This window comes from Gilliamella sp. App4-10 (genome assembly GCF_001690495.1).
Taxonomy (GTDB): domain Bacteria; phylum Pseudomonadota; class Gammaproteobacteria; order Enterobacterales; family Orbaceae; genus Gilliamella; species Gilliamella apicola_G.
The window spans coordinates 1-48,612 of the sequence record NZ_LZGS01000039.1; the positions used below are offsets into that span (position 1 = coordinate 1).

Here is a 48,612-nt window from a genome sequence, read left to right on the forward strand (position 1 = left end):
GTTCATATCGACGGCGGTGTTTGGCACCTCGATGTCGGCTCATCACATCCTGGGGCTGAAGTAGGTCCCAAGGGTACGGCTGTTCGCCGTTTAAAGTGGTACGCGAGCTGGGTTTAGAACGTCGTGAGACAGTTCGGTCCCTATCTGCCATGGGCGTAGGAAAATTGAGAGGGTTTGCTTCTAGTACGAGAGGACCGAAGTGAACGCACCGCTGGTGTTCGGGTTGTGATGCCAATTGCATTGCCCGGTAGCTACGTGCGGAATAGATAAGTGCTGAAAGCATCTAAGTACGAAACTAGCCTCGAGATGAGTTTTCCCTGAAGAGATTCAGTAAGGTCCGTTTGAGACTAAGACGTAGATAGGTCAGGTGTGTAAGTGTAGTGATACATTGAGCTAACTGATACTAATGAACCGAGAGTCTTAACCTTACAACTCGGAGTTGTTTTGGGGTTACGCGAGAGTTTTTAATATTCTAGGTTGACTGAGGTTGATTAAAGAATGATAAAGCAGTTTGTTCTGGATTGAGATATTGATGGTGAAGAGGTATAATATTTTATTATAGCATCATTGATGTAGAAGAAGAGAAGACAGGATATGTCTGGCGGTAATAGCGCGGTGGTCCCACCTGACCCCATGCCGAACTCAGAAGTGAAACGCCGTAGTGCCGATGGTAGTGTGGGTATTACCCATGTGAGAGTAGGGTGCCGCCAGACTTTTAAATTTAGAGAGAGCCCAGCAGTGATGCTGGGCTTTTTTGCTTTTGGCATTTTTTTATTGACAAGATCCTTATCTTGCATCATTTTAGGCATAGCCATATTATGGCTGCAATGCTATTATGGCTGCAATGCGATATTATTTAAGGAATAAATTATGCTAAAGTCAATAGATCCAACTACTACCCATTCTTGGAAATCCCTTCAAGCTAGTTATCAAAAAAATAAAGATAAAACCATTGCTCAACTTTTAAAAGAGGAGCCTAACCGAGTTGAAAAACTGAGTATTCCTTTTGAAGATGAGTTTTTGGTTGATTTATCAAAAAATAGAGTAACACAAGAAACGCTAGAATTACTGTATAAACTTGCTGATGAATGTGATTTAACTGGTGCGATTAATGCTATGTATAGTGGTGAAAAAATCAATCGTACAGAAAATCGGGCAGTATTACATGTTGCGTTACGTAATTTATCAAATACCCCAATTTATGTTGAAGGTAAGAATGTGATGGATGATGTTAATGCTGTCTTAGCTAAGATGGAATCATTCAGTAAAAAAATCATTAGTGGCGAATGGAAAGGTTACACAGGTAAAGCAATTACTGATGTTGTTAATATTGGGATTGGCGGTTCAGATCTGGGTCCTCATATGATTACCGAAGCGCTACGTCCTTACAAAAATCATTTAAATATGCATTTTGTTTCAAATGTTGACGGTACACATATTGTTGAAGCTGTTAAAGGTTTAAATCCTGAAACCACTTTATTTTTAGTGGCGTCTAAAACCTTTACTACACAAGAAACCATGACTAATGCACAAACGGCACGATCATGGTTACTTGATGCGGCAAAAGACGATAAAGCGGTTGCTTTGCACTTTGTTGCACTATCAACTAATGCAAAGGAAGTTGAAAAGTTTGGTATTGATACCGCCAATATGTTTGAATTTTGGGATTGGGTTGGTGGACGTTATTCATCTTGGTCTGCCATTGGTTTATCGATTGTGTTATCAATCGGTTTTGATAATTTCAAACAATTTCTAGCTGGTGGGCATGCTATGGATAAACACTTCCAAAGTGCGCCAATTGATAAAAATATCCCAACTTTACTGGCGTTAATTGGTATTTGGTACAACAATTTTTGTGGTGCAGAAACCGAGGCGATTTTACCTTATGATCAATATATGCACCGTTTTGCGGCTTATTTCCAACAAGGTAATATGGAGTCAAATGGTAAGAGTGTCGATCGAAGTGGCAATAAAACACCTTATACTACCGGCCCAATTATTTGGGGCGAACCGGGAACTAATGGTCAACATGCGTTTTATCAATTAATTCATCAAGGAACTAAACTTATTCCTTGTGATTTTATTGCTCCAGCAATTAGCCATAATCCAGTTGGTGATCATCATCCGAAATTGTTATCTAACTTTTTTGCACAAACCGAAGCTTTAGCTTTTGGTAAAACAAAAGAGCAAGTTAAACAAGAATTTATTGCTGCTGGTAAAAAACTTGACGAAGTAAACTCTGTGGTACCATTTAAAGTCTTTGATGGCAATAAGCCAACTAATTCAATATTAGTGAAAAAAATCACCCCTTATACCCTTGGTGCGTTAGTTGCCATGTATGAGCATAAGATTTTTACCCAAGGGATTATTTTAAATATCTTTAGTTTTGATCAATGGGGTGTTGAGCTTGGTAAGCAATTAGCTGGACGTATTTTATCTGAATTATCAGATAATAAACCAGTAAGTTCTCATGATGATTCAACTAATAACTTAATTAACCAATACAAAAAGTGGCGTTAAGTAGTCTTAAAAAATAGATATGTTTTAACCTAAAAAACCTTCAGCCAAAACTGAAGGTTTTTTTATAATAATGAAATAATTATTTTTTTACACGCATTATTGCAGTTTTACCTGCTTCGACAGAGCCAGATAATTTAGTTAACTCTATTACGGTTTCCATATTAGAAATAACTACAGGTGTTAATACAGATTTGGCTTTGCTTTCAAGTAGCGGTAGATCGATTTCAATAATGGTATCGCCTACTTTTACTTGTTGACCTTCTTCAGCAATTCGAGTGAAACCTTCACCTTTTAATTCTACAGTATCAATTCCGAAATGAACAAAAAGTTCAATACCTTCATCTGATTCTATAGCAAAAGCGTGGTTGGTTTCGAAGATTTTGCCAATTTTACCACTTAATGGTGCAACAATTTTATTGCCAGAAGGTTTAATTGCTACTCCATCACCAACGATTTTTTCAGCAAAAACCACATCTGGTACATCTTCGATTTTGACAATTTCGCCACTTAAGGGTGCAATAATTTCGATGCTGTTTTTATTATCATCAGATACTAATTGCTTAATTTTATCGAATAGACCCATCATTGTCTCCTAACAAATTTGCTTTTCAGCAGTATAATTTTCAATTAAATCCATAATTTCTTTTGATGTTGCTTTTTCTAGCGCAGTATTAGCAAATTTTTTCGCTTCTTCATAATTAGTGTTGCGAATTAATTTTTTAATTTTAGGAATGGATACTGCACTCATGCTAAATTCATCAAGTCCCATGCCAAGCAATAAGATTGTGGCTCTTTCATCACCTGCAAGTTCACCACACATACCTGTCCATTTTCCTTCTTTATGAGAAGCATCTATAACATTCTTAATCAACGTTAACACTGAAGGTGAAAATGGATTATAAAGGTGTGAAATAAGTTCATTACCACGATCAACAGCAAGCGTATATTGTGTTAAGTCATTGGTTCCGATACTAAAGAAATCTACTTCTTTGGCTAAGTGATGTGCAATGACGGCTGCTGCAGGTGTTTCAATCATTACACCGATTTCAATATTTTTATCAAACGCTTTACCTTCGGCATTTAATTGTTCTTTAAGAATATTGATTTCAGATTTTAATGTACGAATTTCTTCCACAGAAATAATCATTGGGAACATAATGCGTAATTTACCAAATGCTGACGCTCGTAGAATTGCGCGTAATTGTGCATGAAGAACTTCTTTACGATCTAAACAGATACGGATTGCACGCCAGCCTAAAAATGGGTTTTCTTCTTTTGGTAAATGCATATAAGGCACATCTTTATCACCACCGATATCCATAGTACGGACAATTACGGATAAACCATTGGTTGATTCGGCCACTTCTTTATAAGCTTTAAATTGTTCTTCTTCATCAGGATAAGCTTCACGATCCATAAATAAGAACTCCGTACGGTATAGACCAACACCTTCATAACCGTTACGTTCAGCACCTGCAATATCTCGCACTGTACCAATATTGCCACAAATTTCTACTTGGTGACCATCAAGCGTTACAGCCGGTAGATCTTTCAATTTAGCTAGTTCTTCTTTGTCGCTAATATATTTAGCTTGAACTTGTTTTAACTTTTCTTGAGTGGTGTGATCTGGATTGATATAAATAGCATTATTTATAGCATCTAAAATAACAAAATCACCTTGCTTGATCTCTTGGGTGGCATTAGATGTTCCTACAATAGCTGGAATTTCTAAAGAACGAGCCATAATGGAAGTATGCGATGTACGCCCACCAGCATCAGTAATAAAACCTAATACCATCTCTAAGTTTAGCTGAGCTGTTTCAGAAGGTGTTAAGTCAGTTGCAACTAAGATACATGGTTGAGTAATAGCGCTCAAGTCAACAATTTCAATACCTAAAATATTCTTGAGTAAACGTTTACCGATATCACGAATATCTGCTGCACGTTCTTTTAGATATTCATCATCTAGATTTTCTAGTTCTTTAGCTTGAGTTTCAAAGACAGATTGAACAGCGGCATCAGCGGTTGAATGTTTACTTTGAATACGAGAAATAACTTCTTGTTCAAGATCCTCATCTTCAAGAAGCATAATATGACCTTCAAAAATAGCCGCTTTATCTTCACCTAATGTGGTTTTTGCTCGTTCCATAATAGCATGTAGTTGTTTGCTTGATTTTTCTCGAGCTTCCTTAAAGCGCTCTATTTCAGCGTCAATCTTGTTATCAAGAATTTGCCTATTACTAATAACAATAGGCTCTTCTTTTAATAATAGCGCTTTAGCAAAAGCGATACCTGGGGAAACAAGTGTACCTGATACCATAACATTTAATCCTTATTCAATTTTAAAACCGTTCATAGCTAATTGGGAGTTATTATTCCAACTCAGGAATTAATTTTACTAAATGGGCAACTGCTTCTTTTTCGTCTTCACCTTCGGCAGAAATAGTAATAGTTGTGCCTTGTGATAAGCCTAATGTTTGTAATTTAAATAGACTTTTAGCACTAGCACTTTTGCCATTAGATGTGACAGTGATTTCTGCATTAAAGTTTTTTGCTTCTTTCACAAATTGCGCAGCAGGGCGGGTATGAAGACCGTTAGATGCAGTAATAGTTACATCTTGTTTGTACATATTATTTTACTCCCAAAAATATTGTTATTTCAGTGACCAATATAAATAAAAACCGCCTGAAAGGCTAGTAAGATTTCATAGATCTTTTATATTAAGTCAATCGTATTAGTTATAATTTATAAAGATAGCTATATTTTATTAGTATCGGTAGATACGAGTGACTTTATCACTGCATTTTTTAAATTCTACCTGTCCATGGATTCCATGTTTTATATTTTCAAAAACGATTTCTTCACTACCTTCAAGTTGTGATGCGCGGATCTCTTCTCTGCAGAAAGTTTCAAATCGTTGTAGTTCTTGTGCACTAGTACCTAATGTATAATTTTTAGGTAAATCTTTGCTGGTTACATTGGTATGTATTTTATCTTGCACATCAAGGATAATTACGCCTTTATTCGATAAAAACGAGCTACAGGAGGTTAATGAGAATGTTAATCCTGCAAGAAATAATAGTTGCAGAGACAATTGCATAATAAATCCAACAATATTCAAAATAATTCCTTTATAAAGCACAGTAACCTGTTTATTATTTATAATTATATACAAATTATATACTAATAATTGAAGAAAGTGCAGAGTACATTTTTTCGTGATGTAACAAGATTAGGGGAATTTTATGTCAGATACTATTAATTACGACGAATTTAATCGTTTACTAATCCAGAATAAAATAGGTATTACCGCAGCCGAATTGCATGGTTTTCTTTCAGGTATATTAGCTGGAGGTAATTATGATGAAAGCTGGCGGCCATTGGTTGAAGATATGTTAAATAATGGTGAAAAAATGCCAGCATCATTAGATGAGAAAATTAGTCAACTTTATACGATTATTAAGCAACAGTTCTTTGATGAAGATTTTAGCTTTCAATTATTAATCAGTGACAAAGATTTATATTCACAGCTTGATGATTTAGTCGGCTGGATAAATCATTTCTTACTTGGTATTGGTCTTGTACAACCTAAAATTAATTATATCAAAGGCGATGTGGGCGAAGCGATTTATGACCTACGGCAAATTGTTAAACTGGGTTATGATGAAACTGAAGATCAACAAGAGCTTGGTTTTGCTTTTGAAGAGATTAAAGAGTATGTTCGCATCACTTCTATGCTATGTTTTGATGAATTTAATGAGTCAGATATCATCCCAACAATCCATTAATAATTATACATTTTCAAGGTCATTACAATGATAAACACTGATATCAAAACAGAACTTTTTGCACGTCGAGAAAGATTATTAGCGCAAATGGTGCCAAATAGTATTGCGCTTTTTTTTGCAGCTCCTGAAGCCGCGCGTAGTAATGACACCCATTATCCATATCGGCAAAATAGCGATTTTTGGTATTTTACGCTTTTTGCCGAGCCAGAAGCCGTTTTTGCTGTGGTGAAACAAAATGATAATACGCCTAGATATGTATTATTTAATCGTAAAAAAGATGCACTTGCAGAAACATGGACTGGTTACCGTTTAGGTCAACAAGCCGCATTAGGCGCAATTTGGGTTGATAAGGCGCATCCCTTTGATGAGATAGAAACAATATTACCCGATTTATTAAATGGCAAAACGGCGATTTATCATGCCGATCAACAGTATGCCTATGCCGATAAAATTGTTGATAGTGCCATGCGTATTTTACGACAAGGTAGCCGAATGAATCTTTCTGCCCCCAACAGCATGATTGATTGGCGACCGATAGTCCATGAAATGCGTATGTTTAAATCAGATTTTGAAATCAAAATTTTACGCCAAGCTTGTGAAATTAGTGCGCAAGCCCATGTTAGAGCGATGCAAAAGTGTAAACCATTAATGTTTGAATACCAACTAGAAGCTGAAATCTTACACGAATTTGCTTGGCATGGAGCACGCTTTCCATCTTATAACACTATTGTTGGCGGCGGTAATAATGGTTGTATTTTACATTATGAAAATAATAGTGAGCAGCTAAAGGATGGAGATTTAGTTTTGATTGATGCTGGGTGTGAATACCAATACTATGCAGGTGATATTACTCGCACTTTTCCTGTTAATGGTCAATTTAGCCAAGCTCAACGTGAGATTTATGACATAGTGTTAGCAGCGCAATATCAAGCGATTCAATTATTTAAGCCCGGTACATCAATCATGGAAGTGAATAATCATGTGGTCAGAACGATGGTAGCAGGTTTAATTAAATTAGGCATTATGCATGGTGATGTGGAAACGTTAATTGCCAATAAAGATTACACTGCATTTTATATGCATGGTTTAGGACATTGGCTAGGCATAGATGTGCATGATGTTGGTAGTGGTCGAGATCGTATTTTAGCGCCAGGGATGGTATTAACCGTTGAACCCGGACTCTATATTAATCAAGACGCAGATGTACCTGCACAATATAAAGGCATTGGTATTCGGATTGAAGATAATATCTTAATTACTGAGACAGGAAATGACGTGTTGACGAGTAATGTACCTAAAGATCCGTATCAAATTGAACAATTGATGGCAAACACACTTACTCATTAGTTACGCTATTGCTGTAATTTCTTAAACAGAAGTTATGGCTCTTTTGTTGTTGTCTATATCTCTCGTTATTAATTCAAACTAATTGATTTATTGCGGTTAAAAATAATTTTTATTTTCAGGTCTTTGGCCGCAATTGGCTTATATTTCCATGTTTTCATGGCATTAATCACGGAACGATTAAAAATATTATTAGGTTTTGCTTCTATAATTCGAATATTTTCAACTCGTCCATCACTGTTTACATCAAATAGCGCGACTACATAACCCTCCAAGCGCATATCTAGCGCTCGGCGTGGGTATTCAGGTTGGTTGCGCCGAATTGGCAAAGGATTACCAGAATATTGACGATTATCTGAAATCTGCGGTGCTACAGCAGTGTTAGCAACCTTGTCGCTAATCACTTCTTGTCTAACTTGTTGACGTGATGCTTTTTGAGCAGGAGGACGCTTTTTCTTTTGTTTTGGTTCTTCTTTAACAACTTTAGGCTCAATAACAGGTTTAATGGGAAGTTCTTCGATTAGTTTGTTATCAATCTGTTCGCTATTTTCCACGCCTGGAATTTCGGGGGTATTTTCTACTAATGATTGTTTTGGTGCAGCTAATTGTGAGATATCGACCATAATAGCTTTAATCGAATTATCACCTGCATCAACAACAATGTTTTTAGCAAACAAGGCGGAACTAAAGAGCAGTGCAAATAAGACAAGATGCGACAGTACAGATACCGATGTACATGCATAGGCATTTATAGGTTGTTTTTTCGTCGGACACAAAGGGACCTTGGTATCATCTATGTCTATATCAAAGTTAATCTTCATAATAATAATCATTTTTAACTTAAGGTCAGCATTCTAAATGAAAATGCTTATCATTTGTAGTGTTTTTTGAAATATGATAGATGACACCTTGTTGCTTCATGATATTTATCAGATAATAGAAAGTAAATATCTGTTATTTATAATGGTTAGGCTGATGAATACTGCGTCAATGAATCAAATACTCGATCTTGTTAAAGAAGATTTAATCAAAGTGAATCAAGCAATACAAGCAGAACTGAGTTCTGATGTGGCTTTGATCAATCAGTTAGGCAATTACATCATTAGTAGTGGTGGAAAGCGCATACGCCCAGTAATCGCGTTGTTAATTGCCAAAGCACTTAACTATCAAGGCGATAAACATATTATTACCGCGGCTTTTATTGAATTTATTCATACAGCAACCTTATTGCATGATGATGTTGTTGATGAGTCAGATTTACGCCGTGGCAAATCAACCGCCAATGCACTTTTTGGCAATGCCGCTAGTGTACTGGTTGGCGATTATATCTATACTCGCTCTTTTCAAATGATGGTGCGTACTGAATCTTTTAAAGTATTGACGATTATGTCGGCGGCAACCAATGTGATTGCTGAAGGTGAGGTACAACAGTTAATTAATTGTAACGATCCCGATATCACTAAAGAACAATATTTAGAAGTGATTTATCGCAAAACAGCTCGTTTATTCGAGGCAACTTCGCATTCGGCTGCGGTGCTAGCTGGTGCAAATAAAGAGCAAGAGTTGGCTTTACAGGAATATGGCAAATATCTAGGCACAGCCTTTCAAATCATTGATGATTTACTGGATTATAGCGCCGATAGTAATGAAAAATTAGGTAAAAATTTAGGGGACGATCTGAATGAAGGTAAACCCACTTTACCGCTTTTACATGCTATGCACCACACTAAAAATGCCCAAGATGCGGCATTAATTCGTCAAGCAATAGAGCAAGGTAATGGTCGACCATTGTTAGACCGCATTTTAAACATTATGGACGAATGTGGTTCGCTAGATTTTACGTTACAAACCGCTCAAAAAGAAGCGCAAAAAGCATTTGACGTTATTGCCATTTTACCTGATTCGCCTTATAAACAAGCGTTACAAGATCTTGCCTTATTGTCAGTAAAAAGAGAAAACTAACTTACCAATGTGCCAATAAATCAATAAAACCATGCGTTTTTTATACTAAAACGCATGGTTTCCTGAAACTTCTTGTCATGAGTTTTATATACAATAACTTCAAACTTCAATTAAGGTAATTATTTATGCTAAAAAGGTCTTGGCCTGTTTTGTTAATTTTTATTTCGATGATTTCGGTTCAAGGCAGTGCGTCTATAGCCAAATATCTATTTCCTGTGTTAGGGCCAGAGGGGATGACAGCTTGGCGATTATTTTTTTCGGCAATTATGTTAGTGTTAATCTTCAAACCGTGGCGCAAAGCAATGACAAAACAAGCACTGAAATACATATCTTTATATGGTATTTCAATTGGTTGCATGAATTTAGCGTTTTATAACGCAATCGCCAGAATTCCGCTTGGTATTGCTGTTGCCATTGAACTGACCGGGCCTATTATGGTGGCGATGTGCGCTTCACGGAAAGTGCTTGATTTTATTTGGTTAGGTGTTGCAATTATGGGGCTGGCTATGCTTTTACCACTAACTCAAGCGTCAAGTAATTTAGATCCAATGGGTATTTTATTTGCGCTATTAGCGGGAAGTGGCTGGGCATGTTATATTTTATTTGGACGCAAAGCGAGTGCTATTTATGGCTCAGCAAGTGTAGCGATTGGGTCGGGCATTGCTTCGTGCTTTTTATTTCCTATCGGCATCTGGCAAACTGGCAGTACCCTGTTTTCGTTGGAATTGCTACCACTGATTTTTGTGGTTTCGTTATTAGCATCGGCCATTCCTTATGGTTTGGATATGATTGCACTTCCCAAATTACCCGCGCAAACATTTAGTACATTAATGAGTTTGTCACCTGTTTTTGCCGCACTTTCTGGATTTATTGTTTTGCATGAACAATTAACCCACTATCAGTGGATAGCCATTGTGTTTATTATTATATCATCGATAGGTACAGTACTTACAATGAGCAGGCCAACAAAGGTTAAATCGATTAAACCAAGCAATTAAATTTGTCAATGGCAAGTATTATCGCGCTGTTTATAAGCGCGATATTTTTGCGGAAAAGTGATAGTGGTAGTTTGCTATCACTCATTTTCGTTGAAACAAGCGTTTGTAATGACTTAACGAGGCGGGAATCCCATACCGCCACCCATTAACCCTTTCATTTGGCGCATCATCTTCATCATGCCACCGCCTTTCATTTTCTTCATCATCTTTTGCATATCTTCAAACTGTTTTAAGAGTTTGTTAACATCTTGCACTTGGGTACCAGAACCGTTTGCAATACGGCGTTTGCGTGAACCTTTAATGATTTCAGGATTAGCGCGTTCTTTTAATGTCATTGAGCCAATGATAGCTTCCATTTTGATGGTGATTTTATCATCCATCTGCGCTTTGATATGATCAGGAAGTTGACCCACACCGGGTAATTTAGCTAGCAGAGTGCCCATTCCGCCCATATTACGCATCTGCTTGAGTTGATCTTGAAAGTCATTAAAATCAAACTTATCGCCTTTTTTCAGTTTTTTGGCGATTTTCTCTGCTTTTTCGCGATCGACATTATGTTGTAATTCTTCAATCAAAGATAGCACATCACCCATACCTAAGATGCGCGAAGCAATACGATCTGGATAAAACGGCTCTAAAGCGTCAGTTTTTTCACCCATCCCTAAGAATTTTATCGGCTTACCGGTAATATGACGAATGGATAGCGCCGCACCACCACGCGCATCACCATCAACTTTAGTTAAAATTACACCGGTAAGTGGCAAAGCATCGTTGAAAGCTTTAGCCGTATTGGCTGCATCTTGCCCAGTCATGGCGTCAACCACAAATAATGTCTCAATTGGATTAATGGCTTGATGCAGTGCTTTGATTTCATCCATCATGGCGTTATCAACATGCAAACGACCCGCAGTATCGACAATAAGTACATCAAAGAATTGCAATTTTGCATGAGAAATAGCTTTATTTACAATACTGACCGGTTTTTCAGTAATATCAGATGGAAAGAACTCAACATCAATCGCTTTAGCCAGTGTTTCCAACTGTTTAATTGCAGCGGGTCGATAAACGTCGGCAGACACCACGAGTACTTTCTTTTTCTGTTTTTCTTTTAGGAATTTAGCCAGTTTAGCAACGCTAGTTGTTTTACCGGCACCTTGTAACCCTGCCATTAACATAACAGCAGGTGGTTGGGTTGCCAAATTGAGCGAACTATTGACTTCACCCATTGCGCTTGTAAGTTCATCTTGAACTATTTTGATAAATTCTTGTCCCGGTGTTAGGCTCTTGCTGACGTCTAATCCAACGGCTTTTTCTTTAACTTGATTAATAAATTCACGAACCACTGGCAGGGCAACATCAGCTTCGAGTAATGCCATACGCACATCGCGCAACGCATCTTTAATATTGTCTTCAGATAGTCGCCCACGACCACTGATATTGCGGAATGTCTGTGATAAACGGTCGGTTAAATTTTCGAACATATTAACTCTCGTAATAAATAAAAAATTGTCATTATCATATCAGAAAATTTCAATAAGTCCCACGATCATAATTTTGCGCCAACTTGACAGCAAATTGCGATCCTGTTGAAATGAGGACAAACAAGAAGCGAATACCTTAACCATTTTAGTTATTAAAAAGCAGGGTAGATTATAAATAAGGAGAACATCGAGTATGGCAAAAGTAATTAGTACTGACAAAGCACCAGCCGCTATTGGGCCTTATGTTCAGGCGGTCGATTTAGGTAATATGTTATTTGCCTCAGGGCAAATCCCACTAGATGCCGCTACAGGTGAAATGCCTAGTTGTGTGAAAGAACAAGCCAAACAAAGTTTAGCCAATGTTAAAGCGATTGTCACTGCGGCAGGTTATCAAGTCAGTAATATCGTAAAAACAACTATTTTTTTAGCTGATATGAATGATTTTGCTGCGGTAAATGCGGTATACGAAGCATTTTTCACTGAAAATAATGCCTCTTTCCCTGCTCGCTCTTGCGTGCAAGTTGCCCGAATTCCTAAAGATGCTAAAGTCGAAATTGAAGTTATTGCGGCTAAATAAATTTGCTTACCTGATTAGCACCAAAAGGTGCTAATTTTTGTCAAAAAGTTTCAGGAAACCCTATGTTTTAGTATAAAAATCGGGTTAAAACACGTTATATTTTTAGTTATCTCATCTATTACTTTTTACTATCAAAAATACAGCCATTTTCTAACCAAAGATCAAATTAATTATTTATTGTTAAACTGCTATTTAATGATTGATTGCCAATAAAGTTGGTGCAATAATCTACAAATATTTATTGTTGTTTTTTGTGCCAATTGGATTGTGAACATGTTTGAAAAAGTAGAATCGTATGCAGGGGATCCCATTTTATCGTTAGTCGCTGAGTTTATGAATGATAGCCGAGATAATAAAACGAATTTAAGTATTGGTTATTATTATGATGAAAACAGCGTCGTTCCCCAATTGCAATGTATAAAAACTGCTCGTGATGATATTTATCATCTCAATCAAGGTGCACAGCTGTATTTGCCAATGAGTGGTTTGCCAGCGTATTGCCAATCAATTCAGTCTCTATTATTTGGTGAAGATCATTCGGCTTATAAAGATAAACGTATCGCAACGATACAAACATTAGGTGGTTCAGGTGCTCTTAAAATAGGGGCTGATTTTTTATTTCGCTATTTCCCAAAATCTGAAGTATGGGTCAGCGATCCAACATGGGAAAATCATATCGCTATTTTTAGCGGTGCCGGGTTTAAGGTAAACAAATATCCCTATTTTGATGAGCAAACTTGTGGCGTAAAATTTGAAGCAATGCTTGAAACATTAAATCAGTTACCTGCTAAAAGCATTGTGTTACTTCATCCTTGCTGCCATAACCCAACCGGTGCTGATTTAACACATACGCAGTGGGATAAAGTGATCGAGGTATTAAAGGCTCGTGATCTTATTCCATTTATGGATATTGCTTATCAAGGTTTTGGCGAAAGTATTGATGATGATGCCTATGCGATTCGAAAAATGGCAGAGACAGGATTGTGTGGATTTGTCAGTAACTCATTTTCCAAAACATTTTCACTCTATGGTGAACGTATTGGCGGATTATCTGTTTTATGCGATAACAGTCATGTCGCTGGGTGCGTATTAGGGCAGTTACAAGCTACCGTTCGCCAGAATTATTCAAGTCCATCAGCTTATGGTGCGCAGTTAGTTAGTTATGTATTAAATCATCCAGAGCTTAAAGCGCAATGGTTTAAAGAAGTCGAATCAATGAGAAATCGCATTGTAACCATGCGATCAACTCTGGTTGAATTATTAAAAAAAGCTGTACCTGATCGTAATTTTGATTATTTGGTTAAACAGCGAGGCATGTTCAGTTATACCGGTTTTAATAAAGAGCAAGTTACACAATTGAAAGATAATTTTGCTGTTTATTTGGTGGGCAGCGGAAGGATGTGTGTAGCGGGTTTAAATCACCATAATATCGATCGTGTGGCAGAAGCATTTGCTACATTAAAATAAACATGTTACTAAAAGGAGTATATTTTATGTTCCATAAAGTGTTAATGTTAATATTAGGTATAGTAATGGCAACTTTAGTTGTTGGATGTAACACCGTTAAAGGTGTTGGTCAAGATGTTGAATCTGGCGGAAAGGCCATTTCACATACTGCCGAAAAAGTGAGTGATAAATTGTAACTAAGGATATATATGTCTAGCAATATTTTCGCTTTTTAACTATTTTTAGAGTAAAAATGTTACGTATTTTGTCTATAGTTACATTGTTCTTACTTACTGGGTGCGGTTCGTTAAACTTTCGAACGGCACCTTTAACGCTGGAAAATTGCCAGTATTCCAACTTATCAGGTCTTGAATTTTTATTAAATAAACTCCCCTCAAATACACAAAGTTATCAGCGTGTTTATATTGCCCAAAGCCGAGAAAGCAAACATTTACCAAGTTATTATGCTGGAATAAAAGGTAAATTAACTGATCAAATTTTGGTACGAGATTATCCCAAAGAAACATTTTGGCGAGCTCCAAATTTGTTCGAAAGGGCTTCTTTATATGATGATGGATACGATGACCTTTATATCAGTAAAGCTCAAAAAGAAGCGCGTGACCGTAAAGCCAAATTCGTAGTAAGACAAGCCGTGTTACAGAATTGCCAAATCGTTTATATCGCTATTGATTCTTTAGCCAAAGATAGGGATAATTCCTTACTAATTCAATCTAGTGATTTATCAATTATTAAACAGGCACAAAAATCACCAAGGCAAAAGAACTTAAAGGATTAAGCGATTGGTTAATTTTTTTCGGTATTGATTTAATTATAAATATTATTGGCGTTATTTTTCTTATTTTTTATGCATTAAATATGATTGTATTTAGTGGCATATGGTCACAATTACCTGATCCTCATTAGAACTTTACCTAGCTAATTTTAGTTGTTTTTTTAATGAAATCGGACTAACGAATTTAATTTTGCTTTTAAACGTCTATATCATATATCTATATTTTACTAAAAATTATAAATTTGCTATTTTTTTTATTACATTTAAAATCAGTGATATTGTTTTCATGCTATTAAATATATATTTAAACCTTTTAATATTGCAATTTGAATTTAATTTTTCTGATATCAGATGTATTGGTAGAGTAATCATTTCTAACTGTATTTGGATCCCTTATGTGTTAAAGTCAGTGCGAGTCAAAAATACATTTGTTAATGGTTGCTGTAGTGAAGGTAGTTGTAGCGCTATTATTAATTAATTTGTTTTAAGGAAATAAAATGACATCAAATTTAGAAAGTTCAGCTAGTGGGAAAGTCAAAAAAGCGGTTATCCCTGTTGCCGGTTTAGGGACGCGCATGTTACCAGCAACTAAAGCTATTCCAAAAGAAATGCTTCCAGTTGTTGACATGCCACTTATTCAATATGTGGTTAAAGAGTGTATTGCCGCAGGAATAACTGAAATTATTTTTGTTACACACTCATCAAAAAATTCAATTGAAAACCATTTTGATACCAGTTTTGAATTAGAAGCCATGTTAGAAGCCAGAGTTAAGCGCCAGTTATTGCAAGAAGTAAAATGCATTTTACCTAAGCATGTAACAATAACCAGCATCCGTCAAGGTTTAGCTCAAGGACTTGGTCATGCGGTATTATGTGCTTATCCATTGGTGGGTGATGAACCATTTGCTGTCGTTTTGCCCGATGTGATTATTGATGAATATGAAAGTGATCTTACCAAAGATAATCTAGCCGCTATGATCAACAATTATCATGAAACCAAACATAGCCAAATCATGGTAGAGCCAGTGCAAAAAGAATTAGTGTCTTCTTATGGTATTGTTGATTGTCGTGGTGAAGCTCTATCTGCAGGTAATATTGCACAAATGTATAGTGTTGTTGAAAAGCCATCAATTGAAGAAGCGCCATCAAACCAATCGGTAGTTGGACGCTATGTATTATCTGAAAAGATTTGGCCTTTACTTGCCAAAACACCATTAGGTGCTGGTGGTGAAATTCAATTGACCGATGCAATTGCCATGCTACTTGAAGAAGATAGTGTTGATGCTTATTGCATAAAAGGCCGTAGCCACGACTGTGGTAATAAACTCGGTTATGTGCAAACCTTTGTTCAATACGCAATACGTCACAAAAGTTTAGGTAAAGATGTTAAAGCGTGGTTAAAGACGCTTTAGTTTTATATAACATCAAACAATATTAAAAAGACGCAGTTTGCGTCTTTTTTCATTCTTAAATTTGAATATTTTATTAATATCAATTTTACCTTTAAAAAGGTATGCAATTTTCGCGTATATTTTGTAGCTCCTTGGGACTATCTTCATAATAGTCTATTTTGGATATTTCAATGCGCTTTCCATCGTATTCAATAGAATCAATACAATTGAATACGAGGGGATGCCGATAATAACCAAAAAATCGAGGTGTAACTTCAGTAATTTTGATGTTTTTTGGCTGTTGAGGTACTGGTTGACTAGCAAAAAAAGCATTATTTTTAAAAAAATAATAGCCACCACTAATAACCAATGTTAGAAAAACAGCTCCTAATGCCCAAAGTACTTTGTGGCTAATTGATTTACTTTTTTTTTCAATAACAATATTACTCATATCTTATTACCTATATTAACTTACTATCACAACACCAGCCTGCATTGAATGCGGCGGTTTGATTTATTTGTTTTAGTTAAGCATTATCATACTTAGCTAGTTATTCATTTATATCTAAATGTGTTAACGGAAGAAAACGATATAAATTACGATAGTTACTTAATATATTATTCACTTCTGCTTGTTGTTCTTCGGTTAATTGAGCACTAATTTGCGCTACTTTTGTTGTTGCTTGGGTTTGATTATATTCAACTAATAAACGATACCAAACTAAAGCTAACACATTATTTTTCGGAATTTCTATTCCTTGTTCATGCATTTGTGCAAGTTCAAACCATATTTTATAAATATCAGTCGAGGATAATTTTAAATTTGCATAAAAGTATTTTGAGAAGCGATTTTTTTGATAGTATTCGCTAATTTCAGGATCTAAATAGTACTGACTTAAATCATTTTGTAATAAAACTAATTTAGTATATTCAAACGTATTAATATTTGTATTTTCATAATAAAAAGCTAAAAGCCTTGCAGCAGCTGGGCTGCCTGATTTTAGTAATGTTTTTATATAAGGTAGCACGGTATTATTTGGCAAATTAACCTGTTTTTGTGCCAGTTCAAATATTGCATAAGGATTATTACCTGCAACTTGAACTTTAAGCATAGCTTGGAATTCTTTATATTGTTTTGATAATTTATAATATTGTAATTTTAAAAATGCTTTCTTGTGATCATTTTTATTACTGCTATCAATCCAACTAAAGAGCAACTCTTTCTTAGGTGTACAAATAAAAGAATCTGCACCGTTACTCATTTGACTTAACAACTCACCTTGTGCAAAAGTATCACCATTAGCTGCAAGTGACAATGCGGCTTTACAACCTTGATACGTTTTTAGCCCATTCCCATTTGAATCATGTCTTATTTGGTGATATGTGGCTTTATCGTTTTGGTTCTCTTCGCTTTGAGTTTGTAACCAATCCATTCCATCAACCATAACCGTTGGAGAACGGTACACTTGTTGATGATTAAGATATTGGGTTGTTAACCAATCAAATTCAGGATGAGATTTATCAATTGTGATCAAAAAATCCTGTGCGGGTTGATAACCTTGCTTAGCTGCCAAATCAAGATATTGCCAAGCCTCACGATAACTTTGCTCAACGCCTTTGCCTAAATAATAAATGACACCTAACCGATAATTTGCCTTTGAATTGCCTAATTCAGCCGCTTGTTGGTAATAGGTTATTGCTGTCTTTTCATCCTCAAGAATAAAGTCATATAACGTACCAAATTGATAAAGCGCTGTCGGATTGTTGGGTTTAATTTTTAATGCTGATTGATAAAGATCTATCAATTCATTAGTTGTTTTACCTTCAATATTTCTAGCATCACGATAAAAACCATAAGCCATTTCCTGTTGTTGGGCAAGTTTCAGCAAAAGAGGAATAGATTCAAATTTACGTAATAAAACATAACTTTCAACTTGAAGTGTTTCGACTAGATCTTCTATCAGTTTTTCATAAAAAACTTCTTTATCTTTAGGGTTATCTGCAAAAACAACGTCGATAACCTTTTGGGCTTCAGCAATATCAAAGTTGTTTATATAAAATGGCGTAATAACTTGATGTAAAAATTGATTTTGCAATGACATATCAGTTGAAGATGTAACGTATTTATATTTTTTTAAGTTCATCTGATAGTCTGTTAGGTCATCTTGGTACATGCCTAAATGATAATATTTTATTGCTTCTCCAATATCTTTTTCTACACCTAAACCATTTAAATAAAGCCACCCTAATTGGAAAGCTGCTATTTGTTTAGACTCTTTTGATATGTTAGATTGTTCGGCTACTTTTAATAACCATTTTGCTGCCCAAAGGTAATTAGGAGTATCTAATTTAGAACCGTCGGGTTGCCCACCATCCAAAAAGTAATTAGCCATTTGCATTGACGTTTCTAACATTTGTTCATCAACAAATTTTCCGGTATTATTTGCTGTATTTTCAAGCCAGTAGAGTGACTTTTTGGGATCATTGAGCTTATCTTGATAGAGTTTATAAAGTTGATATTGTGCAAGATTATAAACTCCCCAATCGGTACTTGTACTAGCTATTTTATAATGCTTGATTGCTTTAGTATAATCGGCTTTAACCTCCGTCCCTTCGTGATAAAGCAATCCTAACCAATAATGGGCTTCGCCGACGCCAATTTTTTTACCATTTGGCTGTGCTAACCAAAATGTGCCTTCAATGATTCGAAATTTTGCTTTGTCTGAAATCGGTGAGGCAGCCCTTTCTAACCAATAAAGCCCTTTTTTAATATCTTTAGGCACCAATTCTCCTTTAATATAAGCAATACCTAAATCTTTTTGGGCGATAGGGTATAAGTTTTCGGCCGATTTTGTTAAAAACTCGATATATTTATCGGCAGATTTATCGCGGCAACCTGACAATTTTTTATTATGATGACTAAAATATAACTGATTAGGGTGACAATAATAACTATCGTTTTTTGTTAAAGGGCTATAAGCCTGAGCGATTTTATATTGGGCAACGCTGTCTTTCTTTTCGATAGCTAAATACCAATCTTCTTGATAGATGACGCTTGCAAATGTGCAACATGGGAAAGCCAAAAACATGGACAATAAAAACAAAATTCTTATATTATTCATTTTATTACATCTTATTTTTTAGTACATTACAAAATAGATAACGATCTTCCTTCAATTTAGCGAAGTTGGATTAATGGAGTTTTATCAACTTCAAATGAAGAAAAATATAAACTAGGTTGATAATGAATTGCCTTTGCATCATAAAGCCGTTCGGTGTTTAGCAAAGGAGTTATATAATATTGTGTTAGGCGTTTATCTTTTGCCCAATCAGGAATATCGTTAAAGAAATAATGATAATAGACCCATTTTGACGTTTTACTGCGTTTATTATATCCTATTAAAACCGACTCAGTGTTATACACATCATTAATTTCAACTTTGCCAAAACAAAAACCCCCTTTTTCTGGATTAAAATACGTTTTACCTTCTTGGGATAATCGATATCTTGTGGCATAAGTTAATGACCCATCCAACTTGGTTATGGATAATTTACGTTTAGTTAATAAGTTTAAATCGACAAAGATATCTAATAGTTCATCATTCAGATTATCTTCACCGATATTGTCATCAAAAATATCTTTAGGAAATGATCTTACTTCTTTAGGTAAAGAATAACACAATGGTTGATTATTATTGATTGTCGATTGTAATTTATCTTTATTAATGTTGTTATCACAAGCCACAAGCGACAAACCACAAAGCAACATAAGTAGTGTTTTTAATTTCATTATTGATGCCATCCTTCGTAGATGTGGGTAATTAAACCAATTCCTGACACGCTATAAAGCTGATTGTTTTGATCTAAACTAAATGTAGCGATTGCGATTCTTGATGGATTATTAATATACGAATTTTGTTTTGATAAAATAGGCTCAATATTGGCAGGAAAATCTTCCACTTTATATTGGTACTCAACAGTAACATAATTACCAATCTTATCGGTTTTGCTTATTTTTTCAACCGTGACTTTACCAAAACAAAAACCAGAATGCCGTAATTTAGGCCAAGCCTTATAGTAGCGTTTCCCTTTTTCGGTGAGGTGATAAGTGTATCGATAATTTTGCTCAGAGTGACTTCTCACTTTGATCGACTCATCAACTAATTCGGCATCGACCGCCATCAATAGAGGCTCTGATACTAATCTAGAATAATCAAAGTGATAAGGGAATTTATCAATGTTTACAAATACAACGCATTCAACGGGTTCACCATTCTCATTAATTGCATCAAAACGTTGTTGAATTTCTTTTTGCCACTGTTCAGATGTTAAATTAAGTGTCGCATCCGCATGTGACTGATTACTAACGATGGTTAACATCAATGCCATACATAACTGACAAGATGATATATATTTCTTAAATTTCATAAAGTTTTAACGCCCTATACCTGTATCAGAATGATAATAAAATGGTTCAAAAAACAATGCATTTTGCAAGTTAGTTAATTCTTTTGAATCATTTTGTTGTTCCGTTGCATCAATAAGTTCAGTTAATGATATTGGAAAGCAACGTCCCTTATTCAGATAATCAAAATTTGCTATAGAAAGTGCCGAATCTGTTAACGCAAATTGACTACAGCGATAAACAGGTTGCTTATCAAATTGATATTCTGGTCGTGCTTTAATTTGCTTAGCCCAATCAAATTCGATTAGCGCAGAATTAGCTAACATATTGTTAGGGGTGTTGGTTAAAACAATCATATGATCTTTAACAAAAATGACTTGAGCAATAATCTGACCGGTAATAACTCCTTGTCTGTTATTTTCGCGGATACGTTCAAAGATATAACGATAACCAAATTTCATTGTGTGGTTTTCAACATCTAATTGTGGCTCTATTAACCATTCAAAATGTTGATAGCGAGTGTGGTAATTTATCACTTTGCGTTGTAAATGATTTTTTATTTCTTGCAGACGCAGAGGATCATCAAATTGCTTTTTTTCTGCCTTTAAATCAATATAGCCAACATTATGTACAGAAATACACAATTGATTATTATTGCTGTATGCAGGCATCAAAAAACGATTACAATTCTTTTCAAGAAAAGGGTTCTCATAATAAATATAACCTTTTGGTATAGTTAAATCAGCAATACCCTCAATATTAACCGTTTCAGGGCCTGTTAAATAGGTTTCATTATCGGTGTGATTTATTATATCGGTGTTTTCATTATGTTTTTTAGCAGCAAAATAGCTGACAATTTCACCTATTTTATCTTTAGGGATGTCAACGACCTTATTTTTTTTATCCATCCAAGTATCTCTTTCGACCGATTCATTCACATATCGGTTTAATAAGCACTCTTTTTCAATGTCTAAAGGCCATACAATGTTATTTTGGGGATCTTTTAAAACGATCAAATCTTGTTTACAAGCACTGTTTTGAGTTTCATCGATTTTATCTTCATAGAATAAAACATGACCATCTTGATCCAAAATTTTGGTTAAAAATCCCCCATCTTTATAGTCTTTTTCTGGTAATTTGGTTTTAGCGTAAAACAGCACATGATCACCGACTTGAACGGTACTATAGTTATCGTATTTGTCGAGAGTTTCGCCTGTAGCATTAATTAAACGGTACTTATCTTCATTACTATCCTTTTTAACCCAACTTACCGAACCATAAAAAGGGGCGACTTGATAAAAGCTATTTTCATAGAGCATTGTCCCTTCGTAATCGTAAAGTTGATATACCATATAATTATCTTGATAATTTTTCACCCAAAAATATTGACCAGAAAGGTCTACATTATCATTAAAATAATAGCTACTCATCTCCCATGCTCGTGTACCGATATCCACTTCTTTACCGGTTTTTTTATTAATAAGGTATTTGCTGTTCTTTTTGTTACAAAGCTGCATGATTTTATCGAGGGTGGCGTCTTGGCAATGTGGATTGTATTTGGTGTTTAGCTCATTGGGATTCTTGCTGACAAATTGCCCCTGCAAGTCAATATACCCCTGTTTATTATCTTGTGTTTTTACTTCGGCGTAACCATTATTAAATGGATTGATTTTTTTATAATAAACGCCTTTGGGGGTAATTAAATGACCATCGGTATCAATTAAAACCGATACCTCGGTATCTTGATAGTCATAAGCCATTCTTTCATTACCTAAATACGTTAACGACCCACCGGGTTTGAAAGTTAAAATATCACCCTGTTTATCAAAAGAATATTCAAAGTTATTAACTTGCTTAAAATTATTAAGAAAAACATCATTACTTTTTTGTATAATCCAATAATGATCCCTATAAGTTATTGAGTTTCCATTCCCCTCATTATCGACAATTACCTTACCGCTACGATCAAGTAACAAATTCTTATAAGGCACATAAAGTCTTGCATCATCAGCATACGACGACATTGAAAAGCAAGCCAAACTTATTAGATATAAAGCGCTCTTTAATCTTTTTTTTATCACTTATTTATTTCCTTTCCTCAGTAATAACAATATTCCATTTATTCATTATTTACGGTTAGCGTTTATTGAATAATGGTAAAGCAAAGTTAATGATTATTAATATTTAATTCTAAAATAAACTGAGATTGATTTCTTGTTATTTTTTAAATAGAAATTTTGAAATGGGTATGTTAGTTTCGGTGGGAGGATGTTTTGGGATAAAAAATACAAAAAAAACATGGATAAAATCAATATTTTTATTTACTTTTTATAGGGAGTAAGAAGTTTTTGTTGTGGGGGAGAAAGGGTTGTGTCGGACGTTTGAATTTTGGATGAATAAGTGATTATGTTAGGGTTAACAGATAGTTATGTAAATAAATTGCCCCTTGCGTTACTCGTATCATCGATGATACGAGTAAAAAAAGCTTTATTGATTTTCCTTTGGATAAAAAGCTTTTAGAAATTTCTGTTTTACCCAAAAAATTTTAATCGCTCATTAAAAAATAGTCAGAAAAGCAATTGATTTTATTTAAGTTTTTTTGTTGTTTTTTGAAATTAATACCTACATCAGGTTAGAACAACTTTCTCATTGCCGTCAAACTTCTGACGGCTCATTTTCAAGGGTGATATTGGGATCGTTATACACAGCCATATCCATAAGGCCAATTTCACGATCGGTTGCCACAGCCGCTGTCATGGCGCCAGATACATTGGCTAAGGTTCGTGCCATGTCAATAATTGGATCCACGGCTAAAACCATCCCAATTAATGGGAAGTATTCAGCCATTCCCATACCAGATAAAACAACGGTTGCCGCAACCGTTGCTGTGCCGGGAATGCCGGCGATGCCGATTGAACCAATAACCACCACAATGACAAGCATAATATAAAACTGGATATTCGTTTCAATGCCAACCATATGGGCTACCATCACGGCAAGTAAAGCAGGGAAAAAACCAGCACAACCGTTCATTCCCATAGTGCTGCCAAGTGAGCCGACTAAATTTGCAGTGCCGGTATTCACTCCCATTCGAACGGTTAACGTTGAGATAGTCATAGGTAATGAGCCCACTGATGAGCGACTAGTAAAGGCTAATAACCATGTTCCTAGTGCTTTTTTTATAAACATGGTTGGTGAAATACCATGAATCGTGACAATGGCGACATGCACAATTAGCATAATCAATGTGGCAATATAGATAGCGGCAACAAAGCTTGAAACTTGAATAATGGCCGGTATTCCATTAGAAATAATGGTGCGAGCCAGTAACGCAATGACTGCGTAAGGCATATATTTAATGATTGTCATCGCAATTGACATGACGATTTTGTAAAGCGCTTCGATAAATGTTTTAAATAGCGCAATAGGTTGTGGATTCTTCTTTTCCATTCGATTGGCGGCAAGCCCCATTAACGCCGAGAAGATGACTAATCCAACAATGTTTTCATTTACCATTGATGCAATAATATTACTTGGAATTAGATTCACAAAGGTATCAATAATATTAGTGTATTGTTTTGCTTGGGCTTGATGTACAGGGCTTGAGCTTATTTCCCCTAATGCAAATAGATTTGCTAGCAAAATACCAACGATACAGGCAATGGCTGTTGTAAACAGTAACCAAAAAATCCCTCTAAATGCAATTTGGGGTAGATTTTTTTTGCCCGAAAAGTCGAGAATCACTTTAACAATCGATACAAAAATAAGTGGTATCACTAGCATTCGGATAAAGGCAATAAATGCTCGACCAAATAGCCCATACCATGTTGCGGTTTCTTGCATCCAGAGGGTTGATGTATCAGGAAAGCCTGCTACAGCTTGTATGCCTAAGCCAAGCACAGCACCAAGGATTAAGCCAACTAACATACGAATTGAAAAATTGACTTTTTTATCTTGTAACGGTTTCATCACCGAAAAAAAACAGATAAGAATTAGCCCAATACCAATGAGAGTTTGATAATGAGTAATTGATAGGAACTTTTCAAAAAAAGTTCCCTGAAAAATGGCATCTGACATAATTAGCCTCTCTTTTGATAATTCAATTATCTGGTTAACAATCTATGTTTAATCACATGACTTGATGTTTAACTATAAATACATTAATGCTACTTATTTGGCTATAGAGCCAGCAATATTTAAAATATCCCAAGGTCTGGAAAAGGGTGGCGCATACAGAAAATCCATCATGGCTAATTCATCAATTTTCACATTCGCCCATACAGCGGTTGCTAACGTGTTCACTCTTAATACCGCGCCAGGCCCCCCCGCTATTTGTCCACCTAAAATCACGCGTGTATCGGCATGATAAATAAGTTTGGCTGTTATACTTGTTTGTCCAGCAACATAATTACTGTGATTTTTATCTTTAACTATAACAGTTTTATAGGGGATTGCAGCTTTTTTGGCTTCGTTTTCAGTTAAACCAGTGCGCCCTGCTTCGATATCAAAAACTTTTAATGCTGACGAGCCAATAGTGCCAGGATATTCACAATGTCCGCCACCTAAATTTTCGCCTACAATTTTACCAAGCTTGTTTGCTCCTGTGGCGAGCGGGATATATACCATTGAATGGCTCACTTTATGGTAAAGCGCGGCGCAATCGCCAGCAGCATAAATATCGGCAATATTGGTTTGCCCTAAGCTGTTAGTCATTATGGCACCATTTTCAAGTGTGTTGATGCCAAGATCTTTATAGATATCACTGTTTGGTTTTACGCCTGTTGCAATAATAACTATATCAGCGGGATATCGTCCTTTATCGGTAATCACATGCGTGACATTGTGTGTGCCTTCAAAACCAAGTACTCGTTCTTGCAAGTGTAGGTCGCAATGTTGTTTAATATTTTCTTCAATTAGGTCGGTAATTTGTTCATCAAACGCATCGACAAGGATTCTGTCATCCAATTGAATCAATTTAACCTTTTTTTGTAAAGCGACCAGCGATTCAGCGATTTCAAGCCCAATATAGCCAGCACCGACAACAATAACATTTTGGGTGTTTTGGTCTGATAATACGTGTTTGATTGCTAATCCATCGTGCAGATCGCGTAATGTAAACATGTTTTTTAGCTGACCATTTTTAAAAGCAGGCATGATAGGACTTGCACCAACCGCCAATAACAATTTATCGTAGTTGTCATCAAAGTAATGTCCAGTATTGTGATCTTTAATGGTTAATTTTTTTTGATTAACATCAATTGCCATGACTTCATGTAACGTTTTAATTTCAATACTATCTTTTTGAAATTGTTCTGGTGTTCGAGATATCATTTCATTGGCATCAGTAAAGTGGTTACCAATGAAATAGGGTAAACCACAAGCGCCAAACGAGACAATATTCGATTTTTCATAAATACGGATGGTGGCCTCTGGATTCATTCTTTTAGCTTTTGCGGCAGCACTTGCACCTGCGGCTTGAGCGCCAATGATGATGATTTTCACTTAATTTTCTCCTCAGTGCTCAGATATTCAATGATTAATAATATCCTATCATACGTCATAAATTATTGGGGAGATAGATAGCTATTTAGCCTTAATATTTGTTAATTTAAAAGTTAAATCATTTGAACGTTAACAATTACCAACTTTGTATAATCTTTTTAAGTCAAATGGCTTTTGTCAAAATTTTTCAGGAAACTATGTGTTTGCGTATAAGTTTTTAAATATAATTGGTTGAGTATGATTGATTAACGCTATGATTAAATTAATTTGTAAGTCGCTCTCATTTAATGCGGGAATATAATAAAACGTTTTTCCGCCTGCATTAAAAAACAGTTCTCGATTTTCTTCATCAATTTCATAAAGTGTTTCAATACAGTCTACCGAGAAACCTGGGCAGATGACGTGCACGTTTTTAACGCCACTTTGTGCCAATGCTCGTAGTGTGTCGCTGGTACTTGGTGTAACCCATTTACCTTTACCAAATTTTGATTGATACGCCATTTGGATTGGTCGATTTAGGCCATTTGCTCGACATTTTTCGATTAATAACTGCGTGGTCATTTCACAACGTTCAATGTAATCCTCTTTTCGTTTGTGAATATAACGTTCTGGGATACCATGATAAGAAAGCACGAGCACTTCAGGCTCTCCTTGATCTTGAAAAGCCTGTTTAATTTGTAAATAAAGTGCATTGATATAGCTTGGATGATCAGCATAATCACGAATATAACAGATATTATCAATGATTTGATCAGAGGCAATAATCTGTTTGAGTTTATCAAGTACTGCAAGAGTTGTGGTTGTGGAATACTGCGGAAAGAGTGGTAATACGGTAATTTTTGAACATGATCGAAGGTTATTCAATGCCGATTGAATATCCGGTTCACCATAAGTCATGGCTAATTCACATTGTATATTCGGTAAATGACGTTGTAATTTATCACATAATAATCGGCTATAATGCAATAAAGGTGATGCGCCATTTATCCAAATTTTTTGGTAATGGTGAATAATATAAGGTACTCGTTTGGGTATCACAAGAGACTTTAAAATGGGAGACCAAAACAGCTTTGGCAAATCAACGACATGCCGATCGAGCAAAAACTCGGTTAAATACTGCTTTATTGCATCTGGCGTTGTCGCACTTGGCGTGCCTAGATTAACCAATAATAGTCCTTGTTTTTTTTCCACAAGCAATCCTTATTTTGAGCAAAGATAATGGTTGATAATGTTAAGCAGCCGATCTAGTGCCCCTTGATTTTGTTTTAATACTTGATATGCCTGTTCGCCAATTTGCTGACTATTACTTTTATTTTCCAAAAGCGTATTAACCGCTGAATAAAGAGCGTCTGCTGAGCTAGCACAAATGATCATCCCGTTAGCTGAAATGAGCTGTTCACATATAACTTTAAAATTGAAAAAGTGCTCGCCACTAATGATTGGGATGTGGTGGAGTGCTGGCTCTAATGGGTTATGCCCACCATGCTTCACTAAACTACCTCCAACAAAGGCAATATCGGCAATGCCATAAAGTTCTATTAACTCTCCCATTGTATCGCCCAAAATGACTTGTGTTTGTTTAGTCGGAACTTGGTTGCTACTGCGGTTGATATAATTTAACCCGCGGTCATTAATTAATTTTTCGACGGTTTTAAAGCGTTCTGGGTGGCGGGGAACAACGATTAATAACAAATCAGGGTATGTTTGTAATAATCGTTCAAAGGCAGACAAGATGATTTCATCTTCGCCACTATGTGTACTTGCAGCAATAAAGACAGGGCGATTTAATTGCCATTGTTGTTTTAGCATTGCAATTTTTTGCTGCTGTTGAGCCGTTAAATCAATATCAAATTTAATACTGCCGGTTATGGCTAAATGATCACTCGGCAAACCCAGTGATACAAAACGCTCTCCGTCTTGCTTATTTTGTGCGGCAATGGTGCTGATTTTTGATAGTAAATGGCTAATCGCCCGTCCTAGTTTGCGATATCGGTTAGCTGATCGTTCTGATAATCTAGCGTTGGCAAGAACCAGCGGAATATTTCGTTTGTAACACTGACAAATAAAATTAGGCCAAAGCTCAGTTTCCATAATAATCACTAATTTTGGCTGAATGGTTTTTAAAAAACGATTTATTGCGCAAGGCAAATCATAAGGTAAATAGACATGATAAACACTATCACCGAGTAACGATTTCACTCGCTCTGAGCCTGTTGGTGTCATGGTGGTCACGGTGATAGGTAAATTAGGATATTGTTGTTGCAATGCTTTGATTAGTGGGATAGCGGCAATCGTTTCCCCCACTGATACGGCATGCAGTAAAATACCATTAGATTCAACTTTATTTTGGCAAAAACCATAGCGTTCAAGCCAACGCTTACGATAAGCAGGCGCTTTACAGCTACGCCAAAGTAGCCTTAGCCAAACAAAGGGTTGAATCAAATATAATAAAACAGTATATAAAATTTGCATGCTAATTATTGGGTTAGATCAAAAAAGTGCTCGCGGTAATAAACCAGTTCGGCAATCGAATCACGAATATCATCGAGCGCTTGGTGCGAACTCTGTTTGCTAATCCCTTTTAACATTTCAGGCTTCCAGCGTTTAGCTAATTCTTTAATTGTACTAATATCTAAATAACGATAATGAAAATAACGTTCTAAATTAGGCATATAGTTAAATAAAAAACGACGATCTTGCCCAATGGTATTACCACAAATTGGTGAGCTGTTTTCAGGTACCCATTGTTTTAAAAATTCGATGGTTTGTTGTTCGGCTTGTTGTTCGCTAATGGTACTTGTGCGAACACGCTCGATGAGTCCTGATTTGCCGTGGGTATTTTGATTCCACTCATCCATTAATGCTAATTGCTCATCAGATTGATGCACGGCAATGACTGGTCCTTCAGCAAGGATATTTAAATTAGAATCGGTAACAATGGTTGCAATTTCAATAATGCGATCAGTGGTTGGATTAAGTCCTGTCATTTCAAGATCGATCCAAATAAGATTGCTACTGTTAATTTGTGATTGTTTGCTCATAATTTGCGATAGACATTTTCTTTTTGATACTGAGTAGTGTAGCATAACTGACAATCTGTTTTAGTAAAAAATGAGTGCTATGGCAAAAAATCAACTCTCCCAAAATCAAAAAAGGCGCGTAGCGGCAAAACATCAGCAACGATTAGCTATAAAACAAGATGAAAGTCTATCAAATTTTTCATCCCCTCGTGATGGTGTGGTGATAAGTCGTTTTGGTAAATCGGCTGATGTCGAAGATGATGCAGGCCTTATTTATCGTTGTAGTATTCGGCGCACGTTACCGTCGTTAGTCACTGGCGATAAAGTTTTGTGGCGCGAAAGTTTAGAGCCGAATACCAATGGTATCATTGAAGCGGTTCATCCTCGGCATTCGGAACTTGTTCGGCCTGATTTTTATGATGGTGTTAAACCTGTTGCCGCAAATGTTGATCAAATCGTGATTATTTCGGCTGTCTTGCCAGAACTATCACTAAATATTATCGATCGCTATTTAGTGGCTTGTGAAAGTACTGATATACAACCGATTATTGTTTTAAACAAAATTGATTTACTCAATGATCAGCAACGCGCTGATGTTGAAAAACAATTGGCGATTTATACTCATATTGGTTATCAATTATTATATATTTCATGCCAAAATCAACAAGGTATTGCGGTATTGCAAGATGCCTTGCAAGGTAAGGTTTCTATTTTAGTTGGACAATCTGGTGTGGGTAAATCAAGTATTATTAATTTACTGTTACCTCATCAATCACAATCAGTGATGACTGGAGGTATTTCAGAAATATCAGGTCTTGGTCAACATACAACCACATCCTCTCGGCTTTACCACTTACCAAATGGTGGCGATATTATTGACTCACCAGGGATCCGCGAATTTGGCTTATGGCATTTAGAGCCAGAACAGGTAATTAGGGGGTTTAAAGAATTTGACAATTATTTAGGTGGTTGCCACTTTCGTGATTGTAATCACCTCGATACGCCAGGTTGTTTGCTACAAAAAGCAATGCAAGACGGCCAAATTGCTCCATCAAGGCTTGATAACTATCATCGAATTTTACAGACAATGCAAGAGGTAAAGGCAAAAACGAATAAAAGCTATAAGTAATAAGCTTTAATCAAAATTAAAAAATTTTAATTTTAGTTAGTTTAGTAAAGATAGGTGAGATTATTATTTGTTGCTACTCACAAGCTGTGAAATTTAAATTGTGAGTAGCAAAATAAACAATATTAGTTATTAACGATTTTTTAGTGCAAAGCCGATAGCTACATATGCCCAACCTTGGAAGACAAGGTCAATACCTAAAAACATACCTAATATCCAAAGACTGTCATACGGCCATCCTATAATAACCATAAAACCCAAAATTAATGTAATCATACCGGAAATGAGTACCCATCCCCAACGAGGTAAATTACGGTTGATCATAGCGGAAAATATTTGTGTAAAGCCACTCATCATTAATAAGAGCGACATCACTAATGTTAAGGCAGATGAAACAGCAACAGGTTTGAGAAATGACATTAAACCAATAAATATGTATAAAATACCCATTACTGCCCATAAGGCTGATTGGCCAAAACTTTTAATGCTAAAAGAATGTAATGTTTGGGCAAGTCCTGCAATTAAAATTAATGAGCCAATAAAATAGACAGAAAAAACGGTAGCAATGAACTGATAACCTAATGCTAAGCACCCTAATACAATTAAAATAACACCGACTAAAATAAACCAGCTTGATTTTTCTTTAAGAGCGTGGAAATTGTTTTCGTTAGATATCATGTTATTTACCTATTTTTATGAGTTAATTTTGGATTTCAAATTCAAACCACTGCTAAGACTTATAGTCTGTCAACAGCGATTAGTAAATGAAAAGAAAGGTCGTGAAGGTACAATTTATTGCGCAGTAATTCGATTTTATGCAAACTTTCACTGCGTATATAAATTAGTCAATATAATAAAGCTAAATTGTGAATTAGCTTTTATCTTTCAGTGCTTCATCTAACGTTGAATAGAACATGAGTTTGTTAGAAATAGGAACAATTTTGGCGCGAGCTAATGTTTTTAATGGTTGAAATTGTAATTCACAAATTGATAGATCAACATGTTCAGGTAATTCATCGATAAAATGTATTAAAGCATTGAGTCCACCAGCATCAAGAATAGGTACCGCATCCCATTGTAGTACTATGTGTTCATATCCATTAATCTTTTGATATATCTCTAAAAATGTGCGTTCAGCAGCAGCAAAAAACAGTGGCCCATTAATACGTAACACCAAGGTTTTGTTGTCACTGCGATTAAGTTCAACTAACCGAGTCATTCGAGCGATACGACGCATAAATAAAATTGATGCCAGCACAATCCCAAGTGTAATTGCAATCACCATATCAAATAGTACTGTGAGCGACATGCAAATAAGCATAATTAAAATATCATCTTTTGGCGCACATTTAATAATGTAAATGACGCGTTGAACTGCACTCATATTCCATGCCACGATAAGTAATAATGCTGCCATAGCAGAAAGTGGAATAAATGATAATGCGGGTGCAAAGCAGATCAGTGCAAGTAACACAACGAGTGAATGCAACACGGCAGCAATCGGCGAAGTCGCTCCCGCTTTGACATTTGCCGCCGACCTTGCGATAGCTGCAGTTGCTGAAATCCCACCAAAAAAGGGCGCGATAATATTTCCTAAACCTTGACCAATAAGTTCACTATTTGAATGATGTTTTGTGTGAGTCATTTCATCTAATACGACAGCACAAAGTAGTGATTCAATTGCGCATAACATTGCCATGGTTAGCGAAATCGGTAATAAGGCGGTCAGTGTTGACCAATCCCATTTAAATTCAGCATGCTGCCAAGGTAAAACAAATTCTGGTAATACAGAGGGTATGCCGTGACCTATTGTATTATCGTTTAGCGTATAGGTAAATCGTGAACCGATGGTTTCAATTTGATAACCAAATTGATTAAAAATAAACATGACAGCAATGCCAGCAACCAGTGCCGGTAAGTGCCCCGATATTTTGACTTTAAGTTTTGGCCATACAATTAACACCATTAGTGTCACTATACCGACTATGGTATCAGCAATATGAATGGTGGGTAGCGTTTTCGTTAACTCAATAACTTTTTCAATATAGCTTTCTGGCATATGCTCAAGCGTCAAACCAAAAAAATCTTTAATTTGCATGGTCGCTATAGTTATGGCAATTCCTGATGTGAATCCTAATACCACGGGTAATGGAATGTACTCGATTAAACGTCCTAATCGAATACATCCCATTAATACAAGAAATATGCCGGACAGTAATGTTGCAACGAGTAATCCCGATAATCCATATTGTAACGATACAGGGTATAAAATAACCACAAATGCCGCAGTAGGGCCTGAAACACTAAAACGTGACCCACCCGTTAATGCAATCACAAAGCCCGCTATAATTGCGGTGTATAGCCCATACTGTGGTGGTACACCACTAGCGATTGCTAGTGCCATTGCTAGTGGTATAGCAATTATACCAACAGTTATTCCGGCTATTAGATCTTTGATAAAACGAGTTGTGTTATAAGGAGTACTTATACATGCAGATATAAATGCACAGCTAATTTTGGTGCCAGAAAGGCCATATAATTTCATTATTTTTGTTTAATTAAAGGGAAGTTATCTTAAATTCCTAATAAGATAATCTTTTTTACAAAAAATAAAAGTGTGTTTTGAAAATAATCCTCTTTTTTGTAAAAAAACTTTTGTTGCTTTTGCTGGTATGGCTTGATTAAATTATCACCTGATAGGTATAATTTATTTTGTTGTTATGCAATATAAAAAGCAATATTTTTTTCAAATATTGCTTTTTATGTGTTGTTAACCTAAAAGTAACGCATCATCGGTAACTTTTTCACCGCGTGTTTTTTCAAACATATCTAATAAATCAGTTACAGTTAATTTAGCTCGTTGTTCTCCAGATACATCAAGCACGACTTGCCCTTGATGAAGCATCACTGTTCTAGTGCCATACTCTAATGCTTGTTTCATCGAATGAGTAACCATCATGGTGGTTAATTGGTTTTTTGAAACAATTTCATTGGTGAGTTCTAAAACAAACTGTGCGGTTTTTGGATCAAGTGCTGCTGTATGTTCATCAAGCAATAATATTTTAGATGGCTGTAAAGTTGACATTAACAAACTAATAGCTTGTCTTTGACCGCCGGAAAGTAATCCCATCATATCTGATAATCGATTTTCAAGACCTAAATTTAAAGTGGCCAGTTTTTCTTTAAATATTGATCTGATTTCGTGATTAAGAGCTGGAGATAGCCTAAAACGATGTCCACGGTTATAGGCGATGGCAAGATTTTCTTCGATTGTTAAGTTTTCACAAGTTCCAACCATAGGGTCTTGGAATACGCGAGCAACCATACCGGCTCTTTTCCATGCTGGCCAGCGAGTGACATTTTGTCCATTAATGACAATATGACCAGAGTCAACAAGTAAATCACCACTAATCACATTAAGAAATGAGCTTTTTCCGGCTCCATTACTGCCTATAATAGTGACAAATTCTCCCTCACTGATATTAAGATTTAACCCACGTAAAACATGATTTTCGATAGGCGTGCCTCGATTAAAGGTTAATTGCAATTGTTCTACTTTAATCATGCTGACTTCCCTCTTATTTTGGCGTGTTTTTTTAATTGCTTAGGCACAACTAGAGCTAGCACAACAAGTATTGCTGTGATTAGATTGAGATCTTCTGTTCCGACACCGATTTCTTGTAAAAATTCATTACTAAGTGCAAAGGCAATGAATAAACGATATAAAATAGAGCCGAAAATAACGGCTAGCATCACAGTCCAAATACGTTTAGCTGGGAAGAGGCTTTCACCAATAATAATTGAGGCAAGACCAATTACAATTGTACCAACACCAATGGTAATGTCGGCACTGCCTTGCGTTTGCACAAAAAGGGAACCCCCTAGCGCAATTAAACCATTTGAAATTGCCATACCCAAAATGGTTATGCCATCTGTCGGTATACCTTGAGATTTTGCCATTCGGGGGTTAGTGCCTGTTGCTCTTAAGGCAAGTCCTTTTTGAGTATTTAAAAATAGATTTAGTAACATCCAAAATACAAGCACAAATCCTAATATCATAAGGGGTTGCACAAAATATTGATTACTGTAGTCTTCAGCAATAAATGGTGAAAATATTGTTTTGGCATCAAGTAAAGAAAGATTAGGTGAGCCGGCTAGTCGAGTTGTTTCATCCATCACGTAAGGCCCAATACCTAATATTCTTAAATTAATAGAATAGAGCCCTATCATGACAATAATACTTGATAATAATTGAAGAATATTGAGCTTCACATACAATATTCCTGTCATCGCGCCAGCAAGACAGCCAGCAAACATACCTAATAATGTTGCGATCCAAGGATCGATGCCTACATAAATGCACAATCCACATACTGCGCCACCAAGAGGAAAGCTGGCATCTGCAGTAAGATCGGGAAAATCAAGTAAACGAAAGGAGATAAATACACCTAAACTCACTAGTGCATAAATAAGTCCAATTCCAATTGAGCCTAATAAAAATTCAAAAGACATGAAAAAAATCCATTAAAGTTAATCGCCAAAGTTGGCGATTGAGTTAGAAATTAGTAAATTTATTTTTCGACAATTTTGGCAGCTGATTTTAATACATTTTCAGGTAATATAACACCTTGTCGTTCAGCCGCTTTTTTATTTATTGTTAATTGAGTGATATTGCCTACTTGCGGTGCAATATCGCCCGGGTTTTCACCATTAAGTATACGGATAACAATTTTACCAGCTTGACGACCAAGATCATAATAACTCATCCCTAAAGCAGCAATTGCACCGCGTTCTGTCGATTCTGGATTAGATGCAATAAGGGCGATTTTACTTTCATTAGCCACTTTTGCTAAAGCTTCATAAGCAGAAACAACGTTATTATCAGTAGTCGTATAAATCATATCTACCTTACCTTTTAAACTTCTCGCTGCTGTTGATATATCAGAAGTGCGCTGGGCAGGGGCAGCAATAATTTTCATACCTCGTTTTTCTAGTTCAACCTGCAATTGTTTTAGAATGATGGTTGAATTAGTTTCGCTTGGACTATAAACATAACCAATATTTTTAGCTTCAGGTTTAATTTTTAACATCAGATCAATTTGCGCATCTAGTGATAAAGCATCAGATACACCTGTTACGTTTGTTTTTGATGCATCCCAACTTGGTGTTAATTTGGCTACCACGGGATCGGTAACGGCAGTGAAAACTATCGGAATGCGTTTTGTTGTCGCAACTAATGCTTGTGAACTTGGCGTGGCTATTCCGACGATAACATCTGGTTTACTTGCTACAAATTGTTTCGCAATTTGGGCTGCATTGGCACTACTACCTTGTGCGCTTGAAAATTGTAATTTTAAATTTTCTCCCGCAATGTAACCATTGTCCTTTAACTCATCTTCAACCCCTTTGCGTACATTATCTAATGCTGGGTGTTCAACGATTGCTGTAATAGCAACAAATTTTTGTTCATTTTTAGCATCTGCTGAAGAGTAGAATGCTACAAACGATAAACTAAGTAGCATAAAAAGTTTAATAATAGAATTACGCATAAGGCACTCCTGTAATATTTTTTTTACAACCAAGCTAAATATTGAGTTACTATAAAGCAAAAATAGATAATTTTCTAGCGTAAAAATTGTTATGAGTGTAAATATTTTATTACACTTATAGGTAATTTAATGTCATATCAACATACTATCGTAAGTGATACTAACCCAGTTATTGGAAGACAAGGATTATAGGTTATATCAATTGGTTGAAACGGATTATTTGTACCATTTTCCCTTTGCCCACTTCACTAAATGAGCAAAGTTCTTGATTCATTCTAGTAGGGTTGAGCTTAATTATTGCCTATGACTTTGTAAGCGGATTGAATAACGTCAGGAGGCAAGGTTATTCCTTGTTTTTTAGCTGCTTCAATATTGATGACAAGGCGTAGGGCTTGCCCTATTTCTGGGGCAATACTTCCTGGCTTTTCACCTTTTAATATTCGAACAACCAGTTTACCTGATTGACGTCCTACATCATAGTAACTCATACCATATGCTGCAACAGCTCCGCGTTCGATTGCATCAGGGAACGAAGCTAAAAGTGCGATTTTATTTTCATTCGCAAATTTGACTAAAGACTCATAAGCTGAAACAACATTGTTATCGGTTGTTGTATAGATTAAATCAACTTTACCTTTTAATGTATTAACAGCTGTTGAAATATCCGCAGTTCGTTGGGCAGGCACTGCAAACAAAGCAATATTTTGTTGAGATAAAAGCTTTTGTAGATTTTTTAACACGACAGTTGAATTAATTTCGCTTGGGCTATAAATATAGCCTACCGATTTGACATTAGGGACGATTTTCTTCATAAAGTCGATTTGTGGACCCATCTCTTGATAATCGGAAACACCGGTGATGTTTGTGCCTGTTGGTTGCCAGTTTTTAACTAATTTAGCCGCGATAGGGTCGGTAATGCCGGCAAATACGACTGGGATTTGTTTGGTTGCAGCGGCAGTTGCTTGAGCGCTTGGTGTTGCAATTGCCACAATGACGTCTGGTTTAGTGGCGACAAATTGTCTAGCTATTTGGGCTGCTGTAGCACTGCTTCCTTGTGCACTTTTATATTGCACCGTTAAATTGTCGTTTAACTTATAGCCGTTTTCTGCCAATTCATCTTTAACACCATCACGAATTTGATCTAATGAAGGATGTTCAACAATCGCCGTAATAGCGACATTTTTTATTGTATTTGCGAAACTCAAAAAAGGTGTAAACAAAAATATGATTAATAAAATAAAGCGTTTCATAAGTCGAACTCGTAAACTAGTACAATAGTTCTATTCTAGCTTTATTAATCAAAAAAGTTAAGTTGTATTTGTTAATTAATTATTATATAAAAAAATATCAGCATTATAATATGAATTAAATGATTAATTATTTTTAATAAATTTTTTATATACTGATACCCATAAAACTTAATTTTTGTAGGTATCAGTATATACGTTTTTTTATTTAGCAAATATAAAAGGATTTATACCACTTTTTGCAAAACCCTCTTCTTCTGTTTTGATATCTAATATCAATGAGGCAATATCGTCAGCGATGACTTCAATATGAGGGTCTTTGTCTTGATCGAGTATTTTTAGATAACTATGGCAAACGTCACAACATTCAGTTTTTGTGGCTGCAAGTTCCTTTTCTAGTGAGAGATATTGTATACCTTTCATGTTATCGCAACAGGTACATTTAACTCTAGGCACATACCATTCACTTTCACATAAACTACAGTGCAAATAGCGCAAACCATTGTGGCTACCTAATTGAATTACGCTAGCTGTTGGCATGCTATTACAAACAGGACACAACCAAAGTTTATCGGTATTTTCTGCGATAGCTTTACCTTTAATTTGGCTGGCAAGTTGGCAATAATAAACCGATAATGATGACCAAATAAATATTGTTTCATTGCCATCGACTCGATCAAATTCTCCTTTAAGTAAATGCAATGCTTTATCTTGTAATTCTAGAGAACTATTTTTTTTAAGCTGGTCTATGACTAAAGTGATTTGCTGCGTTGTATCAGAAAATGAGTTCAATAATGAAGTTAAGTAATCTTGCCAAGTGTTTTTAAGTGGTAAATTAGCTAAACTAAGTGGCGGGCGATCGCTGTTTAATAAACAAGATACATCAATATCTATAGGATTATGTTTAATTAAATTCGCTTGTTTTTCAGCGATTATTGCACAAAATTTCAAATAATCACTAATTGGACTATTGTTTGCAAGGCTCGTTAAACGCTCTGCTCGATGAATATACAGCGTTTTAGGCGATGGGTAAAAGAGTAATGGAATTTGTTTAATAACTGAGTTTGTCGCTTGTAGTTCTAGTTGATCTTGAGGGATGATTTTGATACTCATTATAAATGCTCATTGATTGTGATTTCACTTATCACTGATTTTTACTTTTAAGATAACTCCGCTGATAGTGACTATCAGCGGAAAATACAATTACAGTTAGAGGAGAACGTCTATGCTGGCTTGTGCTCAACGTCTGTAGATTCTGCTTCAGATTTGGCCTTTGCATTTAGTTCATTTTGATAAATTTTTTCCATTTCTTCCTCATACCAAGTAGAATGATTTTTTCGTGCCCAAGCACGTGATACGTAACCTGTTATCATCCCTTTAATAGAGCCTTTCACCCAAATTGCCATATAAGCATGGCCAATAGCAAGTAAAATTAAAGCTATAGCAGCAAACGAGTGGAAGAATATCGCAATACGTACAACCTGTACTGGAAAATAATCAGAAATATATTGGCGCCACATGATTAGCCCAGTAATACATAATACAAAAATTAAGCTCATAATGCACCAGAATAAAAACTTCTGACCGACATTATACTTGCCAATTGGAATACCTTCTTCTTTGCCCATAATGACGCTTTTAAAGTTTTTTAACCATACAATATCTTGTTTGTTAGGGATATTATGACGAGCAAGCTTTACAAACATAAACATCAGTAAGACAAAAACAATACAACCAATAATTGGGTGTAATGCCCTCACTAATTGTGGTGTACCAAGGAATAAACCAAACAGTTTAATTGATGGAAAAAACAAGGATAAGCCTGATAGTGCAGTAAGAATAAACAGACACACCATACACCAGTGGCAAAAACGAACAATAAGTGGTGTTCTTAAAATCATGCCTTTTTTATTCATGATGATTCTCCTGTTGTGATGAATTAGCACCATTTTTGCGACCAAAAACGGGTAATCCTAGACGTTTTCGCGCTTGTCTATCAGCTTGTTTTTCTTGTTCAATGTCATCTTCATCCACTTCAATTGCACCAACCCCCATGTAATGAAAAAGCAACCCGCCAAATGTTGCAACAAATGCAGCTGCGGATAGCGGTTTCCAAATACCTTTCCAAAATTTGACAATTTCACTAATGTGTGGGTCTTTTGGTAGGCCGTGATACAGTTCTGGTTGATCAGCATGGTGTAAAACATACATAACGTGAGTACCGCCAACACCTTGTGGATCATAAAGGCCAGCATGTTCAAAACCGCGTTTTTTCAAGTCTACAATTCGATTTTCAGCATGACGAATCATATCTTGTTTAGTGCCAAAGTGAATAGCACCAGTTGGGCAGGTTTTAACGCAAGCAGGCTCTTGCCCAACTGCAACGCGATCCACACATAAAGTACATTTGTAAGAATGATTATCTTCTTTACTAATTCGAGGAATATTGAACGGGCAACCTGCGACACAATAACCACAACCAATACAGTGTTCCGATTGAAAATCAACAATACCATTGGCGTATTGAATAATAGCGCCTTCTGATGGGCAGGCTTTCAAACAACCAGGATCAGAACAGTGCATACAGCCATCTTTACGAATCAGCCATTCAAATTTGCCGTTAACCTCAACTTCTGAATACCTCATCACTGTCCATGCTTTCGGCTCTAAATCAGCCGGATTATCATAAACGCCGACAGTATTACCGACTTCGGCACGAAGATCATTCCATTCGCTACACGCAACTTGACAAGCCTTACAGCCAATACATGTGGTTACATCAATTAATTTAGCCACTTCTTGTTGGTAATCGCGTGCTCGTGGCGCTGGCGTTAACGAATTGGTTCCCGAGCGGCGAATAATATCTTGTGTTTGTAATGACATAATTTATCTTCCTCCCTATGCCGCACTGGTCACTTTTTCAATATTGACTAAAAATGATTTATATTCTGGCGTTTGTGAATTGGCATCACCTAAATGTGGCGTTAATTCATTCACCAAAAATCCTTTCTTCGTCTGACCTGTGAATCCCCAAACAATAGGAATTCCAATAGTCTCGATTTCTTTACCATCAACAGTTAATGTCGGAAGGCGCTTTGTCACAACAGCTTTAGCTTTGATATAACCGCGATATGAAGTCACTTTTACGGTATCGCCTAGTTTTATGCCTTTTTTATTGGCTAAGTTTTCGCTGAGCTCAATAAATTGTTCTGGCTGAGTAATAGAAGCCAGTCTGGCATGTTGAGTCCAAAAGTGGAAATGCTCGGTGATACTGTAAGTGGTACCAACATAAGGAAATTCACTGGCATTTCCTAAGCGCGCCAAATCCTCTGTAAATGCCCGCGCCACAGGGCTACTCACTTGATTTGGATGTAATGGATTATTGGTAATTGGTGTTTCAAACGGTTCATAATGCTCAGGGAACGGGCCATCGACTAATCGATTTAAACAAAACAATCCGCCTAAACCATCGTTATTCATGATAAAGGCACCCGCTCCAGCACTTGGCGATAGCGTTGCAGTAAAATCAGGAACATCATTACCGTCCCAGCTTGAACCATTCCATTTTACCAGTACGCGTTTGGGATCCCATGGCTTGCCGTTTTCATCCGCCGAGGCACGATTATAAAGTACCCGCCGATTCATCGGCCATGCCCACGCCCATCCGGCATGAATACCTTTACCTGACGGATCGCTAGGATCTCGCCTTGCCATTTGGTTACCTTGCTCTGTCCATGAACCACAAAATATCCATATTCCTGATGAAGTTGTTCCATCTGCTTTTAATTGAGAAAAACCACTTAATAGCTGACCTTTTTTAAGAATAACATTGCCATTGGTATCGGTGAGATCAGCAAGGGCTCGCCCATTATAATCTTGCGCTAGCTCTTCTGCAGCAGGGCCTTCTGGATTTTGATAATCCCAAACTAAGTTATTGATTGGCTCATGATATGCCCCCCCTTCTTCGGCATATAACTCTTTCATTCTAAGAAAGATACGAGCGATGATTTCTGGATCATATAATGACTCATAAGGCGGTCTTGCTGCCGCCCAGTGCCACTGTAATAAACGCGAAGAGTTAACGATAGTGCCGTTTTCTTCAGCAAAACAGTTTGCAGGAAGCCTAAAAACTTCTGTCTGGATTTGGCTTGGATCGACATCATTCGATTCACCATGATTTTTCCAAAACTCTGCCGTTTCAGTTGGCATAGGGTCAATGCTAACTAAAAACTTCAAGTTCGATAAACCGTTACGGATACTATTTTTATCTGGTAGCGCAGCAAGAGGATTGAAACCTTGACAAATAAGACCATTGGCTTGACCATCACGCATCATTTTACTGAATCTTAATACATCATAGGTTTTATCCCATTTTGGTAACCAGTCAAATCCCCAATTGTTATCTTGAGTTGATTTATCACCATACATTGACTTCATAAAACTGACAAAGAATTTTGGGTAATTTGCCCAAAAATTAACTTCGTCTGGTCCTAGCGGTTTAGGCGTTTTTTCCTCTAAATACTGTTCGAGTGAAACTTGAGAATCTTTAGGTAAATCAAGATAAGCAGGTAAACGATTTGATAATAAACCGACATCAGTTAAACCTTGAATATTGGAATGCCCTCGTAGTGCATTAATTCCACCACCCATTACGCCAATATTACCTAAGATAAGCTGAATCATTGCAGCCGTACGGATAATTTGTGAGCCATAAGTATGCTGAGTCCATCCTAATGCATATAAAAAAGTGGCTGCTCTATCATGAGTTTTGGTGCTTGCAAGTGAGCGACAAACATGTAAAAATCCCTCAATTGGGCTTCCTGTCACTTTATTTACCATTTCAGGTGTATAACGACTGACATGATTTTTCAGTAGATTCCATACACAGCGAGGATGGCTGAGTGTTTTATCTCGAAGCGCATAACCATTTTCATCTTTTTGATATGCCCAACTGGTTGGATCATATTGGCGATTAGCTGAATCATAACCGCTAAATAACCCACTATTGGCATCAAAATTAAAATCATCACGAACAATTAAACTTGCATTACTATGGGTCACTAAATAGTCAAAGTTAACTTCGTTATTGGTAATAAGATAATTAATAATACCAAGCAAAAATGCAATATCAGATCCTGAGCGAATCGGTACATAGTGATCGGCAACCGAAGCGGTTCGATGAAAACGGGGATCAATGGCAATCAGTTCTGCGCCATTATTAATTTTTGCTTCTATGGCCCATTTAAATCCAACTGGATGAGCTTCGGCCGCATTACCCCCCATGACAATAACAACATTAGCATTTTTAATATCATTCCAGTTGTTAGTCATAGCACCGCGACCAAAAGTGGCGGCTAAACTTGATACAGAAGGACCATGACAAACCCTTGCTTGGGTTTCAAGGCTTAACATGCCTAATGCACGTGCAACTTTAAATGCCAGCCAACCTGTTTCATTACTCGCAGCAGAGGTAACAAGCCAGCCTGTTGTTGTCCAGCGATTAACTGTCGTTCCTTGTTCGTTTTTTTCAATAAAGTTTTTATCTCGGTCAGCTTTCATTAAGCGAGCAATGCGGTCAACGGCTTCATCCCAACTAATTTTTTGCCATTTATCAGAGCCTGGAGCGCGGTATTCAGGGTATTTGACACGTTGTTCACTTTTGATATAGTCAAGTACACCAGCGCCTTTAGGGCAAAGCGAACCTCGACTAACAGGATGATCTGGATCACCTTCAACGTGGAATATGGATGATTCAGCATTTTTTGCACCATCTCCACGGCTATAAAGTAGCATTCCACAGCCAACTGAACAGTAAGTACAGTTATTACGGGTTTCTTTTGATTTGAGTAATTTAAATTGGCGAGTTTGTGCAAGCGCCATATTAGGCGCTAGTCCTAGTGTGGCAACCGTTGTTCCTGCCATACCACCAGCACAGATCTTAAAGAACTGTCTACGGTTAAATAGCATATGGACTCCTTAAAAAGCTGACATTACATTATTTGATTTGTTATATTGGAATCTATTAACATCCCTATAATTTGTAATGATAATCTTTAATGGCATGGAAATAAAGGGGGAAAACGAAAATTTGATATGCGTCAAATTTTAGATAAAAGAATTATTTTTATCTCAATTTGTTTTTTACTTTCTATACTATTTAACCTATTTATAAACATAAACTTGCCCATTTGGATAAATGGACAAGTTAAAATTAATAATCTTGTTATTTTATTGTTTTAATAAAGGGGTAATTTCGTCAATAGTTTGCATTACTCTTGCGGTAATGAGAGGTTTAAGTATTGCATTCATTTTTTCAATTTTTGATAAATTAACCCCATCTTTGTCATCTAGATAACCTTGTTCTCGTAAAGAAGCAACAAGCGTTGAAAACACACCTTTATCAAAAAATTCGGGTGCATTGATGCCATGTAAAACTGATAATCGTTCAGCTATTAACCTGCCTTCTTTTTCTAATGTTGCACGACTAATCGTTGGATCTTTTTGCAATAAAGAAAACGCAATAGCATAACGTTGTAAGGTATCTTTGGATGAAGAAGCTAGTAATTGTAACCCCGACATTTTCAAAGAGTTGAGTGTTACTTTGTCGGATGAACAGTTGATTAGGCTTAATTCGACATACGATTTAATAATTCTATGAACATATTCCGTTAGTTGCTCATCATTATGATAAAGAAATAGCTCTGATTTGATTAAAGGGAAAAGTAGTTTTACTTGTTTTAAAATTTCGTCAGATGAGATATGGTTATTTTTGAGTAAAATTCTGGCTACGATGGCTGGAATAATCAATAAATGCTGAATATTATTGCGATAATAGGTCATTAAAACTGCTTGTTCTGCAGTAAGACCAACAATTTCACCTGCCTCATCGGTTGTGATCTCAAATTTTCCCATTTCTTTGGCATGTTCGAACAATTCTTCTGCAGTTTGATCTGGAATTGTTACCAAATTTGAATAAGGAATGTTCTTTAATAATTTTAATAATTTATCAATGAATTCAATTAGCCTAACTTTGGTTAACGCTTGTTGATCTGCGGCCAACAATATTGAGCAACATAAATTCATTGCATTAATTGCGGCTGAACAATTAATGTGCTCCATTATTTGTTTAGCAAGTAAATTGGTTGTTGGTGTTAACCAACTTGGGCGTTGAGTACCAGTTGGTTCAATTTCAGTTCGCCAATCAGGAACTTGTTGGTATAAAAACTGATTCAGAGGTATCGGTTGTCCAAAATTAACATAACCAAATCCTAATTTCTTTAACTTGAAAAAGGCTTTAATTGTACGCCACAAACTCTCTTTTTCTTTCTTAGCACCACGGAGTTCATTGGCATAAGTTGCGACCTCTAAAACATGTTCATAACCAATATAAACAGGAACAACAGTAATTGGTCTGGCATCACCTCTTAACTGTGTTTGTATAGTCATCATCAACATACCTGTTTTGGGATTGAGTAATCGACCTGTGCGTGAGCGCCCACCTTCAATAAAATACTCGACAGCATAACCATGGATAAATAGTTCGGCCAAATATTCACGAAAAACAGCAGTATAAAGCTTATTTCCTCTAAATGAACGACGAATAAAAAATGCACCTAGTCTTCTAAAAATAGGACCTGCTGGCCAAAAGTTCAAATTAATGCCAGCAGCGATATGGGGTGGGACTAACCCTTGTCGATAAAGCACATAGGATAATAATAGGTAATCCATATGACTACGATGACAAGGAACATAAACAATTTCGTGTCCGTTTTGCGCAAGTTCACGGACGGGATCTGCATTTGTTACTTTAAGGCCTTGATAAAGTCGATGCCAAGCCCAAGTAAGCACAAAATCTGTTATTCTTAGCATACGATAAGAAAAATTAACTGCAATTTCGTTTAGCATAGCTAATGCATTTTTTTTAGCTTTATCAAGATTAATATTTTTACTTTTAGCTTCCTCTTGTATAGCTTCTGAGAGCCCAGGATTATTTAATAATTTATTAAGCATTTCTTGGCGAACGGGTAGTTTTGGTCCGACAGATGCCATTCTTTGTTTTGCAAAATGAATACGAGCAACACGGGCTAATTTATGAGCTAAAACAGGAAGATCTTGCTGTCTATCAACATGAATATCTTTGAATGAAACTGTACGAGAAAATCGAGTATAACAGTCTCTCCCAGATGTGATTATTTTAAAAAATTTACTAGTTGCACCAAGTACTTGTAGTGATAATTTCTTTTTACCTTCAGTATCTGGTCGACGCCCAAACATGACCGAAACAGGTAACATTTGGATGTCTAGATCATGATTTTGTTGATGTGCCGAAATATAATCTCCTAAAATTTCAATTGCTTTATTTTGTTGTTGATTGGATGCAAAAATACCAGGACCTTTATCAGTATAGATATAAGCCGGTATGGTTTTTCCATTAATATCTATGCTAATTAATGGGTCAGGTAAGTTATATTGCAAACAAAGAGACCGAATTACCATCAAATCGATTTGAGAGTTGTAAGGGAGTACGTATAAAATTGGTTTGTTGTTGTCAAGATCTAATTCTATTATCGGATCAGTAGGAATCGGTTTACTATTAACAAAAAGTTTTACCAAAATTTGGATAAGAAAAAAATAAACTTGAGTCCACCAAGAAAACATAAAAAATAAACCTCATACGTTTGTGTTATTGATATACTTAACTGATTTTAATTGTTTAACCCATCAACCAAACAACAAACAACAATAAGTGTGTTTTGCTTGTAAAGCTAGATAGCTTTTTTATGCATTAAAAAGAGCAATGAATTAAAAAAATATACTTGTTATCGTTTAATCGTTAGCAAATTTACGCAATTTTCATTTCATGTAATTTTGGATAAACTAAGAAAATCAGATTATAACGATACTTAATAGTATTATAACGGTTTATTGTTACCAACGCCACGCATCTACTTGGCTTTTATCTTCAATGTTGATCTTATTTATCAAAAAAAACAAGATGATTTGCCTAAACTACGATTATTCACTTTATTTTAGGTATCTATTAGTGGTTATTATGCTTATTTAAAATGCTTGCCCTCTTAGCGAACAGAATTCAATCAATAGTTAGATAAGAGGATTAATACGTTATTTGAATTCCATCATGGGTTATAGATGTTTACATGATAGACTGTTAGATGAAGGTTATTATTTATCTCATGAACTCGTTCGTAAGTAAATGGATAAACTTAATCTTAAAGCTAAATAGTGCAAGCAATATAAACAGACAACCAATAATAAATAATAAAAACAATATATTAATTTATTTTTGGTAAAATACCTAATGATTTTTTAGAGGTTTATTTTGATAATGAAGTGTAAATAGTTCGGTGTTTTTCTACATAATTTATTGTTATTTAGCATAATAAAACTATTAACATTATCATTTTGATTAAATTAAATTAAATTAAATTAAATTAAATTAAATTTATATGGGTAATATGTTAATAAATCACTTTATAAATGACTAAATGTTTAATCTATTATGATCAAAAAATAGTTCAAAAATAAATGATTGTTGATTTTCAATATAAATAATCAATTTTTATCTGTAATTTAGTTATAAATATAAGAAATTTAAAAATTAGTTGGTAAAATAAAAAACGTCCAAAATTCTATTTGTGATTCTTAGTATTAATTTAATAAAAACAACCTATTATAAATTAACTCTTATTTTAAAAATAAGCTAAAAAGTTGGTGGAAATTTGGTTGCCAATATTTTCTTTATAAAACATTATGTTATAATTGGTGTGTTCCCTATATACATAGGGATAAACCGTCACTTGTTGCTTGAATCCCTGCATCTAATCCGTGTTCCCTATATACATAGGGATAAACCGGGTCTTTCATTCACGCAAACTAAACATGGTTTTGTGTTCCCTATATACATAGGGATAAACCGTTATGCTCGTTATAATGAAATTATAGGTGAATGTGTTCCCTATATACATAGGGATAAACCGTTTGTATTTGTATATTACACCATCAGGTACTAGTGTTCCCTATATACATAGGGATAAACCGGGGACAGGCATAAACTACGAAATGATTCGCAGAGTGTTCCCTATATACATAGGGATAAACCGATCAGATAAGCATGATTCGCAGAAATTCAGAAGTGTTCCCTATATACATAGGGATAAACCGCAACAGGACGCGTCATTGATATTGTAGGTAGAGTGTTCCCTATATACATAGAGATAAACCGATAGCCACATTGTTCACTTTCTTTTATAATATTGTTCTATTTTTATCTATGGTTGGCTTAAAAAGAGTAATTGGCATGAAAATTTTAGCTGGTTCTTCTGCTTTGTCTGCATTTCGTTGTAAATACCCCAAACTTAGTACAAGATTCAAGTAGAAAATCATGCTGTTTGTTTTAGTGTTTTATATTCGAGCGGTGTCATGTTATTTAATGCCTCATGCGGTCTTTCGGTGTTATAAATCGTTAACCATTCTTCGGTTATTCTCCTTGCTTGCGCTAAGTTGTTAAAAAGATATAAATCGAGTACTTCAGTACGATAGGTGCGATTAAATCGTTCAATGTACCCGTTTTGATATGGGCTACCGGGCTCTATATAATCAATGGCTATATCATGTGATTTAGCCCAGTTTATAAAGGTTTTTCCTGTAAATTCTGGTCCATTATCGACGCGTATTTTTAATGGATAGCCATGATATTCAGCCAGTTTATCTAAGTAACGGGTAACTCTCACTGCCGGTAAGCTTACTGCAATATCAATACCTAACGCCTCACGATTAAAGTCATCAATGACATTGAATGTCCTAAAGCGACGTTGATTACAGCTACTGTCACTCATAAAATCCATTGACCAACATTCACCTTGTTTATTAGGAACCAATAGCCTTTCTGGGCTTCGTGGAGGAATACGTTTTTTACGCTTTACCCTGAGATTAAGCTTTAATTCACAATACACCCGATATACCCGTTTATGATTCCATTTATAGCCGAGCTTTCTGATACGATTAAAGCATTTAGGAAAGCCCCAGCGTAAATGCCGGTCTGTGATAGCATTCAATACCGAAACAATCACCGAATCATCCTGTAACTTAGGTTGATAATAGTAAGCACAACGACTTAAGCCAACAATGGCACAACTCATAGCAATAGTAACCAAATGATTTTGTTGTAGTTGCTGTGCCCACGTTTTACGTGCCCCAGTTGGCACTAAAGCTTTTTTATGATTTCTTCCTGAAGCTGAGATTTTAAACTGAGCTCAGCAAACATCTGTTTAAGTTTACGGTTTTCGGCCTCCAGCTCCTTTAAACGTTTGATATCCGAGGTTTCCATACCACCGTATTTATCTCGCCATTTATAGAAAGTTGAATTCCCCATGCCATATTTACGGCAGAGTTCCTTGACAGGAATACCTGCTTCAGCTTCTTTTAAAATAGCGACGATTTGA

The 48,612-nt window shown here is 35.9% G+C and carries 40 protein-coding genes, 2 rRNA genes and 1 CRISPR repeat array; of the genes, 14 read left to right on the forward strand and 28 right to left on the reverse strand.

Annotated features, from left to right (window positions below):
• From A9G23_RS08505 to pgi, 3 genes are all read left to right on the forward strand, one after another.
• Positions 1 to 428, forward strand: a 23S ribosomal RNA gene (locus A9G23_RS08505); the annotation flags it as partial.
• 169 nt (positions 429 to 597) lie between these two features.
• Positions 598 to 713 (forward strand): 5S ribosomal RNA (gene rrf, locus A9G23_RS08510).
• Positions 714 to 870: 157 nt separating this feature from the next.
• Positions 871 to 2,520: a glucose-6-phosphate isomerase gene (gene pgi / locus A9G23_RS08515; RefSeq protein WP_065587206.1), complete on the forward strand. Its 1,650-nt coding sequence runs from the start codon at positions 871 to 873 to the stop codon at positions 2,518 to 2,520.
• Between the two features lie 79 nt (positions 2,521 to 2,599).
• On the opposite strand, the gene crr is transcribed toward pgi, so the two are convergent.
• The 4 genes from crr to A9G23_RS08535 form a co-directional block, all read right to left on the reverse strand.
• Complete coding sequence (gene crr / locus A9G23_RS08520) at positions 2,600 to 3,103, reverse strand: PTS glucose transporter subunit IIA (RefSeq protein WP_065587207.1); 504 nt, start codon at positions 3,101 to 3,103, stop codon at positions 2,600 to 2,602.
• Positions 3,104 to 3,112: 9 nt separating this feature from the next.
• The gene (gene ptsI / locus A9G23_RS08525; protein WP_065587208.1) at positions 3,113 to 4,840 is read right to left on the reverse strand and encodes a phosphoenolpyruvate-protein phosphotransferase PtsI; all 1,728 of its coding nucleotides are present in this window, start codon (positions 4,838 to 4,840) and stop codon (positions 3,113 to 3,115) included.
• A 52-nt stretch (positions 4,841 to 4,892) separates the two neighbouring features.
• Complete coding sequence (gene ptsH, locus A9G23_RS08530; protein WP_034911114.1) at positions 4,893 to 5,150, reverse strand: phosphocarrier protein Hpr; 258 nt, start codon at positions 5,148 to 5,150, stop codon at positions 4,893 to 4,895.
• Between the two features lie 138 nt (positions 5,151 to 5,288).
• Positions 5,289 to 5,621: a hypothetical protein gene (locus A9G23_RS08535; RefSeq protein WP_141670011.1), complete on the reverse strand. Its 333-nt coding sequence runs from the start codon at positions 5,619 to 5,621 to the stop codon at positions 5,289 to 5,291.
• Between the two features lie 145 nt (positions 5,622 to 5,766).
• Between A9G23_RS08535 and A9G23_RS08540 the strand changes: the two genes are divergently transcribed.
• Both A9G23_RS08540 and pepP read left to right on the forward strand, forming a co-directional pair.
• A complete protein-coding gene (locus A9G23_RS08540; RefSeq protein WP_065587210.1) occupies positions 5,767 to 6,309 on the forward strand; it encodes a UPF0149 family protein in 543 nt (180 codons plus the stop codon).
• A gap of 30 nt (positions 6,310 to 6,339) precedes the next feature.
• Positions 6,340 to 7,656, forward strand: a complete 1,317-nt coding sequence (gene pepP, locus A9G23_RS08545) for a Xaa-Pro aminopeptidase (protein ID WP_442899773.1) — start codon at positions 6,340 to 6,342, stop codon at positions 7,654 to 7,656.
• 68 nt (positions 7,657 to 7,724) lie between these two features.
• On the opposite strand, the gene A9G23_RS08550 is transcribed toward pepP, so the two are convergent.
• Complete coding sequence (locus tag A9G23_RS08550; protein WP_065587212.1) at positions 7,725 to 8,474, reverse strand: TonB family protein; 750 nt, start codon at positions 8,472 to 8,474, stop codon at positions 7,725 to 7,727.
• Positions 8,475 to 8,628: 154 nt separating this feature from the next.
• Between A9G23_RS08550 and ispB the strand changes: the two genes are divergently transcribed.
• Together ispB and A9G23_RS08560 are read left to right on the forward strand one after the other, a co-directional pair.
• Complete coding sequence (gene ispB / locus A9G23_RS08555) at positions 8,629 to 9,615, forward strand: octaprenyl diphosphate synthase (protein WP_065587213.1); 987 nt, start codon at positions 8,629 to 8,631, stop codon at positions 9,613 to 9,615.
• Between the two features lie 125 nt (positions 9,616 to 9,740).
• Positions 9,741 to 10,613 (forward strand): EamA family transporter, encoded by an 873-nt coding sequence (locus tag A9G23_RS08560; protein WP_065587214.1) that lies wholly within the window; start codon positions 9,741 to 9,743, stop codon positions 10,611 to 10,613.
• 113 nt (positions 10,614 to 10,726) lie between these two features.
• On the opposite strand, the gene ffh is transcribed toward A9G23_RS08560, so the two are convergent.
• On the reverse strand, positions 10,727 to 12,094 hold the full coding sequence (gene ffh / locus A9G23_RS08565; RefSeq protein ID WP_065587215.1) for a signal recognition particle protein: 1,368 nt from the start codon (positions 12,092 to 12,094) through the stop codon (positions 10,727 to 10,729).
• 193 nt (positions 12,095 to 12,287) lie between these two features.
• On the opposite strand from ffh, the gene A9G23_RS08570 reads away from it, so the two are divergent.
• From A9G23_RS08570 to galU, 6 genes are all read left to right on the forward strand, one after another.
• Positions 12,288 to 12,671, forward strand: a complete 384-nt coding sequence (locus A9G23_RS08570) for a RidA family protein (RefSeq protein ID WP_065587216.1) — start codon at positions 12,288 to 12,290, stop codon at positions 12,669 to 12,671.
• Positions 12,672 to 12,944: 273 nt separating this feature from the next.
• A complete protein-coding gene (locus A9G23_RS08575; protein ID WP_065587217.1) occupies positions 12,945 to 14,138 on the forward strand; it encodes an amino acid aminotransferase in 1,194 nt (397 codons plus the stop codon).
• A 44-nt stretch (positions 14,139 to 14,182) separates the two neighbouring features.
• Positions 14,183 to 14,314, forward strand: coding sequence for an entericidin A/B family lipoprotein (locus tag A9G23_RS11270; RefSeq protein ID WP_176700253.1), 132 nt, complete (start codon positions 14,183 to 14,185; stop codon positions 14,312 to 14,314).
• 56 nt (positions 14,315 to 14,370) lie between these two features.
• On the forward strand, positions 14,371 to 14,913 hold the full coding sequence (locus A9G23_RS08580; RefSeq protein WP_065587218.1) for a hypothetical protein: 543 nt from the start codon (positions 14,371 to 14,373) through the stop codon (positions 14,911 to 14,913).
• Positions 14,914 to 15,079: 166 nt separating this feature from the next.
• On the forward strand, positions 15,080 to 15,388 hold the full coding sequence (locus tag A9G23_RS11950) for a DUF2569 family protein (RefSeq protein WP_081297006.1): 309 nt from the start codon (positions 15,080 to 15,082) through the stop codon (positions 15,386 to 15,388).
• A gap of 19 nt (positions 15,389 to 15,407) precedes the next feature.
• A complete protein-coding gene (gene galU, locus A9G23_RS08585; RefSeq protein WP_065587219.1) occupies positions 15,408 to 16,322 on the forward strand; it encodes a UTP--glucose-1-phosphate uridylyltransferase GalU in 915 nt (304 codons plus the stop codon).
• Positions 16,323 to 16,413: 91 nt separating this feature from the next.
• Here galU and A9G23_RS08590 read toward each other — a convergent pair whose 3' ends face one another.
• The 10 genes from A9G23_RS08590 to orn form a co-directional block, all read right to left on the reverse strand.
• Entirely contained in the window at positions 16,414 to 16,752 is a 339-nt protein-coding gene (locus tag A9G23_RS08590; RefSeq protein ID WP_065587220.1) for a hypothetical protein, read from the reverse strand.
• A gap of 100 nt (positions 16,753 to 16,852) precedes the next feature.
• Positions 16,853 to 19,423, reverse strand: a complete 2,571-nt coding sequence (locus tag A9G23_RS08595; RefSeq protein WP_081297007.1) for a tetratricopeptide repeat protein — start codon at positions 19,421 to 19,423, stop codon at positions 16,853 to 16,855.
• A gap of 56 nt (positions 19,424 to 19,479) precedes the next feature.
• Positions 19,480 to 20,091 (reverse strand): hypothetical protein, encoded by a 612-nt coding sequence (locus tag A9G23_RS08600; RefSeq protein ID WP_065587222.1) that lies wholly within the window; start codon positions 20,089 to 20,091, stop codon positions 19,480 to 19,482.
• The gene (locus A9G23_RS08605; protein WP_141670010.1) at positions 20,091 to 20,729 is read right to left on the reverse strand and encodes a hypothetical protein; all 639 of its coding nucleotides are present in this window, start codon (positions 20,727 to 20,729) and stop codon (positions 20,091 to 20,093) included. Before A9G23_RS08605 ends, A9G23_RS08600 begins: the two co-directional genes overlap by 1 nt.
• Before the next feature lie 6 nt (positions 20,730 to 20,735).
• A complete protein-coding gene (locus A9G23_RS08610) occupies positions 20,736 to 22,787 on the reverse strand; it encodes a WG repeat-containing protein (protein WP_141674926.1) in 2,052 nt (683 codons plus the stop codon).
• A 574-nt stretch (positions 22,788 to 23,361) separates the two neighbouring features.
• Positions 23,362 to 24,783: a cation:dicarboxylate symporter family transporter gene (locus A9G23_RS08615; RefSeq protein ID WP_065587225.1), complete on the reverse strand. Its 1,422-nt coding sequence runs from the start codon at positions 24,781 to 24,783 to the stop codon at positions 23,362 to 23,364.
• A gap of 93 nt (positions 24,784 to 24,876) precedes the next feature.
• Complete coding sequence (locus tag A9G23_RS08620) at positions 24,877 to 26,208, reverse strand: CoA-disulfide reductase (protein ID WP_065587226.1); 1,332 nt, start codon at positions 26,206 to 26,208, stop codon at positions 24,877 to 24,879.
• A gap of 195 nt (positions 26,209 to 26,403) precedes the next feature.
• Positions 26,404 to 27,399: a ferrochelatase gene (gene hemH, locus A9G23_RS08625; protein WP_176700611.1), complete on the reverse strand. Its 996-nt coding sequence runs from the start codon at positions 27,397 to 27,399 to the stop codon at positions 26,404 to 26,406.
• Between the two features lie 9 nt (positions 27,400 to 27,408).
• Positions 27,409 to 28,680: a lipid IV(A) 3-deoxy-D-manno-octulosonic acid transferase gene (gene waaA, locus A9G23_RS08630; protein WP_065587228.1), complete on the reverse strand. Its 1,272-nt coding sequence runs from the start codon at positions 28,678 to 28,680 to the stop codon at positions 27,409 to 27,411.
• Positions 28,681 to 28,685: 5 nt separating this feature from the next.
• The gene (orn, locus tag A9G23_RS08635) at positions 28,686 to 29,249 is read right to left on the reverse strand and encodes an oligoribonuclease (protein ID WP_065587229.1); all 564 of its coding nucleotides are present in this window, start codon (positions 29,247 to 29,249) and stop codon (positions 28,686 to 28,688) included.
• A gap of 79 nt (positions 29,250 to 29,328) precedes the next feature.
• Here orn and rsgA point away from each other — a divergent pair, with 79 nt between their 5' ends.
• Positions 29,329 to 30,357 carry a small ribosomal subunit biogenesis GTPase RsgA gene (gene rsgA / locus A9G23_RS08640; protein WP_065587230.1) on the forward strand — a complete coding sequence of 343 codons (1,029 nt, stop codon included), beginning with the start codon at positions 29,329 to 29,331 and terminating at the stop codon, positions 30,355 to 30,357.
• 129 nt (positions 30,358 to 30,486) lie between these two features.
• On the opposite strand, the gene A9G23_RS08645 is transcribed toward rsgA, so the two are convergent.
• The 12 genes from A9G23_RS08645 to A9G23_RS08700 all read right to left on the reverse strand — a co-directional run.
• Positions 30,487 to 31,032: an HdeD family acid-resistance protein gene (locus tag A9G23_RS08645; protein ID WP_065587231.1), complete on the reverse strand. Its 546-nt coding sequence runs from the start codon at positions 31,030 to 31,032 to the stop codon at positions 30,487 to 30,489.
• 193 nt (positions 31,033 to 31,225) lie between these two features.
• A complete protein-coding gene (dauA, locus tag A9G23_RS08650) occupies positions 31,226 to 32,899 on the reverse strand; it encodes a C4-dicarboxylic acid transporter DauA (protein ID WP_065587232.1) in 1,674 nt (557 codons plus the stop codon).
• A gap of 225 nt (positions 32,900 to 33,124) precedes the next feature.
• Entirely contained in the window at positions 33,125 to 33,919 is a 795-nt protein-coding gene (locus A9G23_RS08655; protein WP_065587233.1) for an ABC transporter ATP-binding protein, read from the reverse strand.
• A complete protein-coding gene (locus tag A9G23_RS08660; protein ID WP_065587234.1) occupies positions 33,916 to 34,866 on the reverse strand; it encodes an ABC transporter permease in 951 nt (316 codons plus the stop codon). Before A9G23_RS08660 ends, A9G23_RS08655 begins: the two co-directional genes overlap by 4 nt.
• A gap of 59 nt (positions 34,867 to 34,925) precedes the next feature.
• Positions 34,926 to 35,903, reverse strand: coding sequence for an ABC transporter substrate-binding protein (locus A9G23_RS08665; RefSeq protein ID WP_065587235.1), 978 nt, complete (start codon positions 35,901 to 35,903; stop codon positions 34,926 to 34,928).
• Between the two features lie 290 nt (positions 35,904 to 36,193).
• A complete protein-coding gene (locus A9G23_RS08670) occupies positions 36,194 to 37,153 on the reverse strand; it encodes an ABC transporter substrate-binding protein (protein ID WP_065587236.1) in 960 nt (319 codons plus the stop codon).
• A 201-nt stretch (positions 37,154 to 37,354) separates the two neighbouring features.
• Positions 37,355 to 38,263 (reverse strand): formate dehydrogenase accessory protein FdhE, encoded by a 909-nt coding sequence (fdhE, locus tag A9G23_RS08675; RefSeq protein ID WP_065587237.1) that lies wholly within the window; start codon positions 38,261 to 38,263, stop codon positions 37,355 to 37,357.
• Between the two features lie 110 nt (positions 38,264 to 38,373).
• Positions 38,374 to 39,066, reverse strand: a complete 693-nt coding sequence (locus A9G23_RS08680) for a formate dehydrogenase subunit gamma (RefSeq protein WP_065587238.1) — start codon at positions 39,064 to 39,066, stop codon at positions 38,374 to 38,376.
• Positions 39,059 to 40,033, reverse strand: coding sequence for a formate dehydrogenase subunit beta (gene fdxH / locus A9G23_RS08685; RefSeq protein WP_081297009.1), 975 nt, complete (start codon positions 40,031 to 40,033; stop codon positions 39,059 to 39,061). Before fdxH ends, A9G23_RS08680 begins: the two co-directional genes overlap by 8 nt.
• Before the next feature lie 15 nt (positions 40,034 to 40,048).
• Positions 40,049 to 43,117, reverse strand: coding sequence for a formate dehydrogenase-N subunit alpha (gene fdnG, locus A9G23_RS08690; protein WP_081297010.1), 3,069 nt, complete (start codon positions 43,115 to 43,117; stop codon positions 40,049 to 40,051).
• 261 nt (positions 43,118 to 43,378) lie between these two features.
• Positions 43,379 to 45,808 carry a glycerol-3-phosphate 1-O-acyltransferase PlsB gene (gene plsB, locus A9G23_RS08695; protein ID WP_065587239.1) on the reverse strand — a complete coding sequence of 810 codons (2,430 nt, stop codon included), beginning with the start codon at positions 45,806 to 45,808 and terminating at the stop codon, positions 43,379 to 43,381.
• 1,127 nt (positions 45,809 to 46,935) lie between these two features.
• Positions 46,936 to 47,393: a CRISPR direct-repeat array (repeat unit 29 nt; unit sequence GTGTTCCCTATATACATAGGGATAAACCG).
• Positions 47,394 to 47,550: 157 nt separating this feature from the next.
• Positions 47,551 to 48,612 (reverse strand): IS3 family transposase gene (locus A9G23_RS08700; RefSeq protein ID WP_442899765.1). Its coding sequence is split into 2 segments (ribosomal slippage), with 1,063 coding nucleotides annotated over them: positions 47,551 to 48,386 and positions 48,386 to 48,612; the frame shifts between segments, so codons are not numbered across the junction. This gene is flagged as partial in the annotation.

What these genes read in the sequence shown, in the direction of transcription:
- pgi (WP_065587206.1), top strand. Translation starts at nt 871, where the DNA reads ATGCTAAAGTCAATAGATCCAACTACTACCCATTCTTGGAAATCCCTT.
- crr (WP_065587207.1), bottom strand. Translation starts at nt 3,103, where the DNA reads ATGGGTCTATTCGATAAAATTAAGCAATTAGTATCTGATGATAATAAA.
- ptsI (WP_065587208.1), bottom strand. Translation starts at nt 4,840, where the DNA reads ATGGTATCAGGTACACTTGTTTCCCCAGGTATCGCTTTTGCTAAAGCG.
- ptsH (WP_034911114.1), bottom strand. Translation starts at nt 5,150, where the DNA reads ATGTACAAACAAGATGTAACTATTACTGCATCTAACGGTCTTCATACC.
- A9G23_RS08535 (WP_141670011.1), bottom strand. Translation starts at nt 5,621, where the DNA reads ATGCAATTGTCTCTGCAACTATTATTTCTTGCAGGATTAACATTCTCA.
- A9G23_RS08540 (WP_065587210.1), top strand. Translation starts at nt 5,767, where the DNA reads ATGTCAGATACTATTAATTACGACGAATTTAATCGTTTACTAATCCAG.
- A9G23_RS08550 (WP_065587212.1), bottom strand. Translation starts at nt 8,474, where the DNA reads ATGAAGATTAACTTTGATATAGACATAGATGATACCAAGGTCCCTTTG.
- ispB (WP_065587213.1), top strand. Translation starts at nt 8,629, where the DNA reads ATGAATACTGCGTCAATGAATCAAATACTCGATCTTGTTAAAGAAGAT.
- A9G23_RS08560 (WP_065587214.1), top strand. Translation starts at nt 9,741, where the DNA reads ATGCTAAAAAGGTCTTGGCCTGTTTTGTTAATTTTTATTTCGATGATT.
- ffh (WP_065587215.1), bottom strand. Translation starts at nt 12,094, where the DNA reads ATGTTCGAAAATTTAACCGACCGTTTATCACAGACATTCCGCAATATC.
- A9G23_RS08570 (WP_065587216.1), top strand. Translation starts at nt 12,288, where the DNA reads ATGGCAAAAGTAATTAGTACTGACAAAGCACCAGCCGCTATTGGGCCT.
- A9G23_RS08575 (WP_065587217.1), top strand. Translation starts at nt 12,945, where the DNA reads ATGTTTGAAAAAGTAGAATCGTATGCAGGGGATCCCATTTTATCGTTA.
- A9G23_RS11270 (WP_176700253.1), top strand. Translation starts at nt 14,183, where the DNA reads ATGTTAATATTAGGTATAGTAATGGCAACTTTAGTTGTTGGATGTAAC.
- A9G23_RS08580 (WP_065587218.1), top strand. Translation starts at nt 14,371, where the DNA reads ATGTTACGTATTTTGTCTATAGTTACATTGTTCTTACTTACTGGGTGC.
- galU (WP_065587219.1), top strand. Translation starts at nt 15,408, where the DNA reads ATGACATCAAATTTAGAAAGTTCAGCTAGTGGGAAAGTCAAAAAAGCG.
- A9G23_RS08590 (WP_065587220.1), bottom strand. Translation starts at nt 16,752, where the DNA reads ATGAGTAATATTGTTATTGAAAAAAAAAGTAAATCAATTAGCCACAAA.
- A9G23_RS08595 (WP_081297007.1), bottom strand. Translation starts at nt 19,423, where the DNA reads ATGAATAATATAAGAATTTTGTTTTTATTGTCCATGTTTTTGGCTTTC.
- A9G23_RS08600 (WP_065587222.1), bottom strand. Translation starts at nt 20,091, where the DNA reads ATGAAATTAAAAACACTACTTATGTTGCTTTGTGGTTTGTCGCTTGTG.
- A9G23_RS08605 (WP_141670010.1), bottom strand. Translation starts at nt 20,729, where the DNA reads ATGAAATTTAAGAAATATATATCATCTTGTCAGTTATGTATGGCATTG.
- A9G23_RS08615 (WP_065587225.1), bottom strand. Translation starts at nt 24,783, where the DNA reads ATGTCAGATGCCATTTTTCAGGGAACTTTTTTTGAAAAGTTCCTATCA.
- waaA (WP_065587228.1), bottom strand. Translation starts at nt 28,680, where the DNA reads ATGCAAATTTTATATACTGTTTTATTATATTTGATTCAACCCTTTGTT.
- orn (WP_065587229.1), bottom strand. Translation starts at nt 29,249, where the DNA reads ATGAGCAAACAATCACAAATTAACAGTAGCAATCTTATTTGGATCGAT.
- rsgA (WP_065587230.1), top strand. Translation starts at nt 29,329, where the DNA reads ATGGCAAAAAATCAACTCTCCCAAAATCAAAAAAGGCGCGTAGCGGCA.
- A9G23_RS08645 (WP_065587231.1), bottom strand. Translation starts at nt 31,032, where the DNA reads ATGATATCTAACGAAAACAATTTCCACGCTCTTAAAGAAAAATCAAGC.
- dauA (WP_065587232.1), bottom strand. Translation starts at nt 32,899, where the DNA reads ATGAAATTATATGGCCTTTCTGGCACCAAAATTAGCTGTGCATTTATA.
- A9G23_RS08655 (WP_065587233.1), bottom strand. Translation starts at nt 33,919, where the DNA reads ATGATTAAAGTAGAACAATTGCAATTAACCTTTAATCGAGGCACGCCT.
- A9G23_RS08660 (WP_065587234.1), bottom strand. Translation starts at nt 34,866, where the DNA reads ATGTCTTTTGAATTTTTATTAGGCTCAATTGGAATTGGACTTATTTAT.
- A9G23_RS08665 (WP_065587235.1), bottom strand. Translation starts at nt 35,903, where the DNA reads ATGCGTAATTCTATTATTAAACTTTTTATGCTACTTAGTTTATCGTTT.
- A9G23_RS08670 (WP_065587236.1), bottom strand. Translation starts at nt 37,153, where the DNA reads ATGAAACGCTTTATTTTATTAATCATATTTTTGTTTACACCTTTTTTG.
- fdhE (WP_065587237.1), bottom strand. Translation starts at nt 38,263, where the DNA reads ATGAGTATCAAAATCATCCCTCAAGATCAACTAGAACTACAAGCGACA.
- A9G23_RS08680 (WP_065587238.1), bottom strand. Translation starts at nt 39,066, where the DNA reads ATGAATAAAAAAGGCATGATTTTAAGAACACCACTTATTGTTCGTTTT.
- fdxH (WP_081297009.1), bottom strand. Translation starts at nt 40,033, where the DNA reads ATGTCATTACAAACACAAGATATTATTCGCCGCTCGGGAACCAATTCG.
- fdnG (WP_081297010.1), bottom strand. Translation starts at nt 43,117, where the DNA reads ATGCTATTTAACCGTAGACAGTTCTTTAAGATCTGTGCTGGTGGTATG.
- plsB (WP_065587239.1), bottom strand. Translation starts at nt 45,808, where the DNA reads ATGTTTTCTTGGTGGACTCAAGTTTATTTTTTTCTTATCCAAATTTTG.